This window comes from Ruegeria sp. CJ6 (genome assembly GCF_056536665.1).
On sequence record NZ_JBQFQB010000002.1, the window covers coordinates 457,235 to 514,905 of the forward strand.

Here is a 57,671-nt window from a genome sequence, read left to right on the forward strand (position 1 = left end):
ATCGCAGTCGCCCGTGGTCGTATCAGCGAGACGCGTATCCATATCCTGCAACTGGAAAAGACTTTCCGCGAGCAGGTGATGAACGAGATCTCCTCGCTGGAGGTCGAACTGGATGGCTTGAAAGAACGTCGGAGCGCGGCCGCGTTGCAGCTGGCGCGGGTTGACCTTCGGGCTCCGGCGGATGGCATCGTGCACGAGTTGGGTGTGCATACAATCGGCGGCGTGGTGTCTCCGGGCGAAACGCTGATGCAGATCGTGCCCGAGGATGACGGGTTGGTGGTGACCGCTAGTGTCATGCCACAGGACATCAACAATGTCGCCTTGGGCCAGGCTGCGAGCGTTATGATCGGGGCGTTCGATCAACATGTTGCCCCTCGGTTGGATGGGCACGTTGAGTTTGTCTCGGCTGATTTAAAAACAGATCAGATGACTGGCTTACCCTACTACGAGGCGCGGGTTGCTCTAAGCGAGGAGGCTGTCGGACTTTTGTCTGACCGCCAGTTGAGCCTGCTGCCGGGTATGCCGGCTGACGTCTTCATCGAAACCGGCGAACGGACCCTGTTACAGTACCTTCTTGATCCTCTCAGTAAGCAAATCCGGACCACGTTCCGGGAGGTCTGATCGATCCCATGATGTGAGCTGCCCAATAGGAAGAAACAGCTAAAACCAGCGCCAGAAATGGCGCTGGTTTTTTCGATCCTAAAGGCGAGGAGGGGCGTTGGTGGTACCTGAGCGGGTGCTGGTTCACATCTTGGAGGCGCTCCTGTGTGAAAAGAGATGATGTCCGGCTTGGGAGCATATTTTTGTCATACTTTGTAACAATTTAGCCCCCTTTTTCGCGTTGTAATGAAGGGGCCGGATAACCACCTTTTTGTTATACCCGAGGAGGAAGTTTCTAAGATTTTTTGGGTGCTAAACAAAGTGTGTAACAAGGAGAAATACAATGAAACATGTAACCACTACGAGCTTCGAGAAAGCCAACGACGATGTCATCGCCGTGCCCCCGATTCAGCCTTTTCCAAAGTGCGGAACCGAGGTGCCAAATGATGGTGAAGACCTGGTGGCTGTAAATCCGTTGCCGATTGATCCGCTGGTTGCCGATCCCATCGAAGATCTGGTTGCCGTGAACCCGCTGCCTTTTGGTGCGGTTCCTGCCAGTGAAGGTGACGACGTCACCGCAGTTTCCCCGATCATGCCTGACCCCCGGTGTGGTACTGAGGTTCCGCAGGATGGTGAAGACCTGATCGCAGTAGCCCCGCTGCCTTATGGTGCGGTTCCTGCTGGTGAAGGTGACGATGTGACCGCAGTTTCGCCGATCATGCCTGATCCCCGTTGCGGCACCGAAGTGCCACAGGACGGTGAAGATCTGGTTGCAGTGAACCCGCTGCCCTTTGATCCGATCGTTCTGGATCAGGGTGATGACGTCATCGCTGTACCCCCGATCCTGCCGCTGCCCAAATGCGGCACCGAAGTACCGGAGGATGAGTATGACCTGACGGAAATGGCGCCTCCGCCGCTGTGCGAAATCGTACCGACTGCAGGCGGCGAAGACATCTGCGGAACCCCCGTTCCGACCGACAGCTTCTTTGTCGATATGGTTGCCTAAGTGGGGCGAAAACTCAGCGATCATCTATCGCTGCACAACCAAAATCCGGGCGTCTTAGTTCCTGTTGAAACGGACGCCCGGGCAAACAGAGGGAAAACCAAACTCACCGGCTGGGGCCTGAAACAGGCGCCAGCCGGATTGCTGGTTTTCTCAGGCCGTGGATTCCATTTTTGTCATACTTTGTAACAACTTAGCTGGCTTTCGCCTGTTGAGATCAACAGCCTGAAAAACCACATCTTTCCTATGATCTGTGATGCGTATGGGCCCGAACCTCGGGTGTCGACCATCCAGGAAACAGGAGGAAAGACATGAAACATGTTAGCAAATCAAAATTCCAGCCCAACTCAGCGAGCACGCTCAACATATCGGTTGGTCTTGGTGAAACGGATGACGATCCTATCGTGATCCCGCCGGTTAGTCTGCTGTCGGAAGAAAGCAGCGAATTGCAGGACTACGTCTGGGAAGATTCAGCCTCGGACGACGAGACTGTGGCCAGCAACAAACCTGATATTCCCGTCTGGACCGGTGGTAAATCACCTGGCGATGGCCACAGCGGTTGGTGGGATAAATATGGGACCCATCTGCATGACACCAGCGGCACCTATGTCGGCCGCGATGTCAAAGCCCGTGGTGAATACAATATGGCCGATGGTGAGGTGAGCTTTGAAAACCTGATGCACCGTCTCTCAAGTGGGCAAAGCAAGGGGACATATCTTTATACCCGTATCGAAGGGAATGACGGGGATAACGTCATCCACGGTTGGAACCCCGAAAACTGGGATAACTATGATGGCGGCACCTCGATCAAGAATTACTATTCCAACTATCATCATCGGGACAATATCTCGGGCGGTGACGGAGATGACATCATCATCGCCTACCGTGGGAACGACCAGTTGTTCGGTGATGGCGGTAATGATGTCATCTATGGTGGCGGTGGCCACGACTACATCGATGGAGGTGAAGGTGATGATCAGCTGTTCGGCGAATCCGGCAACGACAAGATCATTGGCGGCGGAGGCAAGAACATCCTTGTTGGCGGCGAAGGCGATGACATCCTGATTGCCGGGAATGGAGGCGACAAACTGTACGGTGGTACTGGTAACGACCTTCTTGTCGGCGGTGACGGTGATGATGTCCTGTTTACCGGGCATATCGATGAAACCTCTGCCGACACGCTTTACGGTGGAAAAGGGGCCGACACGTTCGTTATTGGCTCTGTGCCTGAACCAACAACTCATGATCCCAACCATAACCAATCGAATGGTCTGGGCGAAGAGTGGCTGGAAGAGGCAGGTAATCTGGCACTCGCCAAGATGCTGCCGGGCGCGAAGCTGTTCATCAACCTTGCCAGAGGCCTGATCGACGGGATCAAGAACATGTTCAAGACCGAGGAGCAGGTTGTCGAAACCGTCAACCCGCCGAAGGTGTCTCTGGTCGAGATCCTCGACTTCAACCCGCTTGAAGACAAGATCATTGTACCAGTCAACGTGGAGGGGCCAGTAACGCTGGACCTGCAGGCATCGATCGTTGATGGCGCGGCATTCGATCTGGTCGCGCTTGATCCGGCCGACAACAAGTTCAAGGTGATTACAACCTTCTATTGGGATGAGGCGTCGAACATCTTTCCGGGCGCAACAAGTATCTCGCAGCAGAACACAGATGCCTTCATTCAACGGTTGAAAGAAACCGCTCTGATCACGGGGCCGGATGGTGCGCATTATGGCTTGGGCCAAAAGATCGACCTTGGCCTGAGTAGTGAAGACCTTGCAGGTCTTGGAACCAGCAAGTTCGTCACATTCGGGGCGTTCGGCGGTGTTTCGATGGTCGGCTTTCACGGCGAGGATCGTCAGTTGGGAACAAACCACAACGACGTTCTGCAAGCCTATACGTCCGAGCGCGATACCCACGGCGGAAACGAGGCCGAAATCCGTAATGACGGCAATGATGTTCTCTACGGCTTTGGCGGTGACGATATCATGGCTGGCGGTGGCGGCTTTAATAAGCTGTATGGTGGAGAAGGCAATGACACGGCCTGGTATGGTGACAGCCTGAGCGGCATCTATGTCGACATGAACAACAAGGCGGAAGATGCCAGCGGTGAGTATTACTGGGCCTGGCATGGCAACAGCGCCAATCCGTTCGATCTCAATGACGAGATTCGCGACAAGGAAGGCTATGATCTGCTCTGGAGCGTCGAGAACATCTATGGCAGCGACCATGATGATGTGATCATCGGCGACGACGGCGATAACGTCTTCACCTCGGGTGATGGTAAAGACGTGCTGACCGGTAACGGAGGAGCTGACACCTTCATTCTGAACGGCGGCGGGAACACGATCACCGATTTCGATGCCAATGAAGGCGACCGTATCGAGATTGACCTCGACGCCTACGGGATGACCGGCTGGTTCGATCTGGATCACCGCATTGAAAACGGCCAGATCGTGCTGTTCAACAAGCTGACAGACGAGATCATCGTGCGCTATGACGATGACGGGAACGGATTTGACCCGTCATACATCGACCTGCGCAGCTTGGTTGGCAACGATGAAGAAGGCTATCAGGTTGTCTACGAACCGCCCTTTGGTGCAAACACGCTGGAGTGGTTCGAGAAGTATGGCAACCGGATTGATGCCGAGGTCGGCGAAGAGCTCGTTACCGTAGATGGCACCGATAGTTGGGACTACATGATCGGTGACACCGGCAGTGGTGGATTGACCCTGAATGGTGGTGCTGGTGATGACTACATTGTTGGCGGTGCGCTCAATCAGTTCGCTACTCTGAACGGCGGCGACGGCAATGACACCATCTTGATCCGCAAAGGCGCGATGATCACCAATGCAAATGGTGGAGACGGCGACGACGTCATCATCCTTGATGCAGACCAGTCTTCAGAAGCCGGGTTTGCCAATATGTTCGGTGGCGAAGGCAGCGATACTTTTGTCATCACCGGCCCGGGCAGCCAGTATGGTGGTCAGGTGATCCGGGATTTTGAGGCTGACGACTCGATTGTTATCGATCTGGAAGGGTTCGGGATCTCGTCTCTGGATCAACTTCAGATCGAATGGCGTTCCAGCACTCACTGGGTCACGGCAAATGGCCAAAAGGTGATCAGCGTACAGGGTGTTGATGAGCATTTCGATGTCATGCAGCACATCAGCGAGCTGACGGCTCAGCAATCACAGGATTGGGGTCTCTGATCATCGCCTGATAACAAAAAAAACGCCTCAGCCGGTCTGGATCGGCTGAGGCTTTCTTAACAGTTCGATCTGGCAATGATGCAAAGTTAATTATTGCGACATTCCAAATTTGGCGAAGACTCGCGCAACTGCACCTATCTTTTGCTCAAACCCCGCTATAACCCACTGACGTACAGCGTTTTTTAGCGCATCAAAAGGTTGGCCTAGGCCCGCATCCGCTCAGATTAATTCGTTAATGAACTCTTAACGTGCCCTGAACTTCTGACTTGTTACGCAAGTTGGGCCTGAATTCATCGGGCTAATAAAGCCGAAACACTTGGGCTGAAACAACGACAAGATGGGAGTCTGTTTCAAGATGAGTAATGGAACATATGAAGAATTTCGCGACGCTTTGCGTGCATTTGAATCTGGTTGGGATCGAGATCGATACGACGCAGGAATCATTCAGGATTGGCAGCTGAACCAATGGGCCGGTGGGGCCGTTGCTGACTTCTATCCAAGCTATTCCAGCTGGTCTGATCTAAGCAGTGATGAATGGGACGCGATGTCCTATCGCTCGATGAACTCGCTTGGTTTTGTTGGATATCAGTTCGGCGAGGCGCTGTTAATTGACCTCGGGTATTACACCGATGATGTCTATTATGGGAATGGCGCGGCTTCGAACACCTGGGATGGCACATGGACCGGTAAGAACGGGGTGAATTCGCTGGCAGAGTTCACAACCGCCGAAGCGCAGGAGCGCGCGATTCAAGAAGCGTTTGGCTACAATCTTCAAGTCATCGAAACCGGGCTGGGCTATCAGGGAGAGAGCCTGTCCGACTATCTCGGCACGACACGCACTTATCTGGAAAATGGCCAGGCCGTCTCTGTCACGCTCAGTCTTACTGGCATAATGGCCGCCGCGCACCTGCGGGGGGCATGGGGTACGTTGGCTCTGCTTCAGGGTGGAAGTGTATCCACCGATGAATACGGTACTTCGATCCTGCGGTATGTCTCGCAATTCGGCGGTTATGACGCGCCGAGTATCGAAGACGCTATCAAGGTATACACCGACGGTGTCTTGCCCGCGGATACAAATGGCGGCACCGATAACGGGAATACGTCGCCGCCCGTTGTCCCACCGGTTATACATCCGGAACCCACGGAACCGACCGGCAACGGGACTGCTGACATCACAGAAGATACTGCGGATGTGGTGATTAACTGGGCTTGGGGCACGAATGCAACGATCCCGGATTTCGACCCTACGACCGATACGATCTTCATCGCATGGGTCGGTGCAGACGCGTTGGAGGTTGCCGAGGTTGATGGCGCGGTTGTGTTCTCGATCCCGTCCAACAACCAGTCCACGACCCTCAGCGGTGTGACACTTGCTGAGCTGAGCCCGGCAAACTTCACTATTCTGGACAATACCGCCGCAGCTGAAGTGCTTGGGCTGATAGGCACTGATGGTTCAATGCCGACCAGCGGTGGCAATGGTGGCGGAGATGGTGGCGGCGGTGGCCATAGCCACCAACATATGCACGTCATGCTGGGCCTTGCCAGCGAGGCACAGACGGTCGAAGGCTTCCTGCCCGCGATGGGAGATGTCATTGAAATCGGACCGGACATTGGGGCTGATAACTTCTCGATTTTCGAAGAGAGTGGGGACGCTCTGGGGCAGACCGTTAGAATTGAGCTGACCTCGGGCAATGTAACCAAGCAGATCGTATTCACTGGCTTTGGCCTGTCCGATCTTTCGCTCAGCAATTTCTCTATCACGGATCAGACGGTGTTGAACGAAGTGTCCACAGCTTTGGGGCAAGTTATCGTCTCGCCGGGAGACGGAGAGGGCTATGACCTCAGTTATGATGCAGACGGGTCAAACCCGCCCGCGATCACCGGCAATACAGACACGGGCGGGGTGAAATACCGGGCCGATAGCAACGCTGACGACATAACCGGATTCCGCCCCGGTGTGGACGAGTTGGACTTTGGCGGTACGTCGGTTCACGGCATGATCGTCACCAAATCCAAGGCCGGCGAGATTGTTATCGACAGCCCATGGTCGGACGCGGCGCAAATCGTGCAAGGTGTCACCTTCCAGGACGTGACCATCGACAGCTTTGGTGTGGTCGGCAACGAACACCTCCGTCAGGATATGGGCGGCGTTCTTAGTTGGGAGCAGGGCGTAGGACCTCGCGATGCTGACACAGTCTATGTTCGCAGCCACGAATATGGCGTGCACGAAGTTATTGACGGTTTTGATCCTTCAACGATGAAGATCAGCTTTCTGTATTTCGGAACCCGCGAGCGGCTTAGCGTCGAGGACAGTGGCGATGGTCTGGTGATCTCATCCTTGCCGACCGGACAAAGCATCACGCTGACCGGCGTGACCAAGGCTGACCTGATCCCGGGTCTGGTCGAATTCCATTTTGATCAGGTGATGGAAGACAATCTCGAGGTACCATTTGGCTTTGACCAGAACGATGTGACGTTGGTTGCTCGCACCATACTGCTGACCCCACAGGCTCCTGTCGGGGCGACGACAGACGGTTATCAGACACGGGTCGGAGATCTGACAGGGGGATCGACCCAACCAGATATCGGTAGTGGAACCAACGAACCCGGAAACAGCCAAACACCAGGAGTTGTGACCTTCGGCGCTGAAGCGGATGTGGCAGAGCTTACCTGGGACTGGGGGGTAAAGACCCAGATTATCGGTTTTAATGCCGATGAAGATATCATCGATTTCAACGCTTTGAGCGAAAGCGATGTGTCGGTCACCGAAATTGATGGCGATCTTATCTTTGAAGTTGTCGGAAATGGCGGCCATACCGTTACACTTCAGGATGTTCAGGCCGAGGATCTGGATCTTGGTAACCTGACGGCTGATGACTGGAACAGTGTTGCCGAAGCAGAAAGCGCCCTGACAGACCAACTTGAAGCGCTCGGCATGTCCATCGCCTGAGGCACTCCAATAAGTGGTTCCCGGTCTGCGCTAGGCCGGGAACGAAAACAAACACATGAAAATCGATGGGCACTGGCCTCGTTTCCGGTTCGGTTCCGTGATCAAGCCATGCGACCATAATATTAATGCTCGGATCGCTTGCGCTAGGTTCTCGTGGCTGGCTTTCTTATCGTTTGTCCTTCCGGCTCTACTTAAACACTACTCCAATAGGCTGCCGGACGGAGCGTTTAGCATATCAATTTGCTAAGCCGAACTAATCGGATGTCTTTGACAGAATTTGGCCACCGCTGCAGAGTCGGGTTGCAGGTGTTTCCAATGCGGAAGAAATCCATGATCGCGACCGTTAGAAGTGTGAATCCGATTGAAGCCTTCTTTTTGTTCGTTTTGTCCTTCGCTTGTTTTTGCGCTACAAGCGCTTTGCCCCAAAACTCAGTGCCGCAAGTCGTTCTAACGGATGAGATCGTCCAGCGCATAGAAACACAGCGCGCAGCCGATCAGGTGTTCGCGGCTGACTATCAGGCATTGATTGAGAGTGCAGAAGCGCATTTGCAGTCGCCTACTATTGTTGAGGCAGTTCGGAATGGAGATGGTCAGCTTCACGAAGCTTTTCGTGGATTTGGACAACGTCCGGTCGAACGCCTCACCACACTGGCTTTGGCTTGGCGATTGACCGGTGACAGTCGCTATGCCGATCGCGCCAGAACCGAACTCTTGCAGTTTTCGGAACTGGAAACATGGCAGCCCGCACACTTTCTGGGATTAAGCCGTGTCACATTGGCGGTGTCGCTCGGATACAGTTGGATTAGTGACAATCTGGACGAAGAGGATCATCAGACTATTCGATCGGCACTTGTTGAGAAGGGGCTGAAAGAAGCCGCAAAAATCTACGATCTGGATACGCTCTATTATGATAAGGGTTGGATCGCCCCCCAACGCTGGGTGAACGCAGTGTCTGTTCCCGCGTCGCTTCCTGATGGGACGGCTACCGCAGATATCGCCTGGCCCGTTGCTTCCTTCAACTGGAACATCGTTTGCAATGCAGGAATGATCGTCGCTGCTCTGGTTGTGTCAGAAACAGAACCGGAACTGGCTGATCATATTATTGAGCAGGCTCAGGTTTCACTTAGAAATGGGTTGGCAATGTTTGCTCCGGATGGTGCATGGCCAGAAGGACCGATGTACGGGGCTTTGTCCGCCCGGGACGCGGCGGTGGCGTTTGATGCGCTTGTTTCCGTCCTCGGGCATGATTTTGATCTCTCTAGAATGGTAGGGTTGGAGGATTTTGGGGAGTTCCTGATCCATGCATCTGGGCCAACTGGCATGCTGTTTAACTTTGGAGACAGCGATACAAGCACTGACCTTGTTGTGTTGACCTGGTTGGCGTCGCGGTTCAATCGCCCGGGCTACGACATTAAAATGAATAGCAAAATGCGGTCTTCCCATCCAGCATTTGAGCTGATCTGGCAGCAGCGAAGCAATAGTGAACCAATCACTGCCCGATCAACATCCTATTGGTCTGGAGGGCTTGGGATCGTAACCATGCGGTCTGGTTGGAATGACCCTAAGGCCAGCTATATCGGCCTCAAGGCTGGGCCGCTTAGCAGCCATCACAATGACCTTGATGCGGGCACCTTTGTGCTTGAAGCCGACGGTGTACGTTGGGGGGTGGATCTTGGGCTCGGAAATTACCAATTGCCCGGCTACTTTACTGACAAACGTTTTGACTATTATCGAACCGCCACGATCGGGCAGAATACACTGACCTTTGACATGGCAAATCAAATCGAAACGGGGCGGGCGCATGTTGAGGAGTTGGCGCAGTTTCCAGGTTTCGATTTTGCAATCGCCGATCTTTCAGACGCCTATGGAAAGCCCAAGGGAACGGTCAGACGAGGCATAGCTCTTGTCGACGGAAAGACAGTGTTGGTTCAGGATGAAATTAGCCCTGATCAACGGGGGCGGGTGGCGTGGGCAATGCATACCGAAGCGCAGTTAACAGTTGATGGCTCCAAGGCCACATTGCGCCAGGATGGGAAAGAACTAACCGCACGCATACTGTCGCCGCCAAACGCCACCTTCTCTCAACTTTCAGCCAATCCTTGCGAAACGGCATTCAATTCTGAATGTGCGATGCAGAATCCGAATTCAGGCGTTACACGGCTCATGATCCAGCTTGATCTTGATGAAAGTGACAAGCGTGAAACCATTGTTGTTACTTTTGAACCTGATGCACAGGCCGCAAACAAGCCGGTCATCCCGTTAGGTGAGTGGCGATTGAACGCGACCCTCTCGAACGATGTTGAGAAAAAGCACATTGATCGGTTGCCTGCTGAAAACTCACGATAGGTTTGGGTCAAACTTGAACGACCTCAAGCCTGGCTTTGGGCGATGCTGGGTGCGCTCAAGGAATGTAGTACGCACCAGAAGTCGCACTATGTTTGGAAACGAATAGAAGACGGCACCCTAGCGCCTGAAGCAGCGCATGGCGACCTTCAGATACGATAGACTCCGATTCAAGTTGTCTGGCTGACCCGATCCAAATTATTAAGCCTATACAGCTTCGTGCTCACCACTGCTTAGATATCGGCGCAGGGTTACGCCAAGCCCAAACACAGCTACATCCCCCAGAACCGAGAGCGCGCGATGCGCGATCGCAGCGCTTAGACCGACTCCCTGATCAGTGAAAAGGCCAAGTCCGAGAGCAATAATTCCGTCTCGAATACCGATACCACCGGGTGCGCCCGGCATCAGAAAACCGATGACCCAGGCTGTCGAAAAGATTGCGATGCATTGCAATATACCGGCACCACCCTGAGGGTAGATCGCCCGTGCGACACACCAAAGTGACAAACCCAGCATCAAAAAGTTGAAGCTATGCAGAAACAATAGGATCAGGCATTTTGAAAATGTAAGTTTCGGTTTTCCCGCTTTGCGCCAAATCACAATCTGGCCAATCATTATGCAGGCCAGAATTCCGAAGAAGATGATTGTCATCTGTCCATCGAGCCAGGATCCTGGAAGGTCTGCAATTACTGCGGCGACAAGATCGGGCATGGTCAGGAGCACAATTCCGACGACCAGAGCACCGCTGGCGAGCAGAAAACCGATCTCGAGCAACAGAGATGACGCAATAATTGCGGATGGCACTCCATCACTCCGTGCGAGGGCGAAACGTCCCAAAAGGTGGGCAACATTGCCGGGGATGTATTTCCCGATCTGCGATACCATTAACTGACTTTCAGCGCGTGTGCGCGTTAGGGCAACGTCATAGATGTTTAGCGTCACCCCCCAAGCCACAGCACCTACGAGCTGCGACAGCACATAAAGGGTAAACCCACCTAGCAGTGCATAACGGGCGCGGCCTGACCCGAGGTCGAGCACTGCAATGTCTCCTGCGTGTCGAACCAGAATGATTCCGATGAAGATCAGGGCAGCAGCGGTGCCGATATAGCGCAGGGCGGTAGCCATGTGTTTACGTTTTGCGCGCCACTACAAGAAAACCATTTCCAAATTCGGTGTTAAGGAACGGGCGTTGTAGCTGGAAAAAAAGCCGCATGACCGTGACTGCGGGTACGGAAGAAAACACAGGCCAGAAGCGCCGCTCAATGGAACGATCGCTACCGCTCTCGTTGGTAAGGTCGTTCGCTGTTTTACCAGATTTGGCGTTGGTTTCTAATATCTGCCCATAGGCCCGAGCACGCCAATACTCCATAATATTGGCCAAAGGAAAACCGTAGCACTCAACAGTTTCGACGGTGAAGCCGGCGTCCTGAACCGAATGTACTAAAAGTTCTTTACTGTAGCGTCGAACATGCCCTGCCCAAACGTCGGCCGCATTCCAGCGGGATGGGTGCGCAGGCGTCGACAAGATCATTGTTCCACCGGGTTTCAGATAAGTTTGCCATTCTCTCATGGCCTCAATATCTTGCTCCAAGTGCTCAATCACTTCAAATGACATGATCAGGTCGAAGGAGTTTTTCCAGTCCGGGTCAAGCTCGGCCAACAGTGTCATAGGGCTGGCTTGAGTGTTGAGCTTATCTGCCAGTTCAAGGGCCTGCTGCGAACGATCTACGCCATAAGCTTCAAAACCCTGTTCTGCCAGTTCTGACAATAGCGCAGCCGGTCCGCACCCGATGTCAAGCACTCTGCAAGGCTTCAGATTTTTGAGATGCCGCATAACCCGATCACGCCTTAGAAGATACCGCGGCGCGGGCACCCAATTGGATTGCGGCAGGGCCGGGCCAAAGTGCCTGTGATAGATGGCAGAAGCACTATGCTCTGCGGAATTAATGGCGGTATCAGTCATGTCGACCACAGTTTTATCCGGCTTGAGGTGCACAATGAAACAAGTATCCGCAAAGAGTCCGCGCAATCTCATGCGGCTGGGCCATTTTCAGTTTGTCTTCAGGCATTACCGGATAGCCCTCGTGCCTCAATTCAGCGATGGCATCCAGCAGCGCTTCGGGATTTGAATGAGGGATAAGCTTCACCCCGAGAGCTTCGGTGCCGAATGCTTCGATCATGGCAGGTGAGCTTCGGGTGATCACTGAACGCCCTGACAACAGCGCCTGATAAACCTTGTTCGGCACCACTGACGCAGCCTTGCCAGAGGCGCCAAAAATGCCGAGGCAGATGTCGGCATTTGAAATTGCCTCGGTCAGTTCCTCATAGGGAACCCACTTCTGCCAGGAGATATGATTATGCTCCGCATCCACCAGAGCTGTCTCGAGCAATAGGCGCTCTTGCCCGGTACCAATCAGGTGCCAATTGATATCGCGACCTCGATCCGAGGTAGCTGCCGTCAATATCGTTTTAAGCCCATGCAGCGGGATGAGCTGTCCGTAAAACAACACTCTAGTGGGACCGTCGTGGCGCGCAGGAGGAGGCAGACGCTGGAAGGATCCCGGCTCAGCTCCCACCGGCACTGCTCCAATCCTGGATTCAGGCAAATTGAAGATCCGTGCAATATGCTCGGCATGCGCCTTCGTATCGAGCAAGACATGATGCGCTGCCCGACAGGCCAGCCATTCAGTGACCCAAAGCATCCGGCCCGGCAGTGACTTGGCCCTAACCATACTTCGATCGTTAACGGCAGTGTCGTAAAGCGAAAGGAACATGTCCCAGGTGATCTGCCGCCGACGTAGCAGGGCAAAGGGCCACAACACCAATGTATCGAGCGCGCCAAGATAGGGAACCATCACTGCGTCATGACGAGGCGCACGCAAATAATGCAGGATCAGAAGCGGATAGGCCAAGAGCGCGCTGAACAACACTCGGATCATCACAGCCATGTTCAATTGGCTTTTATCCGCGTGTTTGGGCCAAATCTCTGCGTGGATTTCAATTACTTCTACGCCGAGCTCTTGCAATCCAGTTCGGAGAATTCGAGTACGCGGTTTGCTAAGATCATATGTTCCCCAAAAAATCACCCGCTTGTTGCCGGGCTCAGATGGTATCGGAGTGGTGCTGACCACCCGAGGGGAAAGAGGCATATCGGCATTCATAGCGAAAGCATCCGGAAGCCGGTATAAACCTCTCGATCCAAGCTTTCTGGCGCGACCGGAGCCACACCAGTATCCCAGATCAGCCTGACAGCAACACCTTTCGGTCCGTTGATTGTTACTGCCTCTGCCCCAATGCTAAGAATGTCTCCAGATGCGACGGCACTTGTATCAATCTGTACTGGCTGGCTGGTTTCGACCCGATACCTCCCGGGGAACGGAAGTGCCAATTCAACCGGTTCGCCGGTCAGCGTCACTGATCCTCCGGCAAGCCAGATCGATCCCGAATAGTGCACATATGACTCGCGTAGTATCTTGTGGTCCTCAGGCAGCAGCACAGGCTCGGCTCCATCGGCCGAACTTGGGTCCATCGTCAGCGTCAGAGCAGTTTTGTTGGCGATAAGTAGAGGTGGCTGCTGTACTGCGATGATTCTGGCAAATACGGGCTGGCCCGCCGCCTGATAGCGTGCAACGCCCCAGCCTGACATGAAGAAACCAGGATTCGGGAAACTTGCGATCATGTGGCTGTCATCAATATAGGCGACCGGATCTGGGAACAGGCGATGAATTTCCGCAATAGTGGCGCGCTGGTTTCCTGCACGATCTTGCAGTGCTAGGGCTGCCTGGACAAAAAGCCCCGCAAGCATCACCATCACCAGTTGTGCCGAGCGTCGTGATGATCCAAGCCTCTGTGCTCCGATCGCGATGGCTACCATCAGGAGTGGGGTAGCGAAGGGGTAAAAATAGACAAAGGCATTGCGATAGATCACCACCGAGAGGAGCGGTGCAGCAAAGAGCGCAATCAACAGAACCCGCCGAGCATTCCGACCGGCACACAGTCCGATCCCCACAAGAATGATCTGTGGGAGGCTGAGCATAGCCCAACTCATAAATTCAGTTGATCGTGGGAATAAGCCGCTTTTCAAAAGCGTCGTATTCAGCGCGTCCTTAGCATTGTTTGCCGTCTGGTTGCCTTCGGCGACGCGAATGCCAGACGCATGCCAGAGGTAGAATGACACGCAAATGCCAGCCGCCAAGATACACGTGACAATGATGCGCCGTACCGCTATTCGATCTTCGATCCTCCATATCAGCACGGCCAGAAATGCGGGCAGATAGAGTGCCGATTTGATCGTAACCAGTACGGCCAGAGCGCTCAGAAGCGCTGCCGCCAGTGTTTGCCAGACAGACAGGCGCGTGGTCAGCAAGATTGCAATCGAAGAAGTCAGTAACGCCGCAGCAATGGGATCGGCACGGAAACTGGCGCCATGGGCCAAAACGTAGCCTGAAGTCAGGAAACCCAGAGCAGCGATATCGGCAAATCGCTGTTCGGTTAAATACAGGGCGATACGGTGCACAGAAATTGTGGTCAGCCCGACGCATGCAACCATCACAAGCCGGGCTGCAAATATCTGTTCCATCTCATGACCCGGCAGCGCATCGAGCCATGTGAAACCATGCACGAAGAAGGTCTGCATTGGACGGTCCAATCGACCGTCGAGGAAGGCATGGACATGTGACAGGAAATAGAATTCGTCCCAATTCACATTGTGAGTATACGCCAGCACCAGCATAAACACGAAGACAACGACAATGCTCGCACGTACCACTCGATCAAGAGTGATAGCCCCTACCAATCCGGCGTTTCGCTGATCGCCTAGCGCCGGATTATCCATTCTCTACCGCCCTGACCGGGTCGAGCGAAATTACTTCAGTAGGTCTAATCGGCGCGCGCAGCAACTCTCGGGCCCGGATGTCTTCCAGCAGACTACGGTTGGTGGCGATAAGATCGGCCAGGATACCAACGGCGAACAGTATCGTGGCCATTGCCAGCAGCACACCGGACAGAACCAGCGACTGAACATGCCCGGCCCCCCCGTCTGTCGCGTAATAATAGAGAAATCGCCCAACCCCGATTAAGCCAGGCAAGGCGAATACTGCCGAAAGCGTCAGGAAGAACTTCAATGGTGCATAGATCACAAAAACGCGCAGAATAGTTCTTGCTGAGCGGGTGACATACTCTCCGATACCTCTGAACAGACGAGACGGGCGTGTTACCTTGTTGACCCGAACAGGCACCGAGGTCATCGGGATATGTTTGCGTCCGGCCTGAATGATGGTTTCCAGAGTGTAGGTATAAGTGTTGACAACACAGAGTCGGGCAGCGGCATCTCGGGAATAGGCGCGAAATCCGCTGGGCGCATCAGGGATTTCTGACTTGCTAGCCAGTCGCACGACCCAACTGCCCAGCCGTTGAAGGGTTTTCTTCAACGGCGAGAAGCCCTCGATCTCTCTGATCGGGCGAGCGCCGACCACGATTTGTGCCTTACGCTTCAGTATCGGATCAATCAGGGCCGGAATGTCGTCAGCGCAATACTGATTGTCTGCATCGGTGTTGACGATCACATCCGCGCCCAATGAAAGTGCATACTCGATGCCGGCACTGAACGCACGGGCGAGGCCGACATGGCTGCTCATTTCCAGAACGTGATCAGCTTTGGCGTTCCAGGCGACTTCAACGGTCCGATCGGTGGAGCCGTCGTCGATGACCAGTACTTCAACTTTGCTGACGCCAGGAATCGATCGGGGAATTGCCGCGATCGCTTCGGCAAGGGTTTCCTCCTCGTTAAGCGCCGGTATTTGGACGACAAGCATCATGATCATGCCACATTGATAACTATTGAGTGCAATTACATTTTATTTTGGGACAAAATTGTGTCCAAAAGGGGTAATTGTTGAGCCATCTGAAACGGTTGAAACGCTCCTTTGAAACAATTCGTATGAATACTCGATGGTTGGTGCGTCATCGGTGTCGACCGAAAACTGCGTTACTCTAAATCCGTGAATTGCGACCAGCCGTCTTTCTTCTCAAATCAACTTGACGCTGTAAATCGCTTCGAGCGATCAAGAGATCAACTCATTGGGGCCGATCAGTTTTACTCACGCCCGGCCTGGAAAATCCATTCTGTGTGAGGGTTCGCCTTCACGTCTTCCAACATTTTTAAGACCTCGGCTTTCCATCCAGCTTTGATCTTTAAAGCCAGTTGAGACGGCGGCCGGTGGTTGGGTTCTAGGATCGCGTATTCATATCTGAGCGGTTTCTTGAATGGCAAAAAAGCGACCTTTCCGTCGGACAGGTTCAATTCTTGCTCGGTCACGACGGTCAGCGGATCAACGATGCTGCAACATTGCCCGGAGCTGACGAAGGGGATGAGGGGCTGAAAATACTGGCAGGTCACCGTGGGATTGTACGCAGCACCGACCTCCTCGAATTCCTGCCGGATTTTGCGCTGGAATGGGTGTGACGCATGCAAGCCGCCCATGGGCGTATCGTTCAGATCAGACAGTGTCAGGCTCTTACGCGAAGCAAGTGGGTGGGTGCGGTCAATGGCACAGAAGCAATCTGCTTTGATTAGTTCGGCAGAGTACTGCGGTTCTTTGCCCGCTGAATGTTCGAAATCAGCAAATCCGAAGTCGATGTTCTGGGTCCCTGCAAGCTCCATAATCTGAGGTGAACTGCGGGTGGAAAGAGTGATGCGAATATCGGGGTTTTCTCCGACCGACTGGCTGATGAAACGCGGGAACAAAAAGGCGGACGGTCCGGGCATCGTTGCGATGTTCAGGCTGCCTGCATGCCCTTTGATCAACCCTTCCATTGTGCTGGAGATGGTGGCGAGACGGTCCAGAATGCCTGTGGTTTCGGCCAGAAGGTAGTGCGCTTCAGGAACCGGAACCAGGCGTCTTCCCTTGCGTTCAAACAGGGTCAGTCCCAGCGTTTTTTCCAAGTTTTTCAACGCAAGGCTAATCGCCGGCTGAGTGCGATTCAGTTTCTTGGCAGTTTGCGAGATAGAGCCGGTCTCCATCACTTCGCGAAACACTGTGAGCTGTATAAGGTTCATGGTTAATGTATAAATAAAACCTTAGTTTTGTGAAGTATAAAAAATTTGCATTTATGCGAATCGTCTCTACGCTGAGAAGATCGAATTCGGGAAAACCGAATCCAGCGATCCAACAACGGAGATGATTATGAAATTCGTGAAATGTTTGACCGGACTGGCCTTGGCAGGCGCGCTTGCCGCCCCTGCGCTGGCGCAGGATCCAACATTCTTCCGCATCGGGACCGGTGGCGCAGGCGGAACCTACTTCCCCATCGGCGGCACCATCGCCAACGGAATTTCCGCCCCTCCGGGATCGCGTCCATGTGAAGAAGGCGGCCAATGTGGCGTTCCGGGCCTGATCGCGATTGCGCAATCCACAACAGCGTCTGTATTCAACAACGCCGCCGTGCAGAATGGTGAGCTTGAGGCCGGTCTGGCCGCGGCTGATGTGACCCGATCGATGTATCTGGGTGAAGGCAAGTTCGAGGGTAAACCTCATCCCAACCTCCGCATCGTTGCAAATCTGTTCCCCGAGGATCTGCATCTCGTACTGCCCGCCGGTCAGACGATCAACGACCTGGGCGATCTGGAAGGCAAACGCGTCGGTATCGCACAGGCCGGATCGGGTACGCAGGTTGCAGTTTTGCAGATGCTCGACGCCTGGGGCGTGAATCGCGACAATATGGATGAAGCCGAACTGAACAACAGTCAAAGCGCCGAGCGTTTGGCTGACGGTCAGTTAGACGCCTATTTCTACGCTGCGGGCTGGCCAGTTGCCGCGATGGTACAACTGTCGTCGACCAAAGGCATGAACCTGCATTCGTTCAGCGATGAAGATCTGGCCAAGATCAACGAGATCATTCCGGCCTATATCCCTTCGGCTATTCCGGGTGGTGTCTATGAAGGCATAGATGCGGAAACCAAGACCCCTGCGGTCAGTGCTATGCTGGTTGTGTCCTCGGATCTGTCGGAAGATCTGGTCTATCAGCTGACCAAAGCCCTGTGGAACGACAACACCCGCAAGCTACTGGACAACGGCCATGCCAAGGGTAAGCAGATCACGCCTGATACCGCGCTGGACGGTGTAGAGGCACTGGGTGTTCCACTGCATCCGGGTGCCGAGAAGTTCTACAAAGAAGCCGGACTTCTTCAGTAAACGTAACAGACTGAACTGTATCGTCGGTGCCCCTATGTGGGGCACCGCACACTGGAACTATGCGAAATCGGGAGGCCATCATGTCCGAGACCCAGAAACTTGATGACCACGAATTGACAGCCGAGGAACTAGCGGCCATCGAGGAACAGTTCGATGAAGGTGCCGCCGTCCGGCAGGTGACGCCCACCGCTGGAAAAGTTCTCCGTGTTGTGGCCCTGATTTTAGCGTTCTACGAATTCTTCACGGCCGGATTCGGCCTGCCCGCAGACCACTGGCACATGGGCATCTACCTCGCCCTGCTGTTCATTCTGGTCTACGCCACAATCCCGATTGTCGGGGCCAAAAGCCTTTATGCCCTTAAGGTCAGCCGGTTCCGCATCGGTAACATCCCGCTCTATGATCTGGTTTTCATGGCGCTTGGCATCATTGCCGCGCTTTACGTCGGCGTTGCCTGGCGCGGCATTCCGTTCCTTGGGATTGAGGAACAAACGTTCCGGATGGGCAACCCCAACAACTATGATGTATTTCTGGGCGTCGTCATCATCCTTTTGGTGCTGGACATTGCGCGGCGCACGCTGGGCTGGGTGCTGCCCCTTATCATCTGTGTTTTCATCTCATACGCCCTGCTGGGGCCGTACTTCCCCGGACTGCTGCAGCATCCTGGCGTGAATTTCAAAACCTTCGTATCGTCGATGTATTTTCCGCAGGAAGGTATCTACGGCGTCACGCTCTGGGTGGTATCGACTATCGTCTTTCACTTTGTTTTGTTCGGCGTCATCGCGCAACGCACCGGTCTGGGGCAGCTGTTCATCGACAACGCGACTATACTTGCGGGCCGTTATACTGGCGGTCCGGCAAAGGTATCAGTCGTGTCCTCAGCTTTCTTTGGCACGATCTCGGGCTCATCGGTGGCCAACACCGTATCGACCGGAGCATTGACTATCCCCAATATGAAGCGCCTCGGATACCCGGGCCATTTTGCGGGCGGGGTTGAGGCTGCGTCTTCGGCCGGCGGCCAGATTACTCCGCCGATCATGGGCGCTGCGGCCTTCATCATGGCCGAGTTCCTTGAGGTTCCGTACACCACCATTGTGATCGCGGCGATCTTCCCAGCAATTCTGCACTATGTCGGCGTCTTCGCTGTGGTGCACCTGATGGCACGCAAGCTGAACCTGAAGGGTCTGGCGAAAGAGCAACTGCCGCAACTCAAAGCCGTCTGGGCGGAAGGCTGGGCCAATATCGTGCCACTGATCGGCCTGCTGGTGGTGCTGTTTACGGGCTACACGCCATTCATGTCCGCTTTTTGCGGTATTTCTCTGGCGGTCATCGCGGGCATGTCGCGGATCAAACAGCCGCCAACGCTGGTCTATGCCGCGGCTTTCCTGGCTTTTGTGCTTTGGAAATTCTCGGATGGCGGGTTCGACCTGACAATGACCGCAATCCTCTGTGGCCTGTCGGTTATTGCCACGCTGAATCCACAGAAACGGATTGAAGTGCCCGAGATGCTGCAGGCGGTCGAACTGGGCGTGAAGTACTCGCTGGCCGTTGGTGCCGCAGCGGCTGCGGTTGGCATCGTGGTCGGAGTGATCAACACCACTGGCATCGGCTTTCGCATTGGCTTCATGGTGACACAGGGCGCGGGCAATCTGGCTTCAGATATTTACAACATGATCTCGTTCGGCAGCTTCCAGCTGTTTGCCATGGAAGACCTGCAGCTATTCATCTCACTGGTCTTCATAGCCATCGTCTGTATCCTGATGGGCGCAGGTATCCCGACCACAGCGTTGTACATCATGCTGGTATCGGTCGCACAGCCTGCTTTGGCGCAGCTCGGCGTTCCTCCCATCGCCAGCCACCTGTTCGTGCTCTATTACGGCGTGGTGTCAGAAATCACACCCCCGGTCTGTACGTCGGCCTACGCGGCTGCTGCAATTGCCAACTCGAATCCGTTCCGCACTGGCCTGTCGGCATTCACTCTTGGATTGGGCAAGGTGATTGCGCCGATGGCTTTCGTATATGCGCCAGTTCTGCTGTTCGTATCCTCAACCGGCTTCAATTTCTGGGAGTTCACTTACACCGCCGCCAGCTGTATCGCCGGGGTCATCGCCCTGTCGGCTGCGGTTGTGGGCTATTGGCTGAAACCGATGAATGTTGCGGCGAGGATTCTGATGGCCCTTGCGGGGATTATCTTTGTCGCGCCCAGCCTGACGGCAGACCTGATCGCGCTGGCTGTTGCCTCGCCTGTCATCGTCACCCAATTGATCGCGCGCAACCGCAGTCAATCTCCGGCCTGAACTGATGACAGAACAAGTGACCATCATCGGCGCAGGAATCGTCGGCATCTGTTGCGCTTTGTCGCTGCAGGAACGGGGCATTCAGGTTCGGCTGATCGATCGAGGTGAGCCGGGTCAGGAAACCTCGTTCGGGAATGCTGGTGTGGTTTCGCCTTGGTCGATCATTCCGCAAGCAATGCCCGGTATCTGGAAAATGCTGCCCAAAATGCTGCTTGACCCAAAGAGCGCGCTGTCAGTTAGACCCAGCTTCTGGCCCAAAATGATTCCTTGGGGGTTGCGATTTCTCGGAAACTCAGGAGAAAAAACTGTTCGCGACGTCTCGGACGCGATGGAGGTTCTTTGTCGCCCCTCCGTCGATCTGTACCGGCGTCATTTACATGGTACCGGGCACGAGAACCTGATCATCGATAGCTATTACATCCACGCCTTTCGCCGCCCAGAACAGGCTGATCTGGACGGGCTTGGATATCTTATCCGCCGAGAAAAAGGCGGCGATCTGGAACGCGTCGACGGTGACGAACTGCGCCGATTGGAGCCCGCGATGTCCGAAGCGTTCAAAGGTGCGATCGTGATCAAAGGGCAAGCGCGTGTAACCGCTCCGGGACGTGTGGGAGCGGTTTTGGCCGAAAAGGCGCAAGTGCAAGGTGCTGAGATTGTGCAAACCGAAGTCACCAAGCTTACCCCTGCAGAAGAGGGTGGTTGGCAGATTGCAACTGCGCGGGATACGCTAACCGCCAGCCATGTTGTTCTTGCGGCAGGCGTATGGTCTGCCGAGCTGTTGAAACCATTGGGATTGCCTATGCCTCTCGTGGCCGAGAGGGGCTATCATGTCGAATTTCCAACCCCTGCAGTCGAACTGAACAACTCGGTCATGGATGTGGATGCAAAGGTGGTCGCAAGTTCGATGCTTGGGGGGCTTAGGGTCGCCGGTACGGCTGAATTCGGCAGCGCCGATGCACCCGCTGACCCACGGAAGAAGCAAATCCTGTCCCGACAGGCCAAGGCCATGATGCCCGAGCTTGATACAGGTGAGGCGCGGTTTTGGATGGGTCGGCGCCCGTCATTCCCGGACAGCTTGCCGGCAATCGGGCATTTAAAAGACCAAGAGGGGCTCTATGCAGCGTTCGGGCATTCTCATTACGGGCTGATGATGGCCCCGAAAACCGGCGAGCTAGTTGCGGATATCGTCTCGGATCGCATCCCGAATATCGATCTAGCACCGTATACACCAACCCGGTTTTGAACTTTCAAATCAAAAAAGGACCTGATGACAATGCCAATTTATCAAGGCGGCCAGAATATCTGCGGGGCCTCAATCGGTGTGCTTTGCCTTGAAAGCTATTTCCCAAAGCCACCGGGCCATATCAAGAACCCGTCCAGCCTGCCATTTCCGGTTCTGTATGAAATGATCGACGGGGTGACTGTCCCGACACTTCTGAACAACCCTACGCCGGAATTGCTTGAACCCTTCATCGAAGGTGCCAAACGGCTTGAGGCCGAAGGCGTGCGCGCCATTACCGGCAGCTGTGGCTTTCTTGCGCTGTTTCAAAAAGAACTGGCTGCAGCGGTTTCAGTTCCGGTGTTTGCTTCCAGCCTGATCCAGGTGCCGCTGGCTTATCACATGACCGGCGCGGACGCTCCGGTGGGTGTTTTGACTGCAGACGCGTCTGCTTTGACCGCCCGGCATTTTGAAGGCGTCGGTGCCGCCGGTGTTCCGGTGGCGGTGAAGGGACTGGAGGACACTAGTGAATTTGCAGAAGTGATCTTGCGGAATACCCGCACCCGTATGGACACAGACCTGATCGAGGCCGAGGTCCTGAACGCAGCCCGTAGCCTGATGCTTGAGGCCCCTGATATCCGCTCACTGGTTTTGGAGTGTACAGACCTGCCGCCCTACGCATCGCGCCTTCAGGAAGAACTGCGCCTTCCCGTGTATGATCTGACGACACTTGCGCAAATGGCACATTCCGTAGCGGCCCGCGAGCTATACTCTGGATTGATGCCCTGGCAGCGTTAGTGCGTGCCAATCAATTCGAATGAAGGAATGACATGGACCATGGCCGTAACCTCAGGATATCTGAGGTCTTGCAACAATGCCAAAGCTGCAGGAGTGCTATGTGACCATTGATCTGTCCATTTTGATGGCCGCCATTTGCCTCGGGGCAATGCTGCAGGTTGGCGTGGGCATCGGTTTCAGTATCATCGCGGGTCCCCCGATGATGATCCTGCTCGGCACCTCGACGGCAGTTCCCATATTGCTGTTGCTGAATACCCTTGTGTCGGTAGTCGCGACGGACCGTCATGTACTGAAGAACAACAAGCCACTCATTCTTAATGCTATCATCGCATGTTGTGTCGGTGTAGTTGCCGGTCTTACTGTTTATCCGTTGTTGAACGAGGCGTTTGTTCTGGCCTTGACGGCCTGCTTGTTGTTGATCGGCTTGATCACCACCCTGCTTCCCTTGCGCGGTACAATCGGGCGTTTTGGGTTTTCAGCCATTACAGGGCTGTCCGGGCTTGCAACCGTCTGGGCGGCAACACCGGGCCCGCTTATGGTGTTTGGTTTGATCGCAAAGGGCCGTTCAGCCAAAGAGGTGGCCAAGCTGGTGCAGCCCATCGCGCTGGTGGCTTATGGCATTGCATTCCTGTTGCACAGCCTGTCCGAAACGCAGGCGATCACATACGGGCCGCAACTGCTCGGCTTTGTCATAATCACGCTGGTAGGCAGCCTGCTTGGACGGGCAGGAGGCCCTTACTTGCCGCAGTCGGTCGTCATAGCCGCGATCCGCGTGGTTTCTTTCATCGCTTGCTGTGTCCTGTTTCAGCGGGCCTACATGATTGCATAATCCCGGGAGGTACACGATGCAACGAAACGACAATCTGGAGAGATTTCCTCGCGCCCGGCTTATGTTGGGCCCGACACCTCTGGAACGGTTAGACAGGTTGTCGGCGGAATTGGGGATCGATCTCTGGCTCAAGCGCGATGATCTGACGGAGCTTGTGTTTGGCGGCAATAAAACACGGCAGCTCGAATTCTACCTCGGCGATGCTCAGCAACAAGGTGCCGATACCATTCTAATCACCGGTGCTGTTCAGTCCAATTTTGTCCGATCTGCAGCCGCGGCGGCCGCTAAGCTGGGCATGCAATCCGTGCTTCAGTTAGAAGAGCGTGTCCCAGATATGGACGAAGAGTATTACAGGTCCGGGAACGTATTTTTGGCACAGATTCTGGGTGCCGAGCATATCAGCTATCCCGAGGGCGAAGACGAAGCTGGGGCCGACGCGGCATTGCACGCGCGTGCTGACGAATTGAAGGCCCAAGGCCGCACGCCATATGTCATTCATCTGGGCTTGAATCATCCACCTCTGGGGGCGTTGGGCTATGTCGTTGGCGGACAGGAATTGTGCGCCCAGATGCCCAATTTCGATGCGGTGGTTGTGCCGTCAGGCAGTGGTGCTACGCATGGCGGTTTGCTAACCGGTCTAGCACTGGAAGGCAGTACAGCCCCGGTATTTGGAATATGCGTGCGCAGAGATCGCGAGAAGCAACACGCCCGCATGATGATCGTTCTACAGAAACTTGCAAACTTGCTGGATGTTGATGCCGCTCAATTGCAGGCGCGGATCGATGTCTATGACGATGCATTGCCGCCAGGTTACGGCAAAGTGAACGCGAGAACGCGTGCCGCACTGGAAAAAATGGCACGGACCGAAGGGGTTTTCCTCGACCCGGTTTATTCCGCCAAGACATTCGCCGGTTTGATGCATCTGGTTGAAAGCCAGAAGATTAAACCGGGTCAGAAGGTCATTCTGCTGCACACCGGCGGGCTGCCGGCCCTTTTTGGATATCAAAATGAACTGGCGGACAATCTGACTTGAATGAACCTCGGCCTCGTAATGCCGGCTTCTGATCTATGGCTCCCATTGGCATTTCAACGCTTGTGCCGTGGGCAGCTCAAATCACTGCTAAATTCAACAATGAGAAAGTACAAGTTATGACAATCACCCGCATCGAAACCGGTCAGCGCATGAGCCGGATCGTCAAACACAACGGCGTTGCCTACCTGTGCGGTCAGACTTCGGACGCGCCGACCGTGGCAGATCAGACGCAGGACATTCTGGCCAAGGTTGAGGATCTTTTGCAAAAGGCGGGCAGCGACAAGACCCGCATCCTAAAATGCGAAATCTGGTTGGCGGATATGGCAGACTTTGCCGAGATGAATGCCGTTTGGGACGCTTGGGTGCCCGAAGGCCACGCGCCCGCCCGCGCCTGCGGAGAATCCAAGCTCGCCCGTGATGTATTGAAGGTCGAAATGATCGTGACGGCAGCTTACGACTGAGCGGCGGCTGATTGCGGTTAATAGGGTAGGTTTTCGCGTCTGCGTTCGCGTGCCCACATTTGCGTCTCTGAAAGCGATTGCTGACGGGAGATGACGGCGATGCGTTAGTTTCGCAGTTTCACCACCAACTGGCATGTGATGCGCGCCCAGTGGGTTCATATCGATTGGCCGAAGTCATCGTCGTGGATTCAAATCCTCACGCATCCTGGGTGAGTCAAGAAACAACGCACGATAAATAGCGCTATTCGAGTGCTATCTCAGATCATTTTGGCCGATTCAGGACTGCGCTATGCTGCTGTTAATACAGCAAATTATTGCTTTCCGAATTTGACCAAATAGCTGCGGCGCGTATTCATCGACTTGCAACGAAACGAGCGATCAACTCTTTGTCCTTGCAAGATACGTCCAAGTTGGCCCGGCAGTTTCCCCTGATCCATCCGGCAAAGGAATACGCATCAACTTCTGCGCCAGAGACTTGATGTCATACATTGCTGGGACCAGTGACCTTAGCGCAGTCTTGTCCGTGTTGAACGCAATGTGCAGACCATCAAGCAGGCCGGACCAGGCCGCGTTAAATTCGGCAGATATTTCTTCGATCTCTGGCGCGTTCTTGAAGTCTTTTTCGGACGGATCATCCCGCATCGGGGATACCGCGCTCCAATCGACGATGAGGTCGCCACCGGTGGGCGGGCCGTCTATGCTGTCATCTGGTTTATAATACCGGCTGTGCAGGATTTCGTTGAACTTGAAATAGTGCGCAACATCCTCGCGGTGATCAGGGCCAGGGATGATGTCATTGTCGCCAGCTCTGTGACCAAGGTCTGCGCCTTCCCCTTCATCCATGATTTTCTTTATCGCCTTCAGCGCGGCCTTACGGCGCTGCGACGGGGTACCAATCACCTCGATCACCTCACCTCCAGCTCCGAAATAGTCGGCGTTGGTGATTTGTCGTACCTCATTACCTGTAAATATCGCGGCATCCCCATAAGTATCACACGCTTTGCGCAACCTTTCCCGGATGTAGATGTAAAAACCTCCGATCGTATGATAATCACCGCTTTTCGCAGCTCTTTCATCTTTTGGTGCCGTTTCAACCGCACGAAAGCTCTTTATTTGGTCTGGCGTAAACCTGCGCAGATAAACCGTTGGACCGCGCCCGTTTAGCAATGGCTGGGGGTATTTGGGCAGCAGCTTAGGATTGTTCAGCTCCGGAGTTCCGCCAATCGAATTCATGACATTAGCCGCAAGAACCATGTGGAGCATTTCTTCGACCATAACCTGCCGGATCACTTCGATGGGTTCGGCGTTTACGATTGTTGGCTCAGACCGGTCATACTGGCCTTGTTCGAGGATCGAATAACACGCAGTCGCATAGGGAGGAATGGTAGTGAGTTCAAGAATAAGCGCGTCCTGAAACAGTTTGCACAGTGTCGCGCGCTCTTTCTGCAGTTTGTCTTTCGAGGTCATTTTGCACCCCCTTTCCGAACAGCATCCGATATTGCTCTGGAGGCTCGGTAAGCCATTGCCGACATCGTGAGTGTCGGGTTCGATGTTGCGATTGTTGGCATTGATCCGGCGCCTACCATCCACAAATTGTCGTGATCCCAGGTTCGCATTACGTCATTAGTCACCGAATTGCGCGGGTGCGTTCCGATCCGATGGGTTCCGACAAGATGACCTGCGCCAAAGAACGTGTATCCCCGGCCGTCATAGGTGAAATATCCGGCGTCAGACGGGTTGTAGGCCGTGTGGTTTCGAATACCCAGGCGCTGAAAAATCTGGGTGCAAGTGTCATAGGCAGTTGCCAAACCGGCCCGCGAATAGTCATCCAGATCATAGCTGATGACAGGGCGATATTCGCCCATCGGTGTGCGATAGGCGGGATCAATCGTGACTCGGTTGGTCGAGCGGGGCAGTTGTTCGACCATCGTACCGATGCGAACCTGTCTTTGAACATCGTGATATAATTTGTCACGAAGCGCTTTGCCAAAGAGGTTCTCCTGTTCAACAAAGCGCGCCACATCCGTGTTTGGGGCCCCGGTGGCAAAGTTCCAGCCCCAGTTTCCGATCTCGAGCCTATGGGCGGCAGTTCTGTCACGAAAGGTCCCGTCCCGGAAATTGGCGTAGCTTGACGTCGATCCCGGCCCACGAAACGGACCAACCGGCTCGGGCGCAGAACCCCAAGTCATCATGTAGGGATGATCCATCAGGTTGCGGCCCAGTTCGCCGCTGGTCCGACAAATCTCGGAAGCCAGCGCAAGAGTTACGTTTTCCACCGCTCCACCAGCAAGGACGTATTGTTTGCCCTTGGCACGGCGCAGTTCGTATTGCGCAACACCGGAGAACGGGTATTTCTTGTACACGATACCCGAAACCCGACCGCTTTCGGCAAGCTCGACCTTGGACGCCACGGCTTGCGTGATTGTTTTCATGTGATGTTTGCGAATGTGCTTGGCATCTTCCAGCGTCTTCATCGCATTGTATTTTGCCTGGATTGGGCAGATCGGGATACAGCTTGAGTTGCCCTCGCATCGTTGGCCCATATAAGCAAACGGGCCGGTTGACCCGCGCGGTCGGAATTGGGGCCTCATCTTACGGCCCACAGGTATGCCATTGGCATTTTTTGGCTTGCGCGGGGTTGAGTTGCGGCCTTGTGGAGTGCGTGAGACTTTCAGTCTAACTGTATCTTTAGGGTCTTCGCCAATTTCAATGGGCATGCCGTCTGCCCGGGCAAAGAACCCGTCGATATAAGACGAGGGTATCGAGTGCATGGGGAAGTCATATCCTTTAGCAAAGTACCCCCGGTTATCATGCTTGCCCGAGGTCTTTATTCCCAATGCTCTGGGTGTCTGTTCCTCGGCGTCCGCAGAGACGCCGATTTCCCACTCGGCTCTTTCATAGTCGGATCGAATATCCTTGTAGCCAAATGGCCAATCGACCCCTTGGCCGAACCTGCTCTGCATTTCGAAATCTGCGGGCATCATCCGAAGGCTGGTGCCCAGCCAATGCAAGGAGGTTCCGCCATAGGCACGCAGATAGTTGCTGCCGAAGGGCAACGGGCCACGTTGAACAAAGTACCCGTTCGTGTCCGGTTCGGTGCCGCGAACCGCCGTAATGTCCAGCACCGAAGGTGACGGCAAAGTCGGCAGATCCGGATAGGGTGAGTTCGGTGTTTTCGCCAACGAGAGGTAGTACTGATCCAGATAGGATCGGTAGGTCTCCCACGTTTTACCGTGATCTGCACCGGCCTCGAGGATCAGAACTGTATGCCCTGCTGACACAAGCTCTTTCGCCAGAATGGCACCGGAAAATCCTGCCCCTACAATGACCACATCATAGGTTCTGCCGTCGTCTGTAATCGCGTTCATTGGCCCGCCTCCCGTTTCTGAGGAGGCTCAAGCGCCCAAGCACCAAAACCCTGCTGCTTTGCCCCCATGGGATGGGCACCGATGGCGTCCCAGACCAACCCTTCCTTGTACGAGCGTGTCGAGATGATCTTGACCACATCAAAGCGAGAAGCGCCGTAGCTTTCGCGCCATTCTTGCGAAAGCGGAACCCACTGACCAGTGTACCAAAGCTGAATCAGCGAACGCGCAATCGGGCCAAGGCACCTGTCCGACAGATAAGTTTGGCGGATAATCTGATCATCGTCCCCTTGCCCGAGGGATTGAGCGTGAGACAGAAACCGGCTCAAAATCTCTTCTGGTAGAACCTGTCGGAATTGATGCCAGTATTCCCCGGTGCACCCGGTCCCTTGCAACTCGGCACTATTGTAACCCGTCAATGCCGCGCTGACCGACAGGAAGGCTTGATGGGCGGGACTGTTGTCATGCTGTGACATGGCGGTCTCCATCAATGGCATCCACGTAGAACCCGCGCGGCTCGAAGCAGGTGGGGGGGCTTTCAAAAACCTGTACGGCGACAGGGGTGAAGTCGGTGAACAACCGATGCATGTCCCGTGTCATCGGGAAATCGTTGTTGCCGAGTTTCAGTTTGAATGTCTTGGCGATGCGCTTGCCGTCCTTGTTGTCCAGCATTGCAGTTTCGAAGAGGCCCGAGATTGTCCAGCGGGTCCAAACTGTGCGGCCAAGACCGGTCGCGAATTCTGGGATCGGAGTGCAATTTGTTGTCGTCCACTGATTGCCACTGAGCTTTCCCAAATCGGCGGTCAAATCGTAGACGATGGTTTGCGGATCGTCGGGGTTGACCAATTGAATCCACCAGGATTTCGGAGAGATTGGCGGATGGCCTTTCATCTTGGCGTTCAGCGACGGCACTTTGTAATTGAACTGCCCCAGAAACTTGGGCTCGCCAAAGGCCTGACGCCCAGCCTTGACTGCAACCGCATTGTCTGCGGCTACGTGTATTCGCAGATGCCCGATGGTTTTGGTCTGATCGCGGCCGTGCAGATACTCGGTCAGGGACATCTTCGGAACGCCGGGCACCCGGTTCGAAGGGTAAGCCAGAAGGTTAAATTCAACCTCGTTCACAAAGCCCAAGGAATTGTCATAGTGGGCGGTGTAGCGTTGAAAATTCAATAGAATGACAGCTTTGTTCTTTCCATTTTCATCGGGGAACTCCGCCACGCACAATCCTGTACCCTTGACGAAGGGTTTGGCGGCTTCGACCGAGGTATACCAATACATCCATTGGCATTGCAGAGAGGCATAATAGAAGGGAAACGTATCAAACTGCTTGGGCAGTTTTGGCATGACACCGGTGACATTCGTCTGATGGCAGCGGTCACCTTTTGATTTCTTCTTAGTCATAATGGCTATGTCCTCCCGACTGGCTTTGACTATCTCGAATGTTTCAAATGTCCTGTGATGAGCTCTCCGTTTTTGCAGTTCCAAGTTTTCTCAGAATAGCGCGTGTCTCGGCCAAATCCGGACCATCGAACCCGGCGACTTCTTCAACCGCTTTTTTGATCCGGTTCAGGCAATCGGGGGTTGGATCAAGCTTTGCCAGCTCTTTGATCGTACGCAGCAGCGGACCAAAATGCCCGCGGTCCAGCGCCAAACTGACAGCCTGCTCGAAATGATCGATACACGCTGCTTCATGACCTTGGGCAAGCGCCAGACGTCCTCTTAGCCGGGTCAAACCGACAATCCAGAATTGTTCCCCCCCACCCAACGTGATCTGCTCGGCTTCGTCCAAAAGCTCTTCTGCGAGTTCGAGATGTCCGTGCAGGATGGCCGCGTCTGCATAAAGATACAGAAAGAAACTCAACCCCAGCCGGCAGCCGGTATCCCGCCATTCCTGAAGACCAAGTTCGATTTCCTTCAGCGCGCCGTCGCCCAACTCGTTCCGGCGTGCCCATCCGTTCATGATCCGCGCCCATCCACGCCAGAACTGAAACGAGTACTCCTCTGAAAGCGCAATCAGATTGGCCGAGCTTTCCAGTACAAGGTCTTCATCACCGCGGAACTGCGAGATCCAACCCAGAAATGCATTTGCAAAGGATTGACTGAAGGGATGCGCTGTTTCTTCAGCGTGAAGCACGGCCTTTTCGATCGCTTCCAAAGCGCTTTTCGTGTCGCCTGACAACCAGCAAGACAGCGCACGATATCCCTGAAGCGCCACGGATAGATCAACGACGTCAAAATCCAGTCCCATGAACCGGTGCTCAAGCGACAGATTGACATCAATCCCTGCCTGCAGATGCGTTAGGGCGTCCTGCGGCTGGCCAAGATATGTCTGTAGCGAGCCAAGTGATCTCTCGGCGGAGACAATGGCAAGAGGGCTTTTCAGATCCTGACATAGCGACACCAGGCGATCCGCATTCTGTTTCGAGACCGCATATTCGCCCCCCAGCATTGTCGATCGGAACTGGCCGTAGACAACTTTGAACAACCGCTCTGTTTCGCCGTATTCACGGCACAAGGTTTGCGCCCGGGCATAAGCGGAGAGGACCGAACTATGTGCGTATCCTCGTACAAACGCCAAAGGAACCGCGATGGTGATTTGCAGATCAATCTCGCGCCGGTCGCGGTCTTGCGACGCAGGCAGTTCCTGCAGACATTCCAGGGCGTGTTGCAGATGGGTGATGGCCTCAACATTTGCAGAATGATCCAATGCCTGGCGCGCGGCCCGCATAAGATTGAGCTCGGCCGCCAAATAATCACCGGCCCGCCAATAGTGATGGCCCAGAATCTCTGGCTCGTGTTTAACAATTTCCTTGTAGTTCTCTTCAAGAACCGCCGCGATTTGACCGTGCCATCTGGACGCCGTCGAACGCAGCATGGATTGATACGCCGCATCCTGTACCAAGGCGTGACGGAACCGATATGTGTCTTCCACGCCTCTCAGCCCGGCGGGAACAATCAACTCTGTTTCAAGTAGCTGCTCCAACGCTCTGGTGATTTCCTGGTCGCTCCATTTCAAAACGTGGCTAAGCAGGTTTCTTTCAAAGTTGCGCCCGATTGCAGCAGCGACCTGCACGATCTCGCGGCTGGCGGATAACCGGTCCAGCCGGGCCATCAAGGAATCCTGCAGAGACTCCGGAATTGCCATGGACAACTCGGCCTTGCTTTGCCCCCGGCTTGCCAGCAGACCGGATTCCATCGCCATTTTAGTCAGTTCTTCGACAAACAGCGGCACGCCATCGGTTCGGTCTGCCAACTGGGTCAGAACCTCATCCGAAGGCCGGATCCCCGAAATGCTTTCAACCAGTTTGAAGATATCGCGCCGGACCAGACGGTTCAGCTCCAAGGTGGTGACATGTGACTGGTTTCGCCAGGGTGACTGGAATTCACTGCGGGCCGTCATCAAGACCAGGCAGCGCCGGTTTGACAGTTGTTCAACCCATCCGTCGACAAACTCAAGCGTGGAAGCATCGAACCAATGTACGTCGTCCAGCAACAACATTAGCGGTGAAGATTGTTCTAATCCTGCGCAAAGCCGCAGCAACGCTTCGATCAACGCACCCTTTTCCCGTTCAGGCGCCATTGGTTCAGCCGGGATTGAAGTGTCTTCCAGCGCCACTAGGCGCAGAATGGGCATAACACAGTCAGGATCATCGAGACCGAGTTCAGACAAAAACCCGATGATCTTAGCCCGGTTCTGTTCTGGAGTCTCATCAGGTGTCATTCCGGTCAACGCCGTAAGCGCATTTTTTATCGGATAAAATGCGCTGCTTTGATGAAGTGGTGAGCCGAACAGAATGAATCGGGATGCATCTTCGTCGGCCAAGTCATCGCTTAGCCCAAAGGCGATCTTGGACTTTCCGACACCGGCGTCACCGGTCAGCAACAGCACTTGCCCTTCACCTTCCAGCGCACCCTCCCACCGAGATCGGACCAAGGCAATTTCCGCCGTCCGACCGATGGTTGGTGTTTTGTCGTGTGAAAAGTCTTTGCGCCCCGTTTCGAACCCCAAAACCTTCTGCCGGGCCTCAAACAGCTCTAGCGGAGAGCTGACGCCTGCCAATTGCGGCGCGCCGAGTGAAACAAAGTCAAGCCGTTCTCCGATCAGGCGTCGCGTCACCTCGGAGATCACAACCTGCCCGACCTCGGCAACAGACTGAATACGGGCCGCCACGTTTGGTGTGTCTCCGAACAGCCACATCTTTTCGTCCAGTGACGAGCTGTTGGCGGTGCCAACAACAACGGGTCCAGTGTGCATTCCGATACGAACGTTGGTCGCAACCGGCTGGCTGGAGAATCCGACCTCGATACCCTCCGCCATCTGGGTAATTTCAAGCGCACAGAGCGCGGCCGAATAGTGGCTGGCCTCTTGGGCGACGGGGTAACCAAAGACAGCCACCACACCATCACCCGCATAATTTGCAATCTCACCGCCAAATTTCGCAACCGTGCTACCGACCAGATCGCGATATTGGGTGATAAGCTCACGATAGTCTTCGGGATCAAATTTTTCGGACAACGCGGTAGAACCAACCAGATCGCAGAACATGACGGTCAGTTGCCGCCGTTCCGCAACATTTTCAGGTGCGGGCGTTAGTGGCGGTGAATTGTCTTGCTCTGACTTTTTGACCGGCGCTGATCCGACCACAGACGCACCGCAGGCCGTGCAGAACTTTGCCTTTTGCAAAGCTGGGGCTCCGCACGCTGTACACGTAAGGGACAGGGCGTTTCCACAGCTTTGGCAATATTTCGATCCGGCAGGATTGGCCGAACCACAATTTGGGCAATTAACGTCAGGACTTACCAAAATGGTCGCCTTCGTAAGTTTAGATAGATCAGGTCAAAATTAGAAACGATAGAACGAAATCACGGCTTCTTATAACATAATATCAACAATGCGTCGCCCAACAATTCCTGATGGATGAACCAGGCTACAACTTTACCCGGCGCAAAGCCCCGTGGATCAACAAAATTACAGGGTTTCCTTGGGGCGGCCGGGATCGCCCGACCTACCTTTAGCCGTTGCTCGACCCAGCTTCGGGGCGCACGAATCCCTGAATGCGATCCACGTTCATGACCTGAAAGAATGGGCTCTTGCTCCCTGGGGCAGAAAGAAAAAGGTGACCACTTTTTTTCAGGAACTTCGAAAAATCCGATCCTTTGCTCAGGTGTTTTTTGAATGCCTTTTCGTTTTTGTAGATTTCCACGAACACAATCTTATCGTCATCGCATGGCGGGACCGAGTCCGCGCCACCTGAGTGCACAAGGTAACCCCAGGTATCAGGTTCGTTTTTCTTGACGTCCCTAGCAAGCCGCCGGAGTGCAGCAATACCTTCGGACCGGGTTTCTGGGTTCAGATACCAAATCGCAATCGTGGTTAGCATTTCCTCGCTCCTTTCATGGGTTGGACCGATCGTCTAAATGCGGGTCCAACGGTTTGGTTGCCGCTCAATATTGGCAACGTCACCGGCGGAACGGGTCGCTAATCCTGGGCATTTGTTGAGTTCAATTCTTCACTTACTGCGCAGGTCTTTGGCCACCTTGAACCGGTGACACGGTTCCGCCGAAAAATAGTCTTTAACAAGTATCCAAGCGGTGATGGTTATGCATCCATCTGCAAGTCGGCCGCACGTGGAAGAATGCGCCCGAACTCACCGCCACCGAGGCTGTGTTTGACCTGCGTGTATATCATAAAGACGGGCGTAAATCCTGAATTTATGTTGCGACCACGCCTTCTGCGACCCATTCATCGAACTGGGCCAATACATGATCGCAAAACGCGGCATCGTTGATATGTGCGTCTATTTCGGTCATAGGAACGCGCCCGGGCATGACTTTACGGGCCTCATCCATCATCTCGGCCAGGGCTTCGGGATCATACGCCTCTTCACCCTCCTTGTCCCAGGCTTCGACCCCGTGAACGGGCAGAAAAAAGTGAACCGGGCCAGTTGCGGCCTCCAATCGGTTGGCAAGCTCCCGCACCCAGGCACGGCGTTCATCGCCATTGAAGACCGAGCTTTTTATCAGGCGGTTGTGTTCATGAAATGGACGGTCGGCATACTGGTCAGGGATGTCCTGCCATCCGGCAAAGTCCAAAAGGTCCAGCGCGCCTGGCGCAACCAGCTGTGGTGTGCCCACACGCCCGGCATTTGTCACGCGATCCTCACCGCTGGAGACCACGGAACCCGCCATCAGGTTCCCGAATTCCTGCATGCAGAAGTCCATGACGCAGGCAAACGCCCCTTCACCCGCCAGTTTTTCGAAAGCCATGCCGCCCATTCCGGTGGAATGAAAAACGGCAACCTCGAACCCGCGCTCTTCCAGCGCTGGTTTGAGCGTTTTCATGTAGCGCAAACACGAGGATCCAAGACTGGTCATCCCAATCAGCGGTTTGCTGCGATCCGGTATTGTGGCAGCCTTTGTGGCACCAACAACAGCGCCGGCCGCTTGCGCAAGCGAAGACTGGCAGATCGAATTCATACCATAGAGCCCCCCGGCCCACAGGATCATCTGAATGCCCGGAGCCAGTCGGTGCGGCGGGATCAGCGGAGAAAAACTGACGGTCGACACGATGTATTTAGGCACCCCCATGGGCAAGGCCTGTGCACAGTCCAGGGCCAGATCGGTGCCCATAGTGCCCCCGGTCGCCAGCATCCCGTCAAATCGCCCATCCGCATAGGCTTGGGTAACGGCCTTTGAGGCACCGTCTGACATCACGCGAAAGGCTTTGTTCTCGTCCCCTTGTGCGATGACATCTTCGATGGTCATTCCAGCCGCTTGGGCGACGTCGTGCTTGGAGATGTCGGTTGGCTCCAAAGGGTCGCCCAATACCGAGACATCCATCGTCAACACTTCCGCGCCCTGCGCCTTGATCGCCTGTTCGATGAACCGCATCTCGGGTTCTTTCGTGTCGTAGGTCCCAATCAGCAGGATTGTCTTTGTGGTCATTGGTTCCTCCTATTAATGCGACCTATGGGCCCCAGACAAAGCGGTGAAGACATGTCGTACAGACACCCCGCAGTCAGAGCTTTATCCAGGCGGTTTTCAATTCAAAGTACTTCTCAAGCGCGTGCAAAGATTTGTCATGCCCGTTCCCGGATTGACCCACGCCCCCAAGCGGAACGGTCAGGTCCGAGCCGCCATAGGTGTTCACATGCATGACCCCGGTCCGCACTTCGGCCACCATGCGATGCGCGCGACTGAGGTTCGAGGTCCAAACTGCGCCTGCGAGCCCATAGACTGTGGCATTGGCAAGCCGGATCGCCTCGGCTTCGTCTTTGAAGGGGGTCACGGCCAAGACTGGGCCGAAGACTTCGTTCTGAAACAGATGATCCGTTTCTTTGACACCTGCCATAACTGTAGGGGACATATAGTAGCCCCCGGTTTCGGTCAGAATGCGGTTTCCGCCCGTACGACGTTCGGCACCTTCAGCTTCGGCCTTGGTAACGAACTCCAAATTGGCCTCTAACTCGGGCAGGCTGTGCACGGCACCAATCTGGCTGTTCAGGTTCAACGGATCACCAACGCGAAAGGCTGCGGCGTAGCGCGTGATCTCGGCGACAAAATCCTCGTAGATGTCCTGCTGCACCAGCAGGCGCGAGCCCGCGATACAGACCTGTCCGGAGTTGCGGAAAATCCCGGCGGCCGAGACCTTTGCAGCTTCCGCCAAATCGGGCGCGTCAGCGAAAACAATATTTGGAGACTTGCCACCCAATTCCAGATAGCAGCGTTTCAGATTGGACCGCGCCGAGTATTCCAGCAGTCGCCGACCTGTCGCGCCGGATCCCGTGAAGACCATGATGTCCACATCCATCGACAAGGCCAAAGCTTCGCCCGCGACCGAACCACGCCCGGTCACCACGTTGAAGACGCCATCCGGAACTCCGGCTTCGGCAGCCAGTTCAGCGATTTTCAACAGGCTGAGCGATGCGCTTTCTGCCGGTTTCAAGACGATGGAGTTGCCCGCTGCAAGGGCAGGGGCGATTTTCCAGCTGCCGATCATCAGCGGGAAGTTCCAGGGCACAATCGCCCCGACAACACCGACAGGCGCATTATGCACGAGGCCCAGAACGTCATGGCTGGTCGGGGCAACCTGACCGTAAACCTTGTCGATGGCTTCGGCATAATACCGGAAGGTGGCGGCAGCCGAGAGCGCCTCGGCCTTATAGGCCATATTGATCTCGGTTCCGTTGTCACGTACGCCCAGCACCGCGATCTCGAGCGCGCGGGATTCGATCAGATCCGCCAGTTTCAGCAGAACCTTCTTGCGTCCTGCAGGGGCCATGCGCGACCACCGGCCATCCTCAAACGCGGTCCGCGCGGCGCGCACCGCTGCATTCACATCCGCCGGGCTGCCCTCGGCGATTTGAGCGAGAGGCTGGCCGTCGATGGGCGACAGCACCTCATGCAGGGCGCCAGTTTCACCGGCACGGAAATCGCCATTGATAAAGTGTCCGCGTGTGGCAATTTCCTGCACGCGCAAGGCATCGATGGAAGACTGATCCATGAAAGCTATCCTTGTTGGTTCGGGTGGTCGGAATCCACGGCCGGGACATGGGGTTCGGGGCGTAGCTTGTTTTTGAACTCGTAGTACAGCGTGCGGAAATGCAGGATCAGGATCAGCACGATCAGGCAGAACAGGATGGCTGCGATGGGCCGGTCGATGAAGTCCAGCGGCGTCTTGACCCGAGCCATTGCGCTGCGAAGCTTGGTTTCCATGATTCCGCCCAAAACCATACCCAGGATGATTGGAACAATTGGCAGATCAAGCCGTTTGAGGATTAGGCCAAAGACACCAAAACCAGCAGCGATCGCGCAATCGGTGATCGAGTTGCGTAAACTATAAACCCCGACAAAGGCTAAGATCAGAATCATCACACCCAGGAAGCGTGTGGGAATCTGAATGATCTTAAGCAGCAGGTTTGTAGAGAACAGCAGAAAGACCAGAACGATCACATTCAGCAGGATCAGCGCCATATATAGGGCCATGACGAAATCCATCTGGTTCTCAAACAGTTGCGGGCCGGGGATCACGTTGTGAACATAGAAGACCGACAGCATCATCGCCGTAAGCGCTTCGCCGGGTATACCGAGGGCGAGTAGGGGGATCATCGCTGCCCCCGGCACGGCGTTGTTCGCGGCTTCGGATGCCACCAACCCTTCGGGCGAGCCATCGCCGAATTTGTCGGGATTTTTCGAGCTTTTCTGAGCATAGGTGTAGGACAGAAACTGCGAAGTGAACTCACCCGTTCCCGGCACCATGCCCATGAATACCCCGATGCTTGAAGAAACGGTAGCGATCCGTTTCAGGCCCAACAGTTCCTTCAAACCTGCAAAGATATTCCCGCTGACGTGAGTGTCTTCTGGTGCGTGGTTCTTTTCCAACAGCAAAAGAAAAGCCTGGCTGAGCGCAAACAGGCCCAGCACAACCACGATCAGGTCAACGCCTGACGCCAGCCAACTTTGATCGAATGTATAGCGGCGCGTATATTTGACGGGCTCCAGTCCGACCGTGTTCAAAAAGACGCCAAATGCAGCAAGCATACCTGCTGCAAAGATCTGTCCTCGATGGGCTAAAACGACCAGAACAATACCTAGCAACGCGGCCAAAAAAATCTCGCGGCTGCCAAAATGCGGGGCGATCATGGCCAACACGGGCGAGAGGACCATCAGGCAGATGATGGCAAAGACCCCCCCGAAGAATGAAGCTGAATAAGCCAGCGATAACGCCCTGTGGCCTTGGCCGCGCTTGGTCATTGGATAGCCATCATAGGTCGTCAGCGCATTGACCGCCGTACCGGGCGTGTTGATCAGGATGGCCGGGATCGCGCCGCCATACATGGATGATCCGTAAATCCCCAACAACAAGGTCAGACCGACGATGGGCTCAAAGGCAAAGGTTGCGGGCAACAGGATGGCGATGGCAACGGCAGCGCCCACACCGGGCAGCGCGCCGATGATGACACCACCGATCGAGCCGATGAACAAGGCCACGATGACCTGCCATTGCAGCAGGATTGAAACACCGGACAGAAGGGTATCCATACGTGCCTCCCTACAAATATGTCAGCGCAAAGGCGCGGATCGAGTCGGGAAGGTATTCATAGACAGCCCCTGCTGGGATTTTGACTTGCAGAAACGCTCGGAACACGATGGTGACGACGAAGCCGAACAGGGCTGCGATGCCGATCGCGCCCGAGCCTCGAAACCCTGAGCGCAGCGTCAGAAACACCGCGAACAACATGGTGGACGGCAGATAGCCAAGCTGTGGCACCAGTAGGACATAAATCAGGAAATAAGCCACATATTCCAGAGACCGGACCCAAAACCCGACCTCGGCCCAACGACCATCGATCCGATCGGATAAGGCAGAGCTGAGCCAATGTAAAAAGCTGAACAAGACCATGCACCACACGGCAACGGTGGGCCACAGACCGGGTTGAGCAAACCATTTGGTCCGCTTGACGACCTGTGTCTGCTCCCCAAGCTGAGACAGCAGAAACACCGAGAAAGCCAGGAACAATACGGCAAAGACAATATCACCCGGACGGCGATACCGTTTGAACATGTCCTGAAGCGTTCTTGCGATCATTTCATCCTCCCAGCCCTATGAAGAAGGCGCGGAAATCACTGCCCGCGCCTCGATCCGGAGTGTTACTCGCCTAGAATCTCTTCTATTTTGGCGAATGACGCTTTATCTTGCTCGATCTGGGCATTCGAAGCATCGGGATCCTGCCAATAGATCAGCGCACCGGTTTCTTCGGCAAGCTTTTTAGCCTTGTCCGATTGCAGTGCTTTTTGGGCTGCGGCGGTGATTTTTTCGCGAACCTCGGGCGGCGTGTCTTTGTGAACAAACAATCCGTTCCACAGCGCCAATGGCAGGTCTGGGTTAAGCTCAACCACTGTCGGCGTATCCGGTACCAGAGCGATCCGGTCGCCGCCGATGCTGGCCAGCACGTTCACTTCATCCAGACAGGGCAGAATAAGCTGGAGCGTGGTGTTGATGACATCAACGTCACCGGACGCCAAGGTGTTGCAGTCCAGCGCATCGAACGCGGCTTCGCTGGCAAAGTCGAAACCGCTGCTGACAGCGGCGGCAAAAGTAACCTGCGTGGGTGGCAGAACCGAGCCAAAGTGGCCGAGTGCCACGTCGTTTGACTTGCCGTGTTCCACCAACTCATCCCAGCTTTGGAACGGGGCGTCTTTGCTCGACGCGATTACGAACGGGTAGGTCAGGAAGATGCCGATCGGTTCAAACGGGTTCGGGTTCAATTCAGGAATACCAATCTCGGGCCCGATGACCGGAACACCAATCACAAACGACCCGATCGTATAGCCATCCGCCGGTGCTGTGGCGACTTCGACTGCGCCGGGGAAAGGACCACCACCGCCGCCGGGCTTGTTCACAACAGCTGCCGGTACCCCGTACATCGCCTGAAATTCATCTGCGATCATTCTGGTCAGGACGTCTTCAAGATCACCCGGAGGCCAAGGAACCACAAAGGATACGGGCTTTTCGGGGTATTCTGCCAAAGCGGCCGTTGCAGAGGCGGCCATCACGGCTGCCGCAATAAACTTTTTCATTTACACCTCCCAGTGTATGGTTCATTATTTGAACCGTGTTAACAATAATAATCTTGCTTTGTTAAGTTCATTCTGTCAAGGATAACATCAACGGAAGGAGGCAAAACACATGGGTGCCGCACTTAATGCCCTAAAAATGCTGGACTTATTCTCAAACACGATGGCCGAAATCGGCCTGAGTCAGGCCGCGCGCCTGTCAGGATTGAACAAGGCGACAGCCCTGCGTCACCTACGAGCGCTTGAAGAATTCGGGTTGATCGAACAAAACCCTCAGTCAAAGACCTATACCATCGGACCAGCTGCGCTGCGGCTTGCGGCACTGCGCGAGATTGCCAAACCCGGCCTTGAAGGCGCGCGCCAAAAAATGCACTTGGCCATGCAGGAGGTTGGCGAAAGCCTGCACCTAACGCTGCTGGAACAGGGCAGCCTGCAAACCGCCATCGTGGTTGAGACAACCAAGCACAGCGTTCGCGTCAGCCTTGATCCAAGCGAGATAATCCCGGTCAACGCGACTGCGGCGGGTCTATGTATGCTCAGCTTTGGCCCACCTTTCCTGCTGGATCGTCTGGATCAGGAAGCGCAGGTACGTTTCACCGAATCCACCCTGACAGACCCGGATCTGATCAAGGAAAAAGTTGCTCTGATCCAGCGGGCTGGCTGGGCCAACAGCAACGGCAGCTACGAAGAAGGTGTTTTTGGTTTTGCAACGCCAATCTTTGGCATCGATCAAATCGCCCTTGGAACCATTTCGATCGCCGTGCCCGAGATTAGAGCCACTTATGAGCGCCTGCCCTTGATCCTGAAATCCCTTCAATCCCTCTCGCGCGATCTGACCGCAAATTTCGGCGGCCAAATGCCCGAGGCCTTTCCAACCGAGTTCCACCCATGAGCGAAAGTGGACAACCCCGGAGAACCGCAACATGAAAGACTCCAACTTTCTTAAGGAGAACAACGCCCGCCATTTCTGGCATCCGATGGCGCACCCGGCCGACAGCCGGAACAACCCTCCGACCATTCTGACCGGCGGGGAAGGAGTTAGCATCATCGATGTGGACGGGCACAAGGCCATCGACGCCGTAGGTGGCCTTTGGAACGTCAACCTGGGCTATTCTTGCGATCCGGTGAAACAGGCGATCGCCGACCAGCTATACGCCCTGCCTTATTATTCGACCTTCCGGGGCACGAGCAACGACAAGGCGATCGAGCTGTCTTACGAACTGGCGCAGTTCTTTGCCCCTGACGGGCTGACACGCGCCTTTTTCACCTCGGGCGGATCGGATTCTGTGGAAATCGCACTAAAGCTTGCGCGTCAGTTCCACAAAGTTCGGGGTGAGCCTGGTCGCACCAAGTTCATCAGCCTTAAGCAAGGATACCACGGAACTCATTTCGCTGCCGCTTCGGTTAACGGCAATCAGAAGTTCCGCGCCGTGTATGAACCCATGATGCCAGGCTGTTTTCATGTGCCTGCGCCTTGGACCTATCGCAACCCGTTTGACGAAACCGACCCTGAACGCCTGGCTCAGCTTTGCGTCAAAGCGCTTGAAGCCGAGATTGCGTTCCAGGGGGCCAACACGGTTGCCGCCTTCATCATGGAGCCGATTTTGGGCGCTGGCGGTGTAATTCCGCCGCACAAAAGCTTTATGCCCATGGTGCGTGAGGTTTGTTCGAAGAACGGTATTCTGCTGATCTCAGACGAAATCATCACGGCGTTTGGTCGAACCGGTAGTGAAAGCGGAGCGAGACATTGGGGCGTCCAGCCTGACATCATGACGACGGCCAAGGCGATCACCAATGGCTATTTCCCGTTTGGCGCCGCGATGATCTCGGGGGCAGTTGCCGAGGTATTTGAAAATGACACAACCGGGTTGGCATCCGTTGATCAGGGATACACCTATTCCGGTCACCCCGTCGGCGCGGCGGCGGCACTGGCGGCTCTTTCAGAAATCAATCGTCTGCGGATTTGGGAAAACGCTGCAGCACGCGGGGATGAGCTGTTCGAGGGCTTGAAGAAACTGGCTGAAAAGCACGAGGTGATCGGTGACGTCCGAGGGGGCGAGGGCCTTATGTGCGCGCTGGAACTGGTCTCGGACCGCGCAAACAAAGCGCCGATTGCCAAACAACTGCCAATACAGGTGCAAAAGGCAGCTTATGAGGATGGTGTGATGGTGCGCGTATCTGGCAACAACATCATCATTTCGCCACCTCTGATTGTCACATCCGACGATGTTGCGAAGATCCTGTCAGCGCTGGATACAGGATTGTCGAGTTTGTAGTCGTCGCGCAGACCCCGCTTGCCAACTGGCGGGGTCAAACCTTAACAGCTTGCAGCTCTTCAAGCAGGTCCAGTAGCTCATCAAGCTTCTCTCGCCCCATCTGCGCCTCAATACTATTTGAAATGGCCAATGACGCTTGCAGGTTGTCTTTCAAAATCTGCCGACCCGCATCTGTAATCATCACCATCGTCCGCCTTTTATCCTGGCTGTCCTGACGACGTGTGACCTGCCCATCGGCTTCCATGCTGCGCAATATTCGCGTCAGGCTGGGCAGCAACAGACAAGCTTCTTTGGCGATAGCGCTTTGCTCGACCTCGCCAAGCTCATCCAGTACGCGCAGGACGCGCCATTTTTGCTCGGATATCTGTATATCCTGCAGCATGTCCCTGATGGGGGCCATGATCGTTTCGCGGGCGCGCAATAATGCAATGGGAAGCGACCTTGAGGTGCTCTTGGTATGGCTTTGAGTGTTCATGCCGCCTTCTAGTGTGCTGCCCCAGGAAATGCAAAGATTAACAACGCAACTTCTTGACGACATAATCTCATAATGCTAAACATGTTAATTAATAACGGAGGAATCATGCCGCATTTTCACGTCGAATATTCCGGGAATCTGGAAGACAGGATCGACATGGGCGGTCTGTGCGATTGCATCCGTGCAACGGCCGCTGAGATTGACACCTTTCCGCTAGCAGGCATTCGCGTCCGAGCGATCCGTGTTGATCACCATGCCATCGCAGACGGAAATCCAAAGCATGGGTTCATCGATATCTCGATCCGGCTGCGGGCCGGTCGTTCGCAGGCCGACAAGAAGGACGCAACGCAGCGCATCTTCGAGGCGGCCCGAACTTATCTGGAGCCCGCCATGAGCCAGCATTCCATCGCGCTGTCGCTTGAGATGCGCGACATCGATCCCGACCTCTCCCCCAAAACCGGCACGATCCGCGACCATCTGGAGGCCTGACCATGAGTGACCTGCACAAGAATATTGAACGGCTTGATGGTTTCCTTGCCCGTTTCAAGAGGACTGGGATAAAGAACCGGATCGCAGGAGAAGATCAAGATGGGTCAGCAGGGGTGTTTCAGTCGATCTCTCCGGTGGACAAATCGGTGATCTGCGACGTTGCCCATGGCACGGCGGAAGATATCGATACGGCGGCACAGGCCGCGCATAATGCCTTTGCAGACTGGCGCGACATGCCCGCTACGGAGCGCCGCCGGATATTGCTTAAAGTTGCAGATGGCATTGAGGCAAGAGCCGAAGAGATCGCGCTGTGCGAATGCTGGGATACCGGTCAGACCCTGCGCTTTATGTCCAAAGCCGCTCTGCGAGGGGCTGAGAATTTTCGCTATTTTGCCGATCAGGTGGTTCAGGCGCGGGATGGTCAACACCTGAAATCACCGACACTGATGAACATAACCACCCGCGTCCCAATCGGGCCCGTTGGTGTCATCACGCCGTGGAACACCCCGTTCATGCTTTCGACATGGAAGATCGCTCCGGCACTGGCCGCTGGCTGTACGGTCGTCCACAAACCGGCTGAAGATTCACCGCTGTCTGCGCGGCTATTGGTCGAAATCGCGGAAGAGGCCGGTCTGCCCAAGGGTGTGCTGAACACTGTCAACGGTTTTGGTCCAGACGCCGGTAAGCGGCTGACCGAACATCCATTGATCAAAGCCATTGCCTTTGTCGGTGAAAGCCGTACGGGCAGCATCATAACCAAGCAAGGCGCAGATACGCTGAAACGGATGCATCTGGAGTTGGGCGGTAAGAACCCGGTAATCGTCTTTGACGACGCCGACTTGGATCGCGCGCTGGATGCGGTGATCTTCATGATCTATTCGATCAACGGCGAACGCTGCACGTCTTCTTCGCGGTTGCTGGTACAAGATACAATCAAGGAAGAGTTCGAAGCCAAGCTGATCGAGCGCGTGAACAATATCAAAGTCGGCCACCCGTTGGACCCTGCAACCGAGATTGGCCCTCTTGTAACGGAAGAGCATTACAACAAGGTCACTTCATACTTCGACATCGCCAAGGAAGACGGCGCGACCGTCGCGGCCGGTGGCGTCAAGGTGGGCGAAGAGGGGTACTTCGTACGGCCCACCCTGTTTACTAACGCTAACAATCAAATGCGCATCGCACGCGAGGAAATCTTTGGCCCTGTCCTGACCGTGATCCCGTTCTCGACTGAGGAGGAGGCGCTGCAGATCGCAAATGACACGCAATATGGTCTGACCGGCTATGTCTGGACCAACGATCTGACCCGCGCGTTACGTTTCACGGACAAGCTTGAGGCCGGAATGATCTGGGTGAACTCGGAAAACGTGCGCCATCTGCCCACACCGTTTGGCGGGGTCAAAGCGTCTGGCATCGGTCGCGATGGCGGCGACTGGAGCTTTGAGTTCTACATGGAACAAAAGCATGTCGGCTTTGCCACAGGCCAGCACAAGATCATGCAATTGGGTAAGCTATAGCGGCCCCTCAGACGACAATCGCGCGAAAAACCTTAACTCCAGGAGCAGACCATGGGAGAAATCGTTCTTGCCGCCAAAATGACCCATGTGCCGACTCTGCTCATGTCTGAGCAGGAAGGCCCGGTTAAAGGCAAACGCCAGCCTGCCATTGATGGTCACCGCAAAATCGCGCGCCGTGCAAAAGCGCTGGGGGCGACCACGGTGATCATCTGCGACACGCATTGGGTGATCAATGCCGGGTTCCACATCAACGCCAATGAAAAATTCGAAGGTCTGTTCACGTCGAACGAGTTCCCGCAGTTCATCCAGGACCTGCCCTATTCCTATGAGGGCAATCCTGAAATGGGTGATGCCATCGCAAAGATCGCGTCGGACAAAGGCGTATACACTTTAGCGCATCACTTGGACAGTCTCGAACTGGAATACGGTACGCTGGTCCCGATGCGCTTCATGAGCCGCGAGCATGATATGAAAGTCGTCTCAGTCGCGGCCTGGGCCACGGTGCATAGCCATGACGAAAGCAGGGTCATTGGTGAGGCCATCCGTGAAGCGGTTGAGGCCAGTAATGAAAAGGTGCTGTTGGTCGCGTCAGGCTCGTTGTCGCACAAGATCTGGGCGAACAAGGATTATGCCGCCAATAACGGCACTTTCACCATCAGCTCGGAATTCAACCGTCAGATGGACTTGCATGTGCTTGAGATGTGGAAGAACGGCGATCATGCCACGTTCCTGAAGATGCTGGGCGATTATGCCAATTTCTGCTGCGGCGAAGGCTCGATGCACGACACGTCGATGCTTTACGGCGCGCTGGGGTGGGATACCTATGACAAGAAATGCGAGGTTGTGACTGAGTATTTCCCAAGCTCCGGCACTGGTCAGACCAACGTCATCTTCCCCGTTTAACAGGAGGTTTCAATGCCCGTTCCAGCCCCCAACCTGTACCCCGACTTCAACACGATCCGGCTGAGCCATGTTTGCCTGAACGTCAGCGATCTTGTTGCTTCGCGCAAATTCTACTCGGATATTCTGGGTTTGCAGGTCTCGGACGAAAGCGACACACATGTCTACCTGCGCGCTATGGAGGAACGTGGACATCATTGTGTGATCCTGCAGAAATCCGATCAGCCGGCGACTGTCGAGGTCATGGGCTTCAAAACATTCGACGAGGATGATTTGGATCGGGCCGAGGCGTATTTTATATCCAAAGGCCGACCGACCTCATGGGTTGATCGCCCTTATCAGGGCCGGACTCTGTTAACTTCGGACAATATGGGCATACCGCTAGAGTTCTATCACAAGATGGATCGCCTGGAGCCGATCCATCAGAAATACGCGCTCTATCGTGGTGTGAAACCGTTGCGGATCGATCACTTCAACTGCTTCTCGACCAATGTCGATGACAGTGTCGCATTCTACAGTGATTTGGGGTTCCGCGTGACCGAGTATACGGAAGACGAAGACAGCAAGAAACTGTGGGCCGCGTGGATGCACCGCAAGGGTGGGGTGCATGATATGGCCTTCACCAATGGCAAAGGCCCACGTATGCACCACGTGGCCTTCTGGGTGCCAACACCGCTGAACATCATCGATCTGCTCGATCTAATGGCCACCACCGGCTATGTGGACAACATCGAACGCGGCCCGGGGCGACATGGTATTTCGAATGCTTTCTTCCTGTATATACTCGATCCCGACGGACACCGGATTGAGATTTATTGCTCGGATTATCAGACCGTTGACCCCGATCTGGAGCCGATCAAATGGGACCTGAAGGACCCGCAGCGTCAGACGCTCTGGGGCGCTCCGGCGCCGCGCAGTTGGTTTGAACACGGCACATCCTTTGTCGGTGTGGATGTAAACGAGCCAGACCTGTCTGCGTCTCCCATCATCGCACCGTAAGCAAAGTATGCTTGATCTAAAACATCTTAGTATGGGCGGGTTCCATAACGCCGAGGAGGCCTGATGCGCATTGCAACCTACACTGCCAACGGTGAAACATTTTTTGGTGCGATCACTGATGAAGGCGCGGTCGCACTAAACAGCGAATTTGCAGAGTTCAAAAGCCTCTACGAGGTTGTCGCCGCTGGGGCGTTTGGCCAATTGGCCGAGGCTGCCGAAGGAAAGCCGGTAACCCATACGGATTTCACCTTTGAGATGGTGATGCCGGACGTTCGTCGCATTCTGTGCGTTGGTGTGAACTTCCCCGATCGCAACGCGGAATACAAAGATGGAAGCGCCCAGCCGAAATACATGTCGCTATTTCCGCGCTTCTCCAGCGGATTTACTGGTCATAATCGCCCGCTGATCCGACCGCCTGAAAATCACACTCTGGACTACGAGGGTGAAGTGGCCATCGTGATCGGCAAAGCAGGCCGCCGGATTTCGCAGGACGATGCTTATGGCCATATTGCAGCCCTGACCTTGTGCAACGAAGGTACGATCCGCGATTGGGTTCGGCACGCCAAGTTCAACGTCACCCAAGGCAAGAACTGGGACAAATCGGGTGCCATCGGCCCTTGGCTGGTCCCTTTCACTGATGCCGCGCAACTGGATGGCGCCCGCATCCAGACCCATGTGAATGGTGAGTTGCGTCAGGACGATACGTTGAACCGAATGATGTTTCCGATCCGGCGCGAGATTGAATACATATCAACCTTTATGACGCTTCAACCGGGCGATATCATCGTTACCGGCACCCCAACCGGCGCAGGTGCACGATTTGATCCGCCAAAATACTTGGCTCCCGGCGATGTGGTCGAGGTTTCCGTCGATGGGATCGGCACCCTGCGCAACACCATCGAGGATGAGCAGATATGACCCCCGAAGACCATGCGCGCGCTGCCGCCGATCTGCTGAACGCGGAAAGGACGCGACAGCAGATCGGTCTACTGACATTGCGGTATCCCGAAATGGCGATGGATGACGCTTATGAAGTGCAGAATGCCATCTATCGGGCCAAGCTGGCGGAAGGTCGCAAGGTCATCGGCTGGAAGATCGGGCTGACCTCGAAAGCGATGCAATATGCTTTGAATATCGACATTCCTGATAGTGGTATCCTGTTTGACAACATGGCCTTTGAAAATGGCGGGACCGTTCCCGCAGGTCGTTTCATCCAACCCCGGATCGAAGCCGAGATCGCCTTTGTCATGAAAGAAGCCATTGGTGGCGCCGATGTGAGCCGCGATCAGGTTTTGCGGGCGACCGACTATGTTACTCCGTCCATTGAAATCCTCGACACGCGTATAAAGCGGGCAGACCCTGAGACTGGAAAGTCACGCACAGTATTCGACACGATCAGCGACAACGCCGCAAATGCCGGCATTGTACTAGGGGCGGAACGCCACCCAGCGGATGCGTTTGACCTGCGATGGGTAGGGGCCCTAACCTTCCGCAACGGTGAAATCGAGGAAACCGGCCTGGGTGCGGGCGTATTGAATGATCCGGTCGAAAGTGTGGTCTGGTTGGCCCGTCGCATGGCGCAATACGGCCAGAGCATTGAACCCGGCCACGTAATCCTGTCCGGCAGCTTCATTCGCCCGATCGAATGCCCATCGGGTGCGGAAATCCACGCCGATTTCGGATCGTTCGGATCCGTCGACATCAATTTTGCCTAAAGGAGCAGCGACATGCCCGCACCAAAGAACACCTTTAAGGCCGCATTAAAGGCTGGAAAGCCTCAGGTCGGGTGCTGGATCGGAATGGCCGACGCATATGCAGCAGAAATTTCCGCGACCGCAGGGTTCGATTGGTTGTTGGTCGATGGCGAACACGCACCAAACGACCTGCGCTCGACCCTTGAACAGGTGCGAGTGATCGAAAGTTCGGGCAGCGCGCCCGTTGCACGTCTACCGATTGGTGAGACATGGATGATCAAGCAATATCTCGATGCGGGTGTTCAGAGTATTCTGGTGCCGATGGTCGAAAGCGCTGATCAGGCGCGCGAACTGGTACGCGCGGTGCAATACCCCCCACACGGCGTCCGAGGTGTGGGATCATCCCTTGCGCGGGCTTCGCAATTTGCCGAGATCACGGACTACCTCGATACGGCGGATGAGCAGATTTGTCTGCTGCTGCAGGTTGAGAACAACGCGGGCATGGCCGCTCTGGACGACATTCTGACGATTGATGGAGTAGACGGAGTTTTTATCGGACCTGCAGATCTGGCCGCCGACATGGGTCATATCGGCAACGCCGGGCATCCAGATGTTGTAGGGGCCATTGAAGACGCGCTGACCCGCATCGTCGCGGCAGGTAAAGCCGCGGGTATCCTAACACTGGACCCTGCAATGCAGCGTAGGTGTCTTGAGATCGGCGTGACCTTTCTGGCCACTGAAATTGACGTCACCCTTTTCGCAAAAAGCATGCGCGCCAAAGCGCAAAACGGCCTCGCGCTTTTGCCGCGACAGAACGCAATCGGATCGGCGACAACAGAAAATGCCAGCAAGTACTTACAGCAATTGTGTAAACATTGGTCACATAAGGGACAGGTCGAGTTCGATGTAAATACTGGAACCGTTTTTTTTGACAGTGGTAATGCCGTCGAACTAAAGGCGACGCCAGTAGCACTGGAAGTTCGCGCCTCGGCGCAGCCACGCGATGACTTGGACAGTTGGAAGACAGTGATTTCCGATCACCTGAAACGGTTTGCCTTTCGCGAAGAGTTTGAACTGAACTGGGATGACTAGCGACTTTTGCTAAGCTGGATATCGCAGAAAAACAAAGAGGCCCTTCAGGAACTTTGTTTTTGGTCGGAGTGAGAGGATTCGAACCTCCGACCCCTGCCTCCCGAAGGCGGGTTCCCAGGGTGAAAGTAAACAAAATAAGGGCTTTGAATGCCAACCATTGCACTTCAGTGGCGGATAGCGCTGCGATAACGTTGCGGTTTCATTGCGAGCAGACCCGGCCCACTTATGCACGGTGAAGAGTTCTGCCATGGGTCAGGCCATTCACTTTCTCCAGGATAGCGTCTGCGTCAATGCAGTGGTGGCGATATAGATTGCCGATCGTTCCGGTCTGACCGAAATGCTCGACGCCCATGGGAATAGTCTGATGCCCAAGCACTGCGCCGAGCCAGGATAGAGTTGCAGGATGACCATCGATAACGGTGACAAGCTTGCAGTGTGGCGGAAGGTCGGACATCAGCGCTTCGATGTGGGAGCGTGCCGCTTTGTTACCGCGAGAACGCGCTCGTTGAGCGGCGGTCCATCCGGCATTCAGGCGATCTGCGGATGTCACGGCCAATACACCTATGTCGCGACGGCCTTCACCAATCATACCGGCAGCCTTGATTGCCTCCGGTGCCACGGCTCCTTGATAAGCGACAACAACTTCGCAATTGGGCCCGGGTTCTCGCAACCAATAGGCCCCATCAATGGCACCTTGGCGGAACTCGTCGTCGACACGCTTTCCAGGCTGTTCAATCGGGTTGGTGGTCAGGCGCAGGTAGACAGACCCTCCGATTTCATCGCGCAGCCATGTGCGCTCGTCGGGCTGCCCTTCGCCATCGCGCTGCAGGTAGTCGAAGGCCCATTCCATAATCACCGCTAGTTCGTCGGCAAAGGCGGGCTCAAAAGCGGCCAACCCATCTTGGCTCATACCGATGAGTGGTGTTCCAACGGACTGATGTGCTCCACCTTCAGGTGCGAGTGTGACGCCGGAAGGTGTGCCAACCAGCATGAAACGCGCGTCCTGATAGCAGGCGTAATTCAGCGCATCGAGGCCGCGGCTGACAAATGGATCATAGACGGTGCCAATTGGGATCAGCCGCTTACCGAACAGGGAATGCGACAGTCCCGCCGCTCCCAGAAGCAACATGAGGTTCATTTCGGCGATACCAAGCTCGATATGCTGCCCGTCCGGAGTGAATTCCCATTTCGCCGTCGAAGGGATCCGGTGTTCTATGAAGGCGTCGGCTTGTTCGGATCGGGCGAACAGTTTGCGCCGGTTCACCCAAGGACCAAGGCTTGTCGTGCCAGTCACATCCGGAGAGGTTGTCACAATGCGTTCAGCCAATGGGCTGTCGCCTTTTGATAGATCGTCTAGGATCTTGCCAAACGCCATCTGGGTCGAGATTTCGCGACTGGTGTCGATTTCGATTGGCGGCACATCCAATTTGTCATCAAAATAGCGGCGCGGACCTTTGGCAAAGAACGGGGTGCTGGCCAGAAAATCTTTGAATGCGTCTGGATCTTGCACCGTCGCGAGCGGCTCCCATTCTTCGCCCTTCGGCACACCCATATGCGACTGCCACGAGGCGAATTGGCTATTGTTCATCAGCCCGCCGTGATTGTCCTTGTGGCCTGCGATGGGGGTGCCCCATCCTTTGACTGTATAGGCCAGGAAGCATGTCGGGCGATCATGATCGATGGCGGCAAATGTCTGGGCCATGGTCTCGACGCAGTTGCCGCCGAGGTTCTCCATAAGGGCTGCAAGCTCTGCATCCGTCCGCCTTTCAATCAAGGCAGTCACATCCCCCTGATCCCCCAGATCGTCCATGAGACGCTGTCGCCAATTCGCACCACCCATAAAAGTCAACGCCGAGTAGTCCTGGTTTGGGCAAGCGTCGATCCAATCACGCAGGCGGTTGCCGCCGGGCTCTTCAAAGGCCGCGCGTTGAAGAACTCCGTATTTTACTCGCACGACATCCCAACTGAATGCATCGAAGATTTTCTCGATCCGTTCGAACAGTCCTTCTCGGACGATACCGTCCAGCGATTGTCGGTTGTAATCGATGATCCACCACGTGTTTCGTAGGTCGTTTTTCCAGCCTTCCTGCAACGCCTCATAGACGTTGCCTTCGTCCAGTTCGGCATCGCCAACAAGTGCCACCATACGCCCCATCGGGGCGTCTGAACCCCAGCTTTTGGCCTTGATGTAGTCCTGAATGATCGAGGCAAACGAGGTGATCGCGACACCTAAACCTACAGACCCGGTCGAGAAATCAACATCGTCAATGTCCTTGGTCCGGCTGGGATAACTTTGCACACCGCCAAATCCGCGGAAATTCTCCATCTTCTCGCGGGTCTGATTACCCATGAGATACTGCATCGCATGAAACACCGGCGACGCATGCGGTTTTACTGCAACCCGGTCCTCAGAGCGTAGGGCCGAGAAGTAGAGCGCGGTCATGATCGATACCATCGACGCAGACGAAGCCTGATGGCCACCAATCTTGATCCCGTCCACCTTTGGTCGGACATGGTTGGCATGGTGGATCATCCAATGAGACAACCACAGCAGGCGCTGTTCGACGATCTTTAGTTGGGTGGGATCAATGTGCATGGTGGTCTCCGGGTTTAGGCGGCGCTGCGAGCAGGGTAGGGCAAAGCCTGCTCTAGGTCTGCAAGGATGTCCTCGACGTCCTCCAGCCCGACGGACAGGCGGATCAGGCCATCGCTTATCCCATGCTCAGCCCGCTCTTCCGGGGTATACGTCGAATGAGTCATGGAGGCTGGGTGTTGGATCAGTGTTTCCGCGTCGCCCAACGACACCGCACGCTGGATCATATTCAGGCGGTTCATGAATTCAATCCCGCCTGACAAGCCGGACTTGATCTCGAACGCTATCATGGCGCCGGGTTGGGACATCTGGCGCTGCGCGACATCATGCTGGGCGAAACTCTCAAGCCCAGGGAAATAAACCTCGCCGACGGCGGGATGTGCTTCGAGGAAACCTGCGACGACCTTGGCGGACGCACAGTGACGATCCAGACGCAGGTTCAGTGTTTTCAGACCACGCAGGATCAGCATCGCGTTGAAAGGGGCCATTACCGCGCCGGTCATGTCCTTCATCCCAACAAGGCGGATCTCAGCGATTTGTTCGGCGGTTCCTACAACCAGACCGGCAACCACATCGCCATGCCCGCCGAGGTATTTGGTGGCGGAGTGCAGAACGATATCTGCCCCGTGCTCAATCGGCCGGGTCAGATATGGGCTGGCATAGGTGTTGTCGACGACGACTGTTGCACCGACCGAGTGCGCAATTTCGGCGCTCGCTGCGATGTCCACCAAGCGCATGTTTGGATTGGCCGGAGTTTCGAAATAGACAACGCGGGTTTTGTCAGAAACGGCAGCTGACAGGTTCTCAGGGTCTGTCATGTCGACATGTGTGATGGTGACTCCCCATTTTGCCAAACCGTGACGCATGAAGGCGAAGGTGCAGCCATAGAGCGTTTTGTCCACGATGACTTCGTCACCTGGCGACAGCAGGGTCCAAAGCACTGCCGTGATCGCCCCCATGCCGCTTGAGAGAGCTAGCCCGGCCTCGGCCCCTTCAAGCACGGCAATGCGTTGTTCAAGAAGGTCGCATGTGGGGTTCGAAATGCGGCTGTAGATATGACCTTCACGCTCTCCAGCGAACATCTCTCCACCAGCCTCTGCGGTTTCAAAGGTAAACGTGGACGTCAAATGCAGCGGTGGCGTCAGCGCGCCGTCATTTTCCAGAGGGTTGTAAGCGTGGTGAATGGCGCGGGTGGCAAATCCGGTTGAATGAGTCATTGCAAGCTCCTGATTCATGTTGGAGCCAGATTACGCCTTTACTTTGAGCTATTGGTTGCGAAATATACCAGCCCAAGTCGTGATATTGGCATATTCTGCTAAGAAAGGGGGTTAAATGGACGTTAAGGATAGGCAGATCATTCGAGCGCTACAGCGGGACGGGCGCATGACGAACCAGGATCTTGCTGACGAGGTGAACCTGTCTCCCTCACCGTGTTTGCGCCGGGTCAAAAACCTAGAAGCCAACGGAGTGATAAAGGGATACAGCGCCGACGTAGACGCTGCCGCGTATGGGATGGCCATTACCGTCTTCGTGCGTATCAGATTGGAGCGACACAACGAAACGGACGTTCAGAACTTCGAGAAACGCGTTCGGATGATCGATGAAGTTCTTGAATGCCACGTGCTGACCGGGGCAATGGACTACCAATTGCGGGTTTTGGTATCGGATCTCGAGGCCTACGAGGAATTTATTCGTCACCGAATTCATCCGATAGGCGGGATAGCCTCGATCGATACCAGCTTTGTCTATGGAACGGTAAAAAAGACCGCCGTTTTTCCGCCCGGATAGATGGACCCAGTTAGAATGAGTTGTTGCCAGTCGGCTAAACATTTTAGTTGATTGATTTTTTCCCTCCGCAATTTCCCATTCTCACCGTCGCTATATCAAAGACATGCAGCGCTTGCTGCATCACTTCTGAGAGGATAGCGATGACAAATAAACCGTATGGAGACACCCGGATGGCGACGTATGTCGAACGGAGGGTGCTCGAACTGAAACCTACCAAGAGCCAAGCCGAGATCGCGGCGCAGGTGGGATACGTCAACCCGAACATGATCACGATGATCAAGCAGGGTAGTTCCAAGGTGGCATTGGATCGCGTCCCGGCTTTGGCGAAAGCTTTGGAATGCGACGCTGCTTACCTTATGCGTCTCGCAATTGAGCAGTCGATCGGCCTGACTGCAGCCGAGGCAGTTGTCGAGGTGTTCGGAGAACCGGTCACGTCGAATGAACTTGGCTGGCTGAAAGCTATTCGCAATGCCTCTAATAATACTGATCCCCGGCTGACCAGTCGGTCAGATACGGCGATCAAGGCCATCTTCGGGAGATAGATTCCAATGTATGACCGGAAGGACGACCTGACATTGAATGAGCTCGCCTGGTTACGGTTCCTCCGTGACGTGAGCAACGGAAGTGATCCTGAGCCTACATTACGGAGAGTGCAGCTATTGAGGCGCCTTTGTCGATCTCTCAAAGAAAAATGGAATGGGTTTTCGAGATTGCAGCGAGGAATGGCTGGTGAACCCTGCCTCACCGGGTCCCTCGCTGATTGAACTGAGGTTGCACAAGGTTGACAAAGGTTTACATTCGCCTTCCCGGGATCGGCGGAATGTAAACCTTTCACCGCTCAAAACAGCCGATTTCGGGCCAAAAAGGTTTACACTAAGTTTACATTAAGTTGACAGATCCGGACCGAAATCAGGTTTTTATGGCCAAAATGTAAACCTTTGAACCAAAGAAACCCAACAAAACATAGTTTTCTGAAGACAACGCATCCCAACACAAGCCAGAAAAGCGCACACAGCGACAAAACACAGGCCAGTCGACACCAGACACACAAACAAACACGGACGTAACTCAGACCAGAGCACAGCGTCCCAGAGAGAGAACCACATTGAGAGCGTAAGCACAGGTCTATGCCAGGCAGTGTTTCGAACTACTCCGGAGAGAAGAAACCGGCGATTGCCAATAAAGGGGGAATAGTCGTGAATAGTGAGCTGCGCCGTATTGAGGCTGACAGCGCCAAGGTATGCAAAGTAGTGCTAGGTCAGCCCCAAAAGTTGGTTGTCTAATAGAGAGGCTGGTGATGGGGAGATTGTAGGGAGGAGTTCTCAGAACCGAGAACTGGTCCCGAGCTCTAGTTCATAGGTGTGATGGATACTCCCCAAACAGAACTGAATTGGATCAGCTCAAACTGAAAGAATGTGAGTTTGGGCATGTCATAGTGCCGATCTATCGCGTAACACGTCAAAAGCGGCTTATTCGAAGGGTCATAACTTGGACAAACTGTCAGTCATGCAAGCTTTTCGCCGTATCGTTGAACGCGGTAGCTTTGCCCGTGCGGCGGAAGACCTTGGTGTTTCTCCTGCGCTTCTCAGCAGAGAAATCAAGCTTCTGGAAGAAAGTCTGGGAACCGTCCTCCTCACCAGAACGACCCGATCCATGTCACTGACTGACACCGGCAGTCTCTATTACCAAGATGCAATTGGAATACTCGACGCTGTCGAAAAAACGGAACAGACCATCAGGGAAGGTGCAAAAGCGATGCGTGGGCACCTTCGGGTGAATGCGTCAAGTTCGTTCGGCCAAACCGTTATCGCACCGATGCTTCCAGAGTTCTTGGAAACCTATCCAGATCTGCGATTTACTCTTTCGATGGACGACAAGGTGATCGATATGGTCGAGGGCGGGTTCGATCTATCAATACGAATCCGAGCCGCGATGCCGGACTCGGCCCTTGTTGCGCGACGGATCGGCGTGATGCGGCAAAGAATATTTGCGTCTCCAGACTATTTGGAGCGATGCGGGGCACCGACCCAGCCGGCGGATCTAAAAAACCACGCGATCATCGGCTTTTTACTTGCTGATCATTTGAAGAGCTGGAAGCTCTCGGACGCCGAAGGTGTCACAACATTAGAGCTTGATCCGCGCGTGCGCGTCGGCAACAGCCTCGTTTTGCGGGATCTGCTGATAGCGGGGCAAGGTATCGGAACTCTGCCCGAGTTCGTCTCTGATGCTCCCGAAGCCAGCGGGGCCCTGCTGCGAGTTCTACCTGACCACGAGCTGCCCGCGCCGGAAGTTTTCGCCGTTACAGCATCTCGCTTGGGAATGGATGCAAAGGTCACTGCCTTTCTTGATCATCTGCGTCTGGCTCTCAGGTCGTGACATTATTCAACACAGGTAAAGAGTGAAGTCAGAAGTCGCGACTTAATTGGCAGCATCACAAGTCTCATCCTCTCAGGGAACAAGTCACAGCCCTGAGAGGTATCTTATGTCACGTATTCTCGTTCTCTACTATTCAAGCTATGGCCACGTCCGCACATTGGCCGATGCCGAAGCTGAAGGCGCAAGAAGTGTTCCTGGCACTGAAGTTGACGTTCGACGTGTGCCCGAAACCGTCCCTGAAGAGGTCCGTCAGCAGGCTGGCTATGTCGTAGATGATACACCTGCCGCCTTGCCGACAGATCTGGAAAACTATGATGCAATCATCATTGGAACACCGACCCGATTTGGCATGATGGCTGGCCAAATGAAGTCCTTCCTTGATCAGGCTGGCGGGCTTTGGGCAAGGAACGCACTGGTTGGTAAAGTCGGGGCGGTCTTTGCATCAACAGGTTCGCAACACGGTGGGCACGAGGCCACCCTTCTGACAACGCAAGTCCCTCTTCAACACTTTGGGATGCTGATTGCCGGAATGCCATACACATTTGCTGGCCAGACTACATCAGAAGATATCATTGGCGGCGCACCATATGGTGCCGGAACGATCGCCGGTGCTGATGGTTCCCGCACACCTACTGAAACCGACTTAGCCGGAGCGCGGTTCCAGGGCGCTCATGTTGCAAGTATTGCAGCGTGCCTCGTTGGATCAAACCTCCAAGCGAAAGCAGCGTAACCCGCGCGCCTCTGAAGTCTCACTCAAATTCTCAAACGCCTCAGCCGGGAGACATACCATGTCACGCTCAACCGATATTCTCCTCACCTCACTCGCCCCAGCGGTATGGGGAAGCACTTATCTGGTAACTACCGAAGCGCTCCCGGCTGGCTATCCGATTACCCTGGCTGCGTTACGAGCTCTGCCTGCTGGCTTGTTGCTGCTTGCAGTGACACGCAGCGTTCCATCACGCGAATGGCTCGGTCGAGTTTTCGTTTTAGGCACCCTCAATTTCGCTCTGTTCTGGGTGCTCCTCTTCGTTGCTGCGTATAGGTTACCCGGTGGTGTGGCCGCCACCCTGGGATCGTTGCAAGCAATGATCGTGATTTTGATGGCGTGGGGATGGTTGGGAACCCCAATCCGACTTGGTGCGCTCGGCGCCGCAGCGACTGGCGTAATGGGTGTGTCTCTGCTGCTGATCGGACCAGAAGCACAACTTGATTGGATCGGTATAGCAGCGGGTTTGGGAGGAGCTGCGTCAATGGCTGCTGGCACTGTTCTCAGCCGGAAATGGCAACCTCCGGTCTCGGCGCTGAGTTTCACAGCGTGGCAATTAACAGCCGGTGGTTTGATACTGCTGCCAGTCGCACTGTTTCTTGAGCCGCCTCTCCCTGCGCTCAGCGCGACAAATGTCGCCGGCCTTATTTGGCTTGGATTGATTGGTGCTGCAGCAACTTATGCTCTTTGGTTTCGTGGCATTGCGCGCCTGGAGCCCAGTGCAGTCTCGATGCTCGGCATGATGAGTCCTGTTACAGCTGTCGTGCTCGGCTGGGTATATTTGGGACAAACGCTTAGCCTCACTCAGTCAATAGGAGCAGCCATAGTTATTGGCT

The 57,671-nt window shown here is 54.9% G+C and carries 46 protein-coding genes (2 of these 46 running past the window's edge); 26 read left to right on the forward strand and 20 right to left on the reverse strand.

The window, feature by feature from the left end; genetic code table 11:
• The 5 genes from ACR0BT_RS07750 to ACR0BT_RS07770 all read left to right on the forward strand — a co-directional run.
• Positions 1-621: the end of an HlyD family type I secretion periplasmic adaptor subunit gene (locus ACR0BT_RS07750; protein ID WP_480762864.1), read on the forward strand. 711 nt of this gene lie to the left of the window's left edge; the window shows 621 of its 1,332 coding nt (coding positions 712-1,332); its start codon lies off the left edge, out of view; it ends in the stop codon at positions 619-621.
• A 322-nt stretch (positions 622-943) separates the two neighbouring features.
• Positions 944-1,606, forward strand: coding sequence for a hypothetical protein (locus ACR0BT_RS07755; protein WP_480762865.1), 663 nt, complete (start codon positions 944-946; stop codon positions 1,604-1,606).
• 308 nt (positions 1,607-1,914) lie between these two features.
• Positions 1,915-4,809, forward strand: coding sequence for a calcium-binding protein (locus tag ACR0BT_RS07760; RefSeq protein ID WP_480762866.1), 2,895 nt, complete (start codon positions 1,915-1,917; stop codon positions 4,807-4,809).
• 355 nt (positions 4,810-5,164) lie between these two features.
• On the forward strand, positions 5,165-7,759 hold the full coding sequence (locus ACR0BT_RS07765) for a hypothetical protein (protein ID WP_480762867.1): 2,595 nt from the start codon (positions 5,165-5,167) through the stop codon (positions 7,757-7,759).
• A gap of 780 nt (positions 7,760-8,539) precedes the next feature.
• Positions 8,540-10,105 (forward strand): heparinase II/III domain-containing protein, encoded by a 1,566-nt coding sequence (locus tag ACR0BT_RS07770; RefSeq protein WP_480763037.1) that lies wholly within the window; start codon positions 8,540-8,542, stop codon positions 10,103-10,105.
• Positions 10,106-10,309: 204 nt separating this feature from the next.
• On the opposite strand, the gene ACR0BT_RS07775 is transcribed toward ACR0BT_RS07770, so the two are convergent.
• From ACR0BT_RS07775 to ACR0BT_RS07800, 6 genes are all read right to left on the reverse strand, one after another.
• Complete coding sequence (locus tag ACR0BT_RS07775; protein WP_480762868.1) at positions 10,310-11,227, reverse strand: hypothetical protein; 918 nt, start codon at positions 11,225-11,227, stop codon at positions 10,310-10,312.
• A gap of 4 nt (positions 11,228-11,231) precedes the next feature.
• Positions 11,232-12,065 (reverse strand): class I SAM-dependent methyltransferase, encoded by an 834-nt coding sequence (locus ACR0BT_RS07780; protein ID WP_480762869.1) that lies wholly within the window; start codon positions 12,063-12,065, stop codon positions 11,232-11,234.
• Positions 12,066-12,078: 13 nt separating this feature from the next.
• Positions 12,079-13,263 carry a glycosyltransferase gene (locus ACR0BT_RS07785; protein WP_480762870.1) on the reverse strand — a complete coding sequence of 395 codons (1,185 nt, stop codon included), beginning with the start codon at positions 13,261-13,263 and terminating at the stop codon, positions 12,079-12,081.
• The gene (locus tag ACR0BT_RS07790; RefSeq protein ID WP_480762871.1) at positions 13,260-14,936 is read right to left on the reverse strand and encodes a hypothetical protein; all 1,677 of its coding nucleotides are present in this window, start codon (positions 14,934-14,936) and stop codon (positions 13,260-13,262) included. Before ACR0BT_RS07790 ends, ACR0BT_RS07785 begins: the two co-directional genes overlap by 4 nt.
• Positions 14,929-15,915 (reverse strand): glycosyltransferase family 2 protein, encoded by a 987-nt coding sequence (locus ACR0BT_RS07795; RefSeq protein WP_480444193.1) that lies wholly within the window; start codon positions 15,913-15,915, stop codon positions 14,929-14,931. Before ACR0BT_RS07795 ends, ACR0BT_RS07790 begins: the two co-directional genes overlap by 8 nt.
• A 281-nt stretch (positions 15,916-16,196) precedes the next feature.
• Positions 16,197-17,159 carry a LysR family transcriptional regulator gene (locus ACR0BT_RS07800; RefSeq protein WP_480762872.1) on the reverse strand — a complete coding sequence of 321 codons (963 nt, stop codon included), beginning with the start codon at positions 17,157-17,159 and terminating at the stop codon, positions 16,197-16,199.
• A 127-nt stretch (positions 17,160-17,286) separates the two neighbouring features.
• On the opposite strand from ACR0BT_RS07800, the gene ACR0BT_RS07805 reads away from it, so the two are divergent.
• From ACR0BT_RS07805 to ACR0BT_RS07835, 7 genes are all read left to right on the forward strand, one after another.
• Entirely contained in the window at positions 17,287-18,294 is a 1,008-nt protein-coding gene (locus ACR0BT_RS07805; RefSeq protein ID WP_170394045.1) for a TAXI family TRAP transporter solute-binding subunit, read from the forward strand.
• 80 nt (positions 18,295-18,374) lie between these two features.
• Entirely contained in the window at positions 18,375-20,588 is a 2,214-nt protein-coding gene (locus ACR0BT_RS07810; RefSeq protein WP_170646855.1) for a TRAP transporter fused permease subunit, read from the forward strand.
• A gap of 4 nt (positions 20,589-20,592) precedes the next feature.
• Positions 20,593-21,831, forward strand: a complete 1,239-nt coding sequence (locus tag ACR0BT_RS07815; RefSeq protein ID WP_480762873.1) for an NAD(P)/FAD-dependent oxidoreductase — start codon at positions 20,593-20,595, stop codon at positions 21,829-21,831.
• A gap of 30 nt (positions 21,832-21,861) precedes the next feature.
• Positions 21,862-22,605 (forward strand): aspartate/glutamate racemase family protein, encoded by a 744-nt coding sequence (locus tag ACR0BT_RS07820; protein ID WP_480762874.1) that lies wholly within the window; start codon positions 21,862-21,864, stop codon positions 22,603-22,605.
• Positions 22,606-22,681: 76 nt separating this feature from the next.
• A complete protein-coding gene (locus ACR0BT_RS07825) occupies positions 22,682-23,434 on the forward strand; it encodes a TSUP family transporter (RefSeq protein ID WP_170465604.1) in 753 nt (250 codons plus the stop codon).
• A gap of 16 nt (positions 23,435-23,450) precedes the next feature.
• Positions 23,451-24,467, forward strand: a complete 1,017-nt coding sequence (locus ACR0BT_RS07830; protein WP_480762875.1) for a D-cysteine desulfhydrase family protein — start codon at positions 23,451-23,453, stop codon at positions 24,465-24,467.
• A 116-nt stretch (positions 24,468-24,583) separates the two neighbouring features.
• Entirely contained in the window at positions 24,584-24,928 is a 345-nt protein-coding gene (locus ACR0BT_RS07835) for a RidA family protein (protein WP_170394035.1), read from the forward strand.
• A 378-nt stretch (positions 24,929-25,306) separates the two neighbouring features.
• Here ACR0BT_RS07835 and ACR0BT_RS07840 read toward each other — a convergent pair whose 3' ends face one another.
• The 11 genes from ACR0BT_RS07840 to ACR0BT_RS07890 all read right to left on the reverse strand — a co-directional run bounded on the left by ACR0BT_RS07840 (position 25,307) and on the right by ACR0BT_RS07890 (position 39,876).
• Positions 25,307-26,395, reverse strand: coding sequence for a ferritin-like domain-containing protein (locus tag ACR0BT_RS07840; protein ID WP_480762876.1), 1,089 nt, complete (start codon positions 26,393-26,395; stop codon positions 25,307-25,309).
• Complete coding sequence (locus tag ACR0BT_RS07845; protein ID WP_480762877.1) at positions 26,392-28,296, reverse strand: GMC family oxidoreductase; 1,905 nt, start codon at positions 28,294-28,296, stop codon at positions 26,392-26,394. Before ACR0BT_RS07845 ends, ACR0BT_RS07840 begins: the two co-directional genes overlap by 4 nt.
• Positions 28,293-28,769 (reverse strand): hypothetical protein, encoded by a 477-nt coding sequence (locus ACR0BT_RS07850; RefSeq protein WP_480762878.1) that lies wholly within the window; start codon positions 28,767-28,769, stop codon positions 28,293-28,295. Before ACR0BT_RS07850 ends, ACR0BT_RS07845 begins: the two co-directional genes overlap by 4 nt.
• Positions 28,756-29,697, reverse strand: coding sequence for a hypothetical protein (locus ACR0BT_RS07855; protein ID WP_480762879.1), 942 nt, complete (start codon positions 29,695-29,697; stop codon positions 28,756-28,758). The genes ACR0BT_RS07850 and ACR0BT_RS07855 overlap by 14 nt, the downstream gene beginning before the upstream one ends.
• Positions 29,698-29,740: 43 nt before the next feature.
• Positions 29,741-33,100 (reverse strand): adenylate/guanylate cyclase domain-containing protein, encoded by a 3,360-nt coding sequence (locus ACR0BT_RS07860; protein ID WP_480762880.1) that lies wholly within the window; start codon positions 33,098-33,100, stop codon positions 29,741-29,743.
• 208 nt (positions 33,101-33,308) lie between these two features.
• Positions 33,309-33,677 (reverse strand): putative quinol monooxygenase, encoded by a 369-nt coding sequence (locus ACR0BT_RS07865; RefSeq protein WP_170561940.1) that lies wholly within the window; start codon positions 33,675-33,677, stop codon positions 33,309-33,311.
• A gap of 331 nt (positions 33,678-34,008) precedes the next feature.
• Positions 34,009-35,241, reverse strand: coding sequence for a Tm-1-like ATP-binding domain-containing protein (locus ACR0BT_RS07870; protein ID WP_480762881.1), 1,233 nt, complete (start codon positions 35,239-35,241; stop codon positions 34,009-34,011).
• A gap of 73 nt (positions 35,242-35,314) precedes the next feature.
• On the reverse strand, positions 35,315-36,799 hold the full coding sequence (locus ACR0BT_RS07875; RefSeq protein WP_480762882.1) for an aldehyde dehydrogenase: 1,485 nt from the start codon (positions 36,797-36,799) through the stop codon (positions 35,315-35,317).
• 5 nt (positions 36,800-36,804) lie between these two features.
• Positions 36,805-38,337 carry a tripartite tricarboxylate transporter permease gene (locus ACR0BT_RS07880; protein WP_170509171.1) on the reverse strand — a complete coding sequence of 511 codons (1,533 nt, stop codon included), beginning with the start codon at positions 38,335-38,337 and terminating at the stop codon, positions 36,805-36,807.
• A 10-nt stretch (positions 38,338-38,347) separates the two neighbouring features.
• Entirely contained in the window at positions 38,348-38,884 is a 537-nt protein-coding gene (locus ACR0BT_RS07885; RefSeq protein WP_170394014.1) for a tripartite tricarboxylate transporter TctB family protein, read from the reverse strand.
• A gap of 62 nt (positions 38,885-38,946) precedes the next feature.
• Positions 38,947-39,876 carry a tripartite tricarboxylate transporter substrate binding protein gene (locus ACR0BT_RS07890; protein WP_170732666.1) on the reverse strand — a complete coding sequence of 310 codons (930 nt, stop codon included), beginning with the start codon at positions 39,874-39,876 and terminating at the stop codon, positions 38,947-38,949.
• 109 nt (positions 39,877-39,985) lie between these two features.
• Between ACR0BT_RS07890 and ACR0BT_RS07895 the strand changes: the two genes are divergently transcribed.
• Positions 39,986-40,765 (forward strand): IclR family transcriptional regulator, encoded by a 780-nt coding sequence (locus ACR0BT_RS07895; RefSeq protein WP_170596484.1) that lies wholly within the window; start codon positions 39,986-39,988, stop codon positions 40,763-40,765.
• A gap of 31 nt (positions 40,766-40,796) precedes the next feature.
• Entirely contained in the window at positions 40,797-42,149 is a 1,353-nt protein-coding gene (locus tag ACR0BT_RS07900) for an aminotransferase class III-fold pyridoxal phosphate-dependent enzyme (RefSeq protein ID WP_170663429.1), read from the forward strand.
• Between the two features lie 34 nt (positions 42,150-42,183).
• Here the strand turns inward: ACR0BT_RS07900 and hpaR are convergent, their stop codons facing one another.
• On the reverse strand, positions 42,184-42,624 hold the full coding sequence (gene hpaR, locus ACR0BT_RS07905) for a homoprotocatechuate degradation operon regulator HpaR (protein ID WP_170394006.1): 441 nt from the start codon (positions 42,622-42,624) through the stop codon (positions 42,184-42,186).
• Between the two features lie 105 nt (positions 42,625-42,729).
• Between hpaR and ACR0BT_RS07910 the strand changes: the two genes are divergently transcribed.
• From ACR0BT_RS07910 to ACR0BT_RS07940, 7 genes are all read left to right on the forward strand, one after another.
• Entirely contained in the window at positions 42,730-43,113 is a 384-nt protein-coding gene (locus ACR0BT_RS07910; RefSeq protein WP_170596489.1) for a 5-carboxymethyl-2-hydroxymuconate Delta-isomerase, read from the forward strand.
• Positions 43,114-43,115: 2 nt separating this feature from the next.
• Positions 43,116-44,627, forward strand: a complete 1,512-nt coding sequence (gene hpaE, locus ACR0BT_RS07915) for a 5-carboxymethyl-2-hydroxymuconate semialdehyde dehydrogenase (protein WP_170663431.1) — start codon at positions 43,116-43,118, stop codon at positions 44,625-44,627.
• A 51-nt stretch (positions 44,628-44,678) separates the two neighbouring features.
• Entirely contained in the window at positions 44,679-45,530 is an 852-nt protein-coding gene (gene hpaD, locus ACR0BT_RS07920) for a 3,4-dihydroxyphenylacetate 2,3-dioxygenase (RefSeq protein WP_480762883.1), read from the forward strand.
• A gap of 12 nt (positions 45,531-45,542) precedes the next feature.
• On the forward strand, positions 45,543-46,526 hold the full coding sequence (gene hpaD / locus ACR0BT_RS07925) for a 3,4-dihydroxyphenylacetate 2,3-dioxygenase (RefSeq protein WP_480762884.1): 984 nt from the start codon (positions 45,543-45,545) through the stop codon (positions 46,524-46,526).
• 63 nt (positions 46,527-46,589) lie between these two features.
• Positions 46,590-47,444, forward strand: a complete 855-nt coding sequence (locus tag ACR0BT_RS07930; RefSeq protein ID WP_170422688.1) for a fumarylacetoacetate hydrolase family protein — start codon at positions 46,590-46,592, stop codon at positions 47,442-47,444.
• Positions 47,441-48,241, forward strand: coding sequence for a 2-oxo-hept-4-ene-1,7-dioate hydratase (gene hpaH, locus ACR0BT_RS07935; RefSeq protein WP_480762885.1), 801 nt, complete (start codon positions 47,441-47,443; stop codon positions 48,239-48,241). The genes ACR0BT_RS07930 and hpaH overlap by 4 nt, the downstream gene beginning before the upstream one ends.
• 12 nt (positions 48,242-48,253) lie before the next feature.
• Positions 48,254-49,312 carry an aldolase/citrate lyase family protein gene (locus ACR0BT_RS07940; RefSeq protein WP_480762886.1) on the forward strand — a complete coding sequence of 353 codons (1,059 nt, stop codon included), beginning with the start codon at positions 48,254-48,256 and terminating at the stop codon, positions 49,310-49,312.
• A gap of 223 nt (positions 49,313-49,535) precedes the next feature.
• On the opposite strand, the gene ACR0BT_RS07945 is transcribed toward ACR0BT_RS07940, so the two are convergent.
• Positions 49,536-51,908: a 1-deoxy-D-xylulose-5-phosphate synthase N-terminal domain-containing protein gene (locus ACR0BT_RS07945; protein WP_480762887.1), complete on the reverse strand. Its 2,373-nt coding sequence runs from the start codon at positions 51,906-51,908 to the stop codon at positions 49,536-49,538.
• A 14-nt stretch (positions 51,909-51,922) separates the two neighbouring features.
• Complete coding sequence (locus ACR0BT_RS07950) at positions 51,923-53,122, reverse strand: methionine gamma-lyase (protein WP_480762888.1); 1,200 nt, start codon at positions 53,120-53,122, stop codon at positions 51,923-51,925.
• Positions 53,123-53,237: 115 nt separating this feature from the next.
• On the opposite strand from ACR0BT_RS07950, the gene ACR0BT_RS07955 reads away from it, so the two are divergent.
• From ACR0BT_RS07955 to ACR0BT_RS07975, 5 genes are all read left to right on the forward strand, one after another.
• Complete coding sequence (locus ACR0BT_RS07955) at positions 53,238-53,693, forward strand: Lrp/AsnC family transcriptional regulator (RefSeq protein WP_480762889.1); 456 nt, start codon at positions 53,238-53,240, stop codon at positions 53,691-53,693.
• A gap of 140 nt (positions 53,694-53,833) precedes the next feature.
• A complete protein-coding gene (locus tag ACR0BT_RS07960) occupies positions 53,834-54,235 on the forward strand; it encodes a helix-turn-helix domain-containing protein (RefSeq protein WP_480762890.1) in 402 nt (133 codons plus the stop codon).
• A 964-nt stretch (positions 54,236-55,199) separates the two neighbouring features.
• Positions 55,200-56,069, forward strand: coding sequence for a LysR family transcriptional regulator (locus ACR0BT_RS07965; RefSeq protein ID WP_480762891.1), 870 nt, complete (start codon positions 55,200-55,202; stop codon positions 56,067-56,069).
• Between the two features lie 106 nt (positions 56,070-56,175).
• The gene (gene wrbA / locus ACR0BT_RS07970) at positions 56,176-56,799 is read left to right on the forward strand and encodes an NAD(P)H:quinone oxidoreductase (protein WP_480762892.1); all 624 of its coding nucleotides are present in this window, start codon (positions 56,176-56,178) and stop codon (positions 56,797-56,799) included.
• A gap of 58 nt (positions 56,800-56,857) precedes the next feature.
• Positions 56,858-57,671: the 5' portion of an EamA family transporter gene (locus ACR0BT_RS07975; protein ID WP_480762893.1), read on the forward strand. The gene runs 83 nt beyond the window's last position; only the first 814 of its 897 coding nucleotides appear in the window; the start codon lies at positions 56,858-56,860; the stop codon falls past the right edge of the window.

What these genes read in the sequence shown, in the direction of transcription:
- ACR0BT_RS07880 (WP_170509171.1), bottom strand. Translation starts at nt 38,337, where the DNA reads ATGGATACCCTTCTGTCCGGTGTTTCAATCCTGCTGCAATGGCAGGTC.
- ACR0BT_RS07865 (WP_170561940.1), bottom strand. Translation starts at nt 33,677, where the DNA reads ATGCTAACCACGATTGCGATTTGGTATCTGAACCCAGAAACCCGGTCC.
- ACR0BT_RS07955 (WP_480762889.1), top strand. Translation starts at nt 53,238, where the DNA reads ATGGACGTTAAGGATAGGCAGATCATTCGAGCGCTACAGCGGGACGGG.
- ACR0BT_RS07870 (WP_480762881.1), bottom strand. Translation starts at nt 35,241, where the DNA reads ATGACCACAAAGACAATCCTGCTGATTGGGACCTACGACACGAAAGAA.
- hpaE (WP_170663431.1), top strand. Translation starts at nt 43,116, where the DNA reads ATGAGTGACCTGCACAAGAATATTGAACGGCTTGATGGTTTCCTTGCC.
- ACR0BT_RS07840 (WP_480762876.1), bottom strand. Translation starts at nt 26,395, where the DNA reads ATGACCTCGAAAGACAAACTGCAGAAAGAGCGCGCGACACTGTGCAAA.
- ACR0BT_RS07890 (WP_170732666.1), bottom strand. Translation starts at nt 39,876, where the DNA reads ATGAAAAAGTTTATTGCGGCAGCCGTGATGGCCGCCTCTGCAACGGCC.
- ACR0BT_RS07830 (WP_480762875.1), top strand. Translation starts at nt 23,451, where the DNA reads ATGCAACGAAACGACAATCTGGAGAGATTTCCTCGCGCCCGGCTTATG.
- ACR0BT_RS07945 (WP_480762887.1), bottom strand. Translation starts at nt 51,908, where the DNA reads ATGCACATTGATCCCACCCAACTAAAGATCGTCGAACAGCGCCTGCTG.
- ACR0BT_RS07825 (WP_170465604.1), top strand. Translation starts at nt 22,682, where the DNA reads ATGCCAAAGCTGCAGGAGTGCTATGTGACCATTGATCTGTCCATTTTG.
- ACR0BT_RS07795 (WP_480444193.1), bottom strand. Translation starts at nt 15,915, where the DNA reads ATGCTTGTCGTCCAAATACCGGCGCTTAACGAGGAGGAAACCCTTGCC.
- ACR0BT_RS07790 (WP_480762871.1), bottom strand. Translation starts at nt 14,936, where the DNA reads ATGGATAATCCGGCGCTAGGCGATCAGCGAAACGCCGGATTGGTAGGG.
- wrbA (WP_480762892.1), top strand. Translation starts at nt 56,176, where the DNA reads ATGTCACGTATTCTCGTTCTCTACTATTCAAGCTATGGCCACGTCCGC.
- hpaR (WP_170394006.1), bottom strand. Translation starts at nt 42,624, where the DNA reads ATGAACACTCAAAGCCATACCAAGAGCACCTCAAGGTCGCTTCCCATT.
- ACR0BT_RS07775 (WP_480762868.1), bottom strand. Translation starts at nt 11,227, where the DNA reads ATGGCTACCGCCCTGCGCTATATCGGCACCGCTGCTGCCCTGATCTTC.
- ACR0BT_RS07960 (WP_480762890.1), top strand. Translation starts at nt 53,834, where the DNA reads ATGACAAATAAACCGTATGGAGACACCCGGATGGCGACGTATGTCGAA.
- ACR0BT_RS07780 (WP_480762869.1), bottom strand. Translation starts at nt 12,065, where the DNA reads ATGACTGATACCGCCATTAATTCCGCAGAGCATAGTGCTTCTGCCATC.
- ACR0BT_RS07940 (WP_480762886.1), top strand. Translation starts at nt 48,254, where the DNA reads ATGCCCGCACCAAAGAACACCTTTAAGGCCGCATTAAAGGCTGGAAAG.
- ACR0BT_RS07785 (WP_480762870.1), bottom strand. Translation starts at nt 13,263, where the DNA reads ATGAATGCCGATATGCCTCTTTCCCCTCGGGTGGTCAGCACCACTCCG.
- hpaH (WP_480762885.1), top strand. Translation starts at nt 47,441, where the DNA reads ATGACCCCCGAAGACCATGCGCGCGCTGCCGCCGATCTGCTGAACGCG.
- ACR0BT_RS07760 (WP_480762866.1), top strand. Translation starts at nt 1,915, where the DNA reads ATGAAACATGTTAGCAAATCAAAATTCCAGCCCAACTCAGCGAGCACG.
- ACR0BT_RS07820 (WP_480762874.1), top strand. Translation starts at nt 21,862, where the DNA reads ATGCCAATTTATCAAGGCGGCCAGAATATCTGCGGGGCCTCAATCGGT.
- ACR0BT_RS07930 (WP_170422688.1), top strand. Translation starts at nt 46,590, where the DNA reads ATGCGCATTGCAACCTACACTGCCAACGGTGAAACATTTTTTGGTGCG.
- ACR0BT_RS07810 (WP_170646855.1), top strand. Translation starts at nt 18,375, where the DNA reads ATGTCCGAGACCCAGAAACTTGATGACCACGAATTGACAGCCGAGGAA.
- hpaD (WP_480762883.1), top strand. Translation starts at nt 44,679, where the DNA reads ATGGGAGAAATCGTTCTTGCCGCCAAAATGACCCATGTGCCGACTCTG.
- ACR0BT_RS07965 (WP_480762891.1), top strand. Translation starts at nt 55,200, where the DNA reads ATGCAAGCTTTTCGCCGTATCGTTGAACGCGGTAGCTTTGCCCGTGCG.
- ACR0BT_RS07855 (WP_480762879.1), bottom strand. Translation starts at nt 29,697, where the DNA reads ATGACTAAGAAGAAATCAAAAGGTGACCGCTGCCATCAGACGAATGTC.
- ACR0BT_RS07910 (WP_170596489.1), top strand. Translation starts at nt 42,730, where the DNA reads ATGCCGCATTTTCACGTCGAATATTCCGGGAATCTGGAAGACAGGATC.
- ACR0BT_RS07815 (WP_480762873.1), top strand. Translation starts at nt 20,593, where the DNA reads ATGACAGAACAAGTGACCATCATCGGCGCAGGAATCGTCGGCATCTGT.
- hpaD (WP_480762884.1), top strand. Translation starts at nt 45,543, where the DNA reads ATGCCCGTTCCAGCCCCCAACCTGTACCCCGACTTCAACACGATCCGG.
- ACR0BT_RS07950 (WP_480762888.1), bottom strand. Translation starts at nt 53,122, where the DNA reads ATGACTCATTCAACCGGATTTGCCACCCGCGCCATTCACCACGCTTAC.
- ACR0BT_RS07850 (WP_480762878.1), bottom strand. Translation starts at nt 28,769, where the DNA reads ATGTCACAGCATGACAACAGTCCCGCCCATCAAGCCTTCCTGTCGGTC.
- ACR0BT_RS07805 (WP_170394045.1), top strand. Translation starts at nt 17,287, where the DNA reads ATGAAATTCGTGAAATGTTTGACCGGACTGGCCTTGGCAGGCGCGCTT.
- ACR0BT_RS07800 (WP_480762872.1), bottom strand. Translation starts at nt 17,159, where the DNA reads ATGAACCTTATACAGCTCACAGTGTTTCGCGAAGTGATGGAGACCGGC.
- ACR0BT_RS07875 (WP_480762882.1), bottom strand. Translation starts at nt 36,799, where the DNA reads ATGGATCAGTCTTCCATCGATGCCTTGCGCGTGCAGGAAATTGCCACA.
- ACR0BT_RS07845 (WP_480762877.1), bottom strand. Translation starts at nt 28,296, where the DNA reads ATGAACGCGATTACAGACGACGGCAGAACCTATGATGTGGTCATTGTA.
- ACR0BT_RS07765 (WP_480762867.1), top strand. Translation starts at nt 5,165, where the DNA reads ATGAGTAATGGAACATATGAAGAATTTCGCGACGCTTTGCGTGCATTT.
- ACR0BT_RS07885 (WP_170394014.1), bottom strand. Translation starts at nt 38,884, where the DNA reads ATGATCGCAAGAACGCTTCAGGACATGTTCAAACGGTATCGCCGTCCG.
- ACR0BT_RS07895 (WP_170596484.1), top strand. Translation starts at nt 39,986, where the DNA reads ATGGGTGCCGCACTTAATGCCCTAAAAATGCTGGACTTATTCTCAAAC.
- ACR0BT_RS07900 (WP_170663429.1), top strand. Translation starts at nt 40,797, where the DNA reads ATGAAAGACTCCAACTTTCTTAAGGAGAACAACGCCCGCCATTTCTGG.
- ACR0BT_RS07835 (WP_170394035.1), top strand. Translation starts at nt 24,584, where the DNA reads ATGACAATCACCCGCATCGAAACCGGTCAGCGCATGAGCCGGATCGTC.
- ACR0BT_RS07755 (WP_480762865.1), top strand. Translation starts at nt 944, where the DNA reads ATGAAACATGTAACCACTACGAGCTTCGAGAAAGCCAACGACGATGTC.